This window comes from Streptococcus sp. oral taxon 431, assembly GCF_001553685.1.
Lineage (GTDB): Bacteria > Bacillota > Bacilli > Lactobacillales > Streptococcaceae > Streptococcus.
This window is the reverse complement of the sequence record NZ_CP014264.1, coordinates 1,627,127-1,684,797: the sequence shown is the minus strand read 5'-3', so window position 1 is coordinate 1,684,797 and position 57,671 is coordinate 1,627,127. Positions and strand designations below refer to the sequence as shown.

Below are 57,671 nucleotides of genomic sequence, written 5' to 3'. Positions count from 1 at the left end.
GATGCTGTGCACTTTGTAGAAATAGATATGATGAGTGAGTATGGCTTGTCTGTCTACACCCATGAGACAACGCACGTCAACGATCGTATTGTCTATCTGGGGGGATACAAACATCGTGAAGGAACCTATGTAGAAGCCTATGCTCAGGGTATGCTCCAGTCACCGGCTGAGGAAGGCCATCAGGGTGAATATGGCGCTCTCGGGCTCAACATGGCTTACATGCGACCAAATGATGGGGATCAATGGTACAATCCAGATCCAACCAAGTTGCAAACACGTCAGCAGATTGACCACTACATGAAGGGTTATAATGAGGCTTTGATGCTTCTAGATTATCTGGAAGGAGAACGAGTTCTCGCTAAGAATGATCTGGCTTTGAAGAAGGCTTGGTTCAGCAAGATGACCAAGCAGATGCGCTATCAGGACAAGGACAATAAACTCCTTGCTCCTAATCAGTGGGACTATGTCCGTCCATTGACAGATGAGGAAGCCAAGACTCAGCTAAATTCTGTAGATGATCTAATCAAAAATAACATCATCACCAATAGGCATTATCAGGGAACTTACCGACCAGAAGAACTCAAGACAGCTTATGTCAATGTTAAGATGGTGGATGCTATCTACGGTGGAAATACAAGTCAGGGAGCTCCTGGAGCCATCTCCTTCAAGCATAATGCCTTCCGTATGTGGGGTTATTATGGTTACGAAAATGGTTTCCTAGGATATGCTTCTAATAAATACAAGGATGAGGCGCTGAGCGAGGGACGTGACACCCTTGGCGATGATTTCATTATCCAGAAGGTTTCGAAAGGCAAGTTCCAGAACTTGGAAGAATGGAAGAAGGCCTGGTTTGACGCTATTATTACCAAGGCAAAACGAGGAATCCATAGTTTTGAAATTGATGGTCAGCAAATTGATTCTTATGAGAAATTGCAATATTTGTTTGACCAAGCAGTAGAAACGGATTACCGAAACTTCAAGTATGGAGGCTCAGTTGCCAATTATACAGTAGCTCTGAAGAAAAAAGTCTTCCAAAAACTATTGCAGGTGACAGATGCCTTTTCATCCGAACTTTTTCCTAAAGGATAGATAAAAGTTGAAGTGATAAAAGAGTCTACTATTTTTAGATTTTCTTAGAAAGTCACATCTACTTTATCATTCTCAAAGAATAAAATTGCCAGATCTCCTGTTGGGGTCTGGCTTTTATGGTATACTTAGGATATGCATAGAAAAACAGTGATTGATTTTAGGGCTTTGGGTGAGCGATACACCTTTACCCAGCCTATCAAAGAGTTAAAAACCAGAGATTTAGCAGAAGTGACAGACTTGTTAGCTCAAGTGGAAAGCTACCAAGAACAGGGCTATTATGTGGTGGGTTATGTCAGCTATGAGGCTGCGCCAGCTTTTGAGGAGAAGTTGGTGGTTCACGAGGGTCCCTTGTTAGGAGAGTATCTCCTCTATTTCACTATTCATGACAGCGTTGAAAAATCTAGCATTCCTCTGACTTATGAGGAGGTGGATTTGCCTTCAAATTGGCAGGAAGTAACATCTGCAGAGGACTATGAAAAGGCCATTGCTCAGATTCACCATCATTTACGACAGGGCGATACTTATCAGGTCAATTATACGGTTCAACTCAAGCAGGAGTTGTCTGCTAATCCTTTTGCTATCTACAATCGTATGGTGGTAGAGCAGGAAGCAGGTTACAATGCCTATGTTGAACATGACGACATGGCAGTAATTTCCATGAGTCCAGAACTCTTTTTTGAACAAAATGATCGTGAATTGACAACTCGTCCTATGAAGGGGACGACTAAACGTGGTCTGACTGATGCAGAAGACTTGAAAGAGGCCGCTTGGTTGGAGCAAGATCCCAAAAATCGTTCAGAAAATATGATGATAGTGGACCTCTTGCGCAATGATATGAATCGTCTGTCTGAGGTGGGAAGTGAGCATGTGGAACGTTTATGTCAGGTGGAACAGTATTCTACAGTTTGGCAGATGACTTCGACCATCAAGAGTCAGTTACGACCGGATGCTGACCTAGTTGAAATTTTCCGATCGCTCTTTCCATGTGGCTCCATCACAGGAGCTCCCAAGATAGCGACTATGGAAATTATCAAGAACTTGGAACCACAAGCGCGTGGAGTTTACTGTGGAACTGTTGGACTCTTACTTCCCAATGGACGAAGGATTTTCAATGTGGCTATTCGAACCATTCAGCTTCATAAAGGGAAAGCCATCTATGGAGTTGGTGGTGGCATCACTTGGGATAGTACTTGGGAGTCAGAATACCGTGAAGTCCAGCAAAAGGCAGCTGTTCTTTACCGAAAACAGCCTCGTTTTCAACTGATTACGACAGGAAAAATCAGCCAGAAAACCTTGCTCTTTGAAAAGCAACATCTAGAAAGACTACAAAAGGCTAGTCGTTATTTTGCCTTTCCATTTGACCAAGAAGTTTTGAGACAAAATCTAGAGAAGGAGTGCCAAGTTTGTGACCTCCATCAAGACTACCGTTTGCGAATCAGTCTCAGCAAGTCTGGAGAAATAGAAATTGATCGACAAGTATTAACACCACTTAGTCCAACTTTTTGTCAAGCTAAACTTTGTCTGCAAGAAGCTGATTTGCAGCAGGCCTTTACCTACTTTAAGACGACACACCGACCACATTTGACAGTGGGAGAGCAGGAAATCATCTATCACACTGCTGATGGAAAATTGCTTGAAACCTCTATTGGTAATCTGGTCTTAAAAATGAATAGCAAGTTCTATACCCCGCCTAGTAGTCTTGGCATTTTACCAGGGATTTATCGCCAGCATTTACTTGAAAGCGGGCAGGTAGAAGAGAAGATCTTAACCATAGAAGATTTGAAACAGGCAGAAGTCATTTATGCTTGTAATGCAGTTAGGGGCTTGTATGAGTTATCCTTGAAGGAGAACTAAATGAAACTAATATTTTTACACGGCCTAGGTCAGTCAGCGGAGAGTTGGAAAGAAGTGCAAGAGTTGCTTGCAGATTATCCCTCTGAAGCCCTAGAGTTATTTCCTTCCGGAGTTGCTAGCTATCAAGAAGCTAAGGAGCGCATTTATCAGCGCTTAACAATGGAAACAGAACCTTTTGTCCTAATCGGTTTGTCCTTAGGGGCTGCACTTGCATTGGAGCTTTCAAGTTATGATATACCAAATCTTCAAGCCTTGGTTTTGTCAGGTTGTCCATTGAAACTGGCGGGCAATATCCTTTTTTACATTCAGTTGCTGATATTTAAATTGCTTCCCAAAAGGATATTTGAGAAACAGGGAGCAGATAAAGCTTTTATGGTTGGAGTTTCTGAGGAATTAAAAACACTTGATTTAAGAGAGATTGCACGGAATTGTCCCTATCCAAGCTTGTTAATTTGTGGTAGTCAGGATAAGCCAAATCTTAGTTCAATGAAAAGTATTCATGAACTGATGCCAGATTCCCAGTTTCAGATCATCCCTGAGGGACCTCATGTCCTAAATAGGGCAAAACCAAAAGAGTTTGCAGAAATAACTAGAAGTTTTCTTGAATTGCTGAAATAAGTTTGATAAAATAATATTGAGATTGATATTATAATTTTAGGAGAAAATCATGAACAAACGTCATTTATTAAAACTAGGCCTAGCTTCTTTACCTGCCCTAGCTTTGTTTTTACATCCTGTTGTGGCGGATGAAAGCATTCATTTTTCGAGCTGTACAGAAGCTTGGGAGAATGGTTATGCAGATATTCATAAGGGGGAACCAGGTTATTCTGCTACTCTAGATAAGGATCATGATGGGATCGCTTGTGAGTCTAAGAACGCGCCTAAGGGTGTGTTAAAAAAGAAAAAGACAAGTGCCTCTCAAGCTAACAACAATGTAGCACCTGATAGTGTAGCGCCAAGTAGTGCAGTACCTGCTCCTAGTGTAGCAGCTGAAAGTGGCTGGGTTCGTCAGAATGGATCTTGGTACTATTTTTCTGAAAATGGGAAACCAGTAACGAACACATGGCAGGGTGCTTACTACCTCAAATCAGATGGAAGAATGGCTGAGAATGAGTGGGTATACGATAACTATTACCAAGCCTGGTATTACCTCAAATCAGATGGTTCTTATGCACGCAATACTTGGCAAGGAAGTTACTATCTCAAATCAGATGGTAAGATGGCTCAGGGTGAATGGCTTTATGATTCTTACTACAAAGCTTGGTATTACCTCAAATCAGATGGATCTTATGCGCATAATACTTGGCAAGGTGCATATTACCTCAAGTCAAATGGGAAAATGGCTCAGAGTGAGTGGGTCTATGATTCTTCTTACCAATCTTGGTACTACTTAAAATCAGATGGATCTTATGCTCGTAATGCATGGCAAGGAAATTACTATCTCAAATCAGATGGCAAAATGGCAAAGAATGAGCGAGTGGATGGTGGACGCTATTATGTAGATGCTTCTGGTTTGTGGAAACCATAGAATAGAAAAAAATCTGGAAAGTTAATGCAAACCTTTGCACTGATTGGCAGATTTTGTTATACTAGTACTGTAAGCATTTTCAATTAAGGATAAGGAGAAGACGATGAGTCAAAAGATTATTGGGATTGACCTTGGTGGAACTTCTATCAAGTTCGCTATTTTAACGCAAGAAGGAGAAATCCAAGAAAAATGGTCTATTAAGACAAACATTTTGGATGAAGGAAGCCATATCGTAGACGATATGATTGAAACTATTCAACACCGTTTGGGCTTGCTTGGATTGTCTGCTGAAGATTTCCGTGGAATTGGTATGGGGTCACCTGGTGTGGTTGACCGTGAAAAAGGGACTGTTATCGGTGCCTACAACCTCAACTGGAAAACTCTTCAACCAATCAAAGAAAAAATGGAAAAAGCCTTGGGGATTCCATTCTTTATCGACAATGACGCCAACGTGGCAGCTCTTGGTGAGCGTTGGATGGGTGCTGGTGACAACCAACCAGATGTTGTCTTTATGACACTTGGTACAGGTGTTGGTGGCGGTATCGTAGCAGAAGGTAAATTGCTTCACGGTGTTGCAGGTGCTGCTGGTGAACTTGGACACATCACAGTTGACTTTGATCAACCAATCGCATGTACTTGTGGTAAAAAAGGCTGTCTTGAGACAGTAGCTTCAGCGACAGGTATCGTTAACTTGACTCGTCGTTACGCAGATGAATACGAAGGCGATGCAGAGTTGAAACGCTTGATTGATGATGGAGAAGAAGTAACAGCTAAAACTGTCTTTGATTTGGCAAAAGAAGGAGACGACCTTGCCTTGATCGTTTACCGTAACTTCTCACGTTACTTGGGTATTGCATGTGCCAACATCGGTTCAATCCTAAACCCATCAACAATCGTTATCGGTGGTGGTGTATCAGCTGCGGGAGAATTCCTCCTTCAAGGTGTGCAAAAGGTTTATGATGAAAATACCTTCCCACAAGTTCGCACAACAACTAAACTAGCTCTTGCAACTCTAGGAAATGACGCTGGAGTGATTGGTGCTGCGTCACTTGTCTTGCAATAAATAAACATAAAAAGGAGAAAATTGCTTTCTGTAAGCGAGTGATTTTCCTCCTTTCTTTTTTTATGCTATACTAGTTAAGACAATGAATGAGGTGATAGTAAATGACAAAAGCAGATACGATTTTTAAAGAAAATATCGAGCGAATCCTGAATGAGGGTGTGTTTTCTGAGCAAGCTCGTCCAAAGTACAAGGATGGGACTGTTGCTAACTCCAAGTACATCACTGGAGCCTTTGCAGAGTATGATTTGTCCAAGGGTGAATTTCCCATCACAACCTTGCGTCCTATCGCTATCAAATCAGCTATTAAAGAAGTGCTTTGGATCTACCAAGATCAGACCAATAGTTTGGAAGTTCTAAATGATAAGTACAATGTTCACTACTGGAATGACTGGGAAGTAGGAGATACAGGGACAATCGGTGAGCGTTACGGGGCTGTTGTTAAAAAGCACGACATCATTAACAAGATTCTCAAACAGTTAGAAGCTAATCCTTGGAACCGTCGTAATATCATTTCACTTTGGGATTATCAGGCTTTTGAGGAGACAGATGGACTTCTCCCTTGTGCCTTTCAGACTATGTTTGATGTCCGTCGAGTAGATGGGGAAATTTATCTGGATGCAACCTTGACCCAGCGTTCTAATGATATGCTGGTGGCTCATCATATCAATGCCATGCAGTATGTAGCTCTTCAGATGATGATTGCTAAACACTTTGGTTGGAAAGTTGGGAAATTCTTCTACTTTATCAACAACCTTCACATCTATGACAATCAATTTGAACAAGCTCAGGAATTGCTTCGTCGTGAGCCTTCAAATTGCCAACCACGTTTGGTCTTGAATGTACCAGATAAGACTAATTTCTTTGATATTAAAGCAGAGGATTTTGAGTTGGTTGACTATGCTCCAGTCAAGCCACAGTTGAAGTTTGACTTGGCCATTTAATACTCTCTGAAAATCTCTTCAAACTACGCTAGATTCCTTTTCCTATTTGGTTTTTATTAAGTATAAAAGAATAGAAAAAAAAGAAGTTGAGAAAAAATCCCAACTTCTTTTGTTTATTAACGTGATACGCGACGGCGAGCTGCCTTCTTACGATTTTCTTCGATGAAAGCTGCTTTTTGTTCTTCTGGTTCGATCACTTTCTTTTTAACTGCGTATACTGCACCTGCAACTGCAGCAACAGTTCCTGCGACACCTGTTACAAGACCTTTAGCGAATCCTTTAGCCATGAGTATTCCTCCTTTAACTTATAAATCAGCCAGCTACCTCAAGAGGTCGCATTTTTCTGACTGACCTTTTTGTGATATAATAATAGTAACGAAAAAATGGGAATTTTTCAAGGAAAAAAGATGAAAACAAAAATAATTGTGATTGTTGGACCGACTGCAGTTGGAAAAACAGCTCTAGCCATTGAAGTTGCTAAGCATTTTAATGGTGAAGTAGTTAGTGGAGATAGCCAACAAGTCTATCGAGGACTGGATATTGGGACAGCCAAGGCAAGTCCGGAGGAGCAGGCAACTGTCCCTCATCACTTGATTGATGTGAGAGAAGTAACCGAGTCTTACTCGGCTTTTGATTTTGTTTCAGAAGCTAAGGCAGCCATTGAGGATATTCAAAGTCGAGGTAAGCTCGCTATTATTGCAGGTGGGACAGGACTTTATATCCAGAGTCTGCTAGAAGGATATCATTTAGGTGGGGAGACACCTCATGAGGAGATTTTAGCTTATCGTGCTAGTCTAGATCCTTTTTCAGATGAGGAGTTAGCCCATCTTGTAGAGCAAACAGGCCTTGAAATTCCCCAGTTTAATCGTCGTCGTGCCATGCGTGCTTTAGAAATTTCCCATTTCGGTCAAGATTTGAAAAATCAAGAAAGTTTATATGATCCGCTGATTATTTGCTTGGATGATGAGCGGAGTCAACTCTATGAGCGAATCAACCATCGAGTGGACCTGATGTTTGAAGCTGGACTTCTAGACGAAGCCAAGTGGCTGTTTGACCATTATCCAGATGTGCAGGCTGCTAAAGGGATTGGCTACAAGGAACTCTTTCCTTATTTTCGAGGGGAGCAGAGCCTGGAGGAGGCTAGTGACAGTCTCAAACAGGCGACCCGTCGTTTTGCTAAGCGTCAGCTAACCTGGTTCCGTAATCGTATGCAGGTGATCTTTTATCAAATAGGAGAATCTGGTGTGACAGACCGTATTTTAAACCAGATTGAGGAGTTTTTAAATGATTGAAACGGAGAAAAAAGAGGAGCGAGTCCTGCTGGTTGGTGTTGAACTCCAGGGCATGGATAATTTTGACCTCTCCATGGAAGAGCTGGCTAGTCTGGCTAAGACAGCTGGTGCAGTCGTAGTGGATAGCTACAGACAAAAACGAGAAAAATACGACTCTAAAACCTTTGTCGGCTCTGGTAAGTTGGAAGAAATTGCTCAAATGGTGGACGCAGAAGAAATTACGACGGTCATCGTCAATAACCGTCTGACACCTCGACAAAATGTCAATTTAGAGGAAGTATTAGGTGTTAAGGTTATTGACCGTATGCAGTTAATCTTAGATATCTTTGCCATGAGGGCTCGAAGCCATGAAGGCAAGCTCCAAGTTCATCTTGCCCAGCTCAAGTACCTCTTGCCTCGTTTAGTCGGTCAGGGGATTATGCTCAGCCGTCAGGCAGGGGGGATTGGTTCCCGTGGACCTGGTGAAAGCCAGTTGGAACTGAACCGTCGTAGTGTTCGCAACCAGATTACAGATATCGAACGTCAACTCAAGGTAGTTGAGAAAAATCGAGCGACAGTTCGAGAAAAACGGTTGGAGTCAAGTACTTTTAAGATTGGCTTGATTGGCTATACCAATGCTGGTAAGTCAACTATCATGAACACCTTGACTAGCAAGACCCAGTATGAGGCAGATGAGCTTTTTGCAACTCTAGATGCAACGACTAAAAGCATTCATCTTGGTGGCAATCTACAGGTAACCTTGACAGATACCGTTGGATTTATCCAAGATTTGCCGACAGAGTTGGTGTCCAGTTTCAAGTCAACCTTGGAAGAAAGCAAGCATGTGGACCTTCTAGTTCATGTTATCGATGCCAGCAATCCTTACCATGAGGAACATGAAAAAACAGTTCTTTCAATTATGAAAGACTTGGACATGGAGGATATTCCTCGCTTGACCCTTTATAATAAAGCGGATTTGGTGGAGAACTTTACGCCTACTCAAACGCCATATGCATTGATTTCTGCTAAATCTAAGGATAGTCGAGAACAGTTGCAGGCTTTATTGTTGGATAAGATTAAGGAAATTTCTGAAGCATTTACCTTGCGCGTGCCTTTTGCTAAGTCCTACAAGATTCATGATTTGGAGAGTGTCGCTATCCTAGAAGAACGTGTCTACCAAGATGACTGTGAGGTCATCACTGGCTACATTGCAGATAGAAACAAATGGAGATTAGAGGAATTTTATGACTGATATCAAAACTTTGGCACTCAAGTATGGTGGCTATACAAGTCTAGACAAGGTCTATCTGGATCAACTTTTAGCTGGTAGGTCTGAAGAGGAGCAACTAGCCCTTATCACACCTCCACCCAGCGTAGTGAATGCCTACTTTGCAGAGCTTTACCAGAAAAAGAGTCCTCAGGCTGCAACAGATTATTTTGCTGAATTGACTCAGGAGCTAAACCTCTATAATACTGAACCAAGTTTTACTGAAGAAAGCAAGCCATTTATTCGCCTTAACCTATCAGGCAAGTCTTTTGGTTTTTGCTATGAGAGTATAGGTCTTGGCCGTATTTTCTCTGAATATGAGGAAGCAATTACGGATGAATTACTCTTTGAGATTGCGCAAATTTTTCCTCATCAGCTAGTTTTTGTGGAGTCTGGTAAGATTTACATGAAGGCGATTGGAGAAGAGGATATTGTTAACGTGGAAAATCTCACAGCTTTGACAGATTTGGAAAGCTTGGCAGATGGAAGAAAGCGACTCAAAGGCTACAGCCAAGAGGATTTACTACAAGAAGCTAAATCTTTCTCTGGCAAGTTTTATTACCGCTCGGAAAATAGAACTGCTATGTTATATATTGATTAATTAGAAAGTATCGAATGGATATTCAATTTTTAGGAACGGGGGCTGGTCAGCCCTCTAAAGCCCGCAACGTTTCAAGTCTCGCCCTGAAACTCTTGGACGAGATTAACGAAGTCTGGCTCTTTGACTGTGGAGAAGGAACGCAAAATCGCATTCTGGAAACCACAATTCGACCACGTAAGGTCAGCAAAATCTTTATTACCCACCTACATGGAGACCATATTTTTGGCTTGCCAGGTTTTCTTTCTAGTCGTGCCTTTCAAGCCAATGAAGAGCAAACAGATTTGGAAATCTATGGTCCCCAAGGCATCAAGTCATTTGTCTTGACTAGTTTGCGTGTCTCTGGTTCACGCCTACCCTATAAGATTCATTTCCATGAGTTTGACCAAGATTCTCTAGGGAAAATTCTTGAAACAGATAAATTCACGGTGTATGCGGAAGAGTTGGATCACACTATTTTCTGTGTGGGTTATCGTGTCATGCAAAAGGATCTAGAAGGGACCTTGGACGCTGAAAAACTAAAGGCTGCTGGTGTACCATTTGGACCGCTTTTTGGAAAAATCAAAAACGGTCAGGATGTTGTATTAGAGGACGGCACCGAGATCAAGGCAGCAGACTACATCTCAGCTCCACGTCCAGGTAAGATTATTACTATCTTGGGTGATACTCGGAAAACGGATGCCAGTGTGCGTCTGGCTGTCAATGCGGATGTCCTTGTCCATGAATCAACTTATGGCAAGGGTGATGAGAAAATTGCCCGCAATCACGGTCACTCAACTAACATGCAGGCAGCGCAGGTCGCAGTAGAAGCAGGTGCCAAACGGCTTTTGCTCAACCACATCAGTGCCCGTTTCCTCTCAAAAGATATCAGCAAGCTCAAGAAAGACGCTGCTAGTGTCTTTGAAAATGTCCATGTGGTCAAAGACTTGGAAGAAGTGGAAATCTAGAATCTCGAGAAAGGAAAAGTATGTCTACTATTCTCATTACGGGTGCCAGTGGTGGTCTAGCCCAAGAAATGGTCAAACTCTTGCCTCAAGACCAACTCATCTTGCTTGGTCGAAATAAGGAAAAATTAGCTCAACTATACGGAAATCATCCACAGGCAGAATTGATTGAAATTGATATTACCGATGCTCAAGCCATAGAAGAACTAGTTGCTGAACTCTATCAGCGTTATGGCAAGATTGATGTTTTAATTAACAACGCTGGCTACGGGATTTTTGAGGATTTTGACAAGATTTCTAATCAAGATATTCATCAAATGTTTGAGGTTAACACCTTTGCTCTCATGAATCTATCACGTTTGCTTGCAGCTCGTATGAAGGAGACTCGAAAAGGCCATATTATCAATATCGTCAGTATGGCAGGATTGATAGCGACTAGCAAGTCCAGTCTATACTCTGCGACCAAGTTTGCAGCCATTGGTTTTTCAAATGCTTTGCGCCTTGAACTCATGCCCTATGGTGTCTATGTGACAACGGTTAATCCAGGCCCGATCCGTACAGGATTTTTTGACCAAGCAGACCCAGATGGGACCTATCTCAAGTCGGTCGACCGCTTCCTACTCGAGCCAGATGCAGTAGCTAGAAAAATTGTTAAGACCATAGGTAAAAACAAACGCGAGCTCAATCTCCCAATCTTGCTCAATCTAGCCCATAAGTTTTATACCCTATTTCCCAAGCTAGCCGATAAGTTGGCTGGAGAAACCTTTAATTATAAGTGAGAAAGCTGTTCCCTTGAGGAATGGCTTTTTATTTTTTTCGGTTGCTAATTTGTAGAAAAATACCACATGATAAACAGGCAGTTTATAACGATTAAGCTCATTTAAGGTATAAATAGAGATAAGAAAGCAGAAAAGAGAGGATAAACTTCGAGTCTAACATAACTGAAAGTATATCTATAGCCGAAGCTTATGAAGTCAAGATAAAATAGGATTAAAAGAACTTGCCCTTTGTCAGATTGACTAGGCTGTAAATTGGAGTTAGGAATATTCTTAGAATAGATGAAGAAAATAAAAAAATTAAAAATGTTAAAACATCTTGACATTTCATCGATTTAGAGTATAATAAAAAATGTAAAGAGCTCTTGACATTGTTTTGACAGATTGGAGGAACAGGACTATGAGAAAAATGGATGAAATGGACAGAGCGATTCAGCTACGTTCTGAGGAATGGGGTTATAAAACGGCTCTATTTGGCTTATGTGGATGGACAGTATTTAATATTTATCAATCTATTACAAAAGGCATTGAACTTGAAATGTTACCATGTCTGATTTTATGTTTATCTATTTCTGTTCAAGGATTTACACAAATTGCCATAAAACAGAAAATGGTTGATGGTGATGAAGATTTTAAAGAACCTAATAAACTTGTTCAAGGAGTAATTTTGATGGTTGTTATCCTTATCGTAGTTTTGGCAATTGGCATTTATTGTTTTCAGAAAGACTAATGCTGTATGAAAAATAATATCAAACAGCTAAGAAAGTCTGAAGGACTACGTCAGGAAGATATGGCAAAAATATTAGGCGTTAGTCGACAAACCATTATTGCTATCGAGAATGACAAGTACAATCCTACACTTGAACTAGCAATGAAAATTGCAAGGTTGCTACAACTACATGTTGAAGAAATTTTCATTTTAGAAGATTAAAGATATCAGATAGCATTTATTCTAATCATCTGATTCGTAATGATGGAGAGTTTTCCGGTTCATGGAAACTCTCTTTTAAAGCTCATAAAGAGTCTACTCAATTTTACCCTTGTCCATCTATATATCTATCGTAAAACTGGTATAAAAATTGCAAATCGAATCTTAAAATAGTATACTAGAACTAGCAATTATGAAAATGTTTGCACTTTTGTTGATGATGATTATTTAGGAGACAAGACATGGAATTAACAGCCATTTATCATAGACCAGAATCAGAGTATGCTTATCTTTATAAGGAAGGTCAGCTACATATTCGAATTAGAACCAAGAAAAATGATGTCCAGCAGGTCATTCTACACTATGGTGATCCCTTTATTTTTATTGAGGATAAGTATGAAGCTAAGAATGAAATGACCAAAGTAACCTCAGACGCCTTGTTTGATTATTGGCAGGTTACAGTATCGGTTGATTTTGCACGGATTCAGTATCTCTTTGAACTTCTTGATAAGGAAGGTCAGGGAGTCTTCTACGGAGATAAGGGTTGTGTAGAACATACTCAAGAAAACTTGGATGCTGAAGGAAATGGCTTTAAACTTCCTTACATTCACGAAATCGATGGTTGCCAAGTTCCAAGCTGGGTTTCAAATACCGTTTGGTACCAGATTTTTCCAGAACGCTTTGCTAATGGAAATCCTAATTTGACTCCTGATGGAGCTCGAGCGTGGGATGCAGAGATTTCTCCTGAAAGGGATGATTTTTTTGGTGGAGATTTGCAAGGGATTATTGACCATTTAGACTATCTTAAAGATTTGGGAATCACTGGACTTTATCTATGTCCGATTTTTGAAGCTACAACCAATCACAAGTACGATACGACGGATTATTTTGAAATTGACCGTCACTTTGGAGACAAGGAAATCTTTCGTAATCTAGTCGAGGAAGCCCATAAACGGGGCATCAAAATCATGTTAGATGCAGTGTTTAACCATATCGGAGATCAGTCAGCCCAATGGCAGGATGTTCTAAGGAATGGAGAAAATTCCCCTTATAAAGATTGGTTTCATATTCAAGAATTTCCAATTACTGAGGATAAGCTTAAGAAGGCCAGAGAATTACCTTATCATACCTTTGCCTTTGCTAGCTATATGCCTAAGTTAAATACAGCTAACCCTGAAGTCAAAGACTATCTTTTGAGGGTTGCAACCTACTGGATTGAAAATTTTGATATCGATGCTTGGCGTTTGGACGTTGCAAATGAAATTGACCACCAGTTCTGGAGAGATTTCAGAAAGGCAGTTCTTGCTAAAAAGCCTGATTTGTACATATTAGGTGAAATCTGGCATACCTCACAACCTTGGCTACAAGGAGACGAGTTCCATGCTGTTATGAACTATCCACTCTCTGAAAGTATCAAGAATTATTTCTTGCGTCAGCATAAAAAGACAGAGCAGTTTATTTCAGAAATCAACAGCCAGTCTATGTACTACAAGCAACAAATTGCTGAAGTTATGTTTAACCTTTTAGATTCTCATGATACAGAGCGTATCCTCACAACTGCAAAAGGAAATGTGCAGCATGTCAAGGCAGCCCTTGTCTTCCTCTACCTTCAAAAAGGGACCCCTTGTATCTATTACGGAACAGAGCTGGCACTTAAAGGGGGACCAGACCCTGACTGCCGTCGTGTCATGCCTTGGAACCGTGTTTCTGAGGACAATGATATGCTGAATTTCATAAAGCAATTAATCAAGGTCCGTAAGGAAGTGGCAAGCATGATCCAGCATGGTTCCTATAGCTTGCAAGAAGTGAAACCAGATGTTCTAGCATTAACGTGGAACTACGAAGGGAAAGAAGTTCAGGCTATCTTTAACCAGTCTCCTGAGAATTTTGTTTTAGAAAGAGACTCTGTTGATTTAGCGAGTCATTGCCAGCTTGAAGATGGACATCAAGTCATCTTACCAGATGGATTTGTGGTCTATATTTCTGAGTAAAAAAGGATTAAAATAATGGCACTAAAGGAAGTTTATGATTATTTTCGTCACTATGATAAGGAAACTTATCAAGTTGTCGCCTGCATGGGCAATGAACCATCGGAAGAAGATGTTCAGGATTTTGAAAATCAATACGGCATTCGTCTGCCAGAAGATTTCAGGGAATTCACCATGTCATCTCTGGGAGGTCTCTTTATGGAAGTCAGGGAAGAGCTATGGTCAAGAGCCAAGGCTTACGATGTAGCCCCTTTTTGGACCTTCTGCCGAGGTATCAAGGTCTTGGGGATCGCCAATGGCATCCCAGACTTCTTAGACATTCGAATAAAAACCAAGGAATTACATGATTTAGGGTTTGTTGACTATATTCCATTTCTGTCTATCATCGGGGATGGAGATGTGATTTTCTGCTTTGATAAGGACAATCATATAGTAGCTCTAAATTGGTATAATAGTGGCGAAACTGAAGAGCTTGAATGTGATTTTTCAGAGCTTTTGCTTCAGCAAATTGCCGAGTTAGAAGAACGTAAAAATGAGATGGTCAAGCTACTGGAAAAGGGGAAAACAAGTCAATAATCTAATAGGAAATGTTAGTTTGATAGACCGTAAAAGAGGTTGGGATAAAAGATCCCGACCTCACTTTTTATTAGCAATCAAACTTTGACGCGGTAGCTGATTGAACTTTCTGTTCGTCTTTTATACTCTTCGAAAATCTCTTCAAACCACGTCAGCGTCGCCTTGCCGTATATATGTTACTGACTTCGTCAGTTCTATCTACAACCTCAAAGCAGTGCTTTGAGCAACCTGCGGCTAGCTTCCTAGTTTGCTCTTTGATTTTCATTGAGTATTAGACTCCAAAAATCTCCTAATCATCCTCGCGGGGCTGGGACTACGAAATCGAGACTTTGTCTATCGATTTCTGTCCCACTGCCTTTTTTAGTAAAATCATTCACTAAATGTACATTCAGATTTTCAAAGTTTTCTACTAATTATAGAAAAAAGAATCAAAAGTATGATTTTTATGCTGCCAGTATTGAAGTTTCTTATATTATTTTATAAAATAGAAGCAAAATACTACTGAAAAGTAGAGCGCTTACACAAAAATGGAAGCGGTTACGAATATAAGGAGGATCTTATGAGAAAAGATCATTGGAATCGAAAAAGAGTGTATAGTATCCGAAAATTTACCGTTGGAACTTGCTCTGTAGTCATCGGTACTTGCTCAGTCTTATTTGGAGCAAGTGTAGCTGGTGCAAACCCAGTTTCAGCTGATGAAACTCCAATTGCAGTTGCTACAGAAAAAGTAGAGGATGATTCTCATAAAGAGGAACTTGGTGAAACAAGAAGTCCAGAACAGCCAGCATCAACCGAATCAGCTGCAAGTGAAGTTGCTACACCAGCTCATGAAGCTGAAAAAGCACAGGACGACCAAACTCTACAATTAGACTCTGACAAAAAAGAGGATTCCATGCTAGATAAGAAACCTCAAGTAATTACTCAAGATCAATCTTCTCAAAAGGAAAAACCGGACCTAAAACCGGCTACCAGCGAGGAGGTAAATCAATTGGTTGAGGACCGTAAAGTAGAATTTAACCAAAACTGGCATTTCAAACTCAATGCTAATGCCAAAGATGCTATCAAGCCAGATGCTGATGTATCAAGCTGGAAGAAACTAGACCTACCTCATGACTGGAGTATCTATAACGACTTCGACCATCAGTCACCTGCCCAAAACGAAGGTGGACAACTGAATGGTGGGGATGCTTGGTATCGCAAGACCTTTAAACTAGACGAAAAAGACCTTAACAAGAATGTTCGTTTGGTCTTTGACGGAGTTTATATGGATTCGCAAGTCTATGTAAACGGTCAGCTAGTCGGTCACTATCCAAATGGTTACAACCAATTCTCTTATGATATCACTGACTATCTCAACAAAGACGGTCGTGAAAACGTCATTGCAGTTCATGCAATCAATAAACAACCAAGTAGCCGTTGGTACTCAGGAAGTGGTATCTACCGTGATGTTACTCTTCAAGTGACAGACAAATTGCATGTTGCCAAAAACGGTACAACCATCTTAACTCCAGAGCTTGAAAAACAACAAAATGGTAAGGTTGACACTCACGTATCAAGTAAGATCGTCAATACTGATGATAAAGACCACGAAATCGTAGCTGAGTATCAAATCATCGAACGTGGAGGACAAGCAGTAAGTGACCTAGTTCGTACAGCTAGCCAAGTCTTGAAGGCTCATCAATCAACTAGTCTAAATGCTATTTTGCAAGTTGAGAAACCAAAACTTTGGACAGTTCTTAACGACAAGCCTGCCCTTTATGAGTTGGTGACTCGTGTTTATCGTGATGGTCAATTGGTTGATGCTAAGAAGGACTTGTTTGGTTACCGTTACTATAACTGGACACCAAATGAAGGCTTCTCTTTGAATGGTGAACGCATTAAATTCCATGGAGTTTCTCTTCACCATGACCATGGAGCTCTAGGAGCTGAAGAAAACTATAAGGCAGAATACCGTCGTCTGAAACAGATGAAGGATATGGGTGTGAACTCTATCCGTACAACCCACAACCCAGCTAGTGAGCAAACTTTGCAGATTGCTGCAGAACTAGGTTTGTTGGTCCAAGAAGAAGCCTTCGATACTTGGTACGGTGGGAAGAAACAGTATGACTACGGACGTTTCTTTGACAAAGACGCCACTCACCCAGATGCTAAAAAAGGTGAAAAATGGTCTGATTTTGACCTACGTACAATGGTCGAGAGAGGCAAGAACAACCCTGCTATCGTCATGTGGTCTATCGGTAATGAAATCGGTGAAGCAGACGGTAAGGCTCGTTCTCTAGCGACTGTTAAACGCTTGGTGCAAGTGATCAAGGCTGTTGATAAAACACGCTATGTCACTATGGGAGCAGACAAGTTCCGCTTTGGTGATGGTAGTGGTGATCATGAAAAGATTGCGAACGAACTTGATGCGGTTGGATTTAACTATTCAGAAGACAACTACAAGAAGCTGCGTGCGAAACATCCAAATTGGTTGATTTACGGTTCAGAAACTTCTTCAGCAACTCGTACTCGTGGTAGCTATTTCAGCCCAGAAAGTGAACTAGTCCACAGCAACCAAGCTTACCGTCACTATGAGCAATCAGACTATGGTAATGACCGTGTTGGTTGGGGTAAAACAGCCACTGCATCATGGACTTTTGACCGTGACAATGCTGGTTATGCTGGTCAGTTTATCTGGACGGGTACCGACTATATCGGTGAGCCTACTCCATGGCACAACCAAAACAACACACCAGTTAAGAGTTCTTACTTCGGTATCGTAGATACAGCCGGCATTCCAAAGAATGACTACTACTTGTACCAAAGCCAATGGGTTTCTGCTCAGAAGAAACCAATGGTTCACCTCCTTCCTCACTGGAATTGGGAAGACTCTAGTCTAAAAGAGAATGTAGCGGACGCAGATGGTAAGATTCCTGTTCGTGCATTTTCAAATGCTGCCAGTGTGGAACTGTTCTTGAATGGCGAGTCTCTAGGTAAGAAAACCTTTAACAAGAAACAAACTAGTGATGGCCGTACTTACCAAGAAGGTGCCAATGCTAAGGAACTTTACCTTGAGTGGAAGGTTGCTTATCAACCTGGAACCTTGGAAGCAGTAGCTCGCGATGAGGCTGGTAATGAAATTGCTCGTGATAAGGTTACGACTGCTGGTGAGCCTGCAGGTGTTCGCCTAGTCAAAGAAGAAAATGCTATCGCAGCAGACGGAAAAGATCTCACTTATATTTACTACGAAATCGTTGATAGCGCTGGTAATGTAGTTCCAACTGCTAATAACCTTGTTCGCTTCCAGTTGCATGGACAAGGTCAGATTGTCGGTGTGGATAACGGTGAACAAGCAAGCCGTGAACGTTATAAAGAGCAAGCTGACGGTTCATGGGTTCGTAAGGCCTTCAATGGTAAGGGTGTTGTCATTGTCAAATCAACTGAGCAAGCTGGTAAATTTACCTTGACTGCTCATTCTGATCTCTTGAAATCTGATCAAACTACTATCTTCACAGGTAAGAAAGACCAAGCAGAAAAAACTGTCTTAGGTACAGAAGTTGCTAAAGTCCGTACCGTTATCGGGCAAGCACCAAAAATGCCTAAGAAAGTAGCCTTTATCTACAGTGACGGCAGTCGTGCAAAACTTCCAGTAGAATGGTCAGCAGTTGATGTCAATGAACCAGGAATTGTAACTGTTAAGGGTGTAGCAGATGGACGTGATGTAGAAGCGCGTGTTGAAGTCTTGGCTCTCGAAGCAGAATTGCCTATAGTCAAGAGAATCGCTCCAAATACAGACCTAAATTCAGTTGACAAATCTGTTTCCTACGTATTGTCAGATGGTACTGTAGCAAGCTATGATGTTAATAAGTGGGAAATTGCAGCTGAAGATCAAGCTAAACTAGCAATCCCAGGATCTCGCATCCAAGCAAAAGGTATTTTAGAAGATGAAGAAATCGCTGCGACCTTGGTAGTGGAAGAAGGTCAAGCTGCTAATCCAGTAGTTCCAAGTGTAACTGTGGCAGATCAAGCGGTTGAAGGTCTTTCAACTGACCAACCTGTAAAATACCACAAGCTTGCTTATGGCGTAGCTTTGCCAGAGGTTAAAGCTACGGCTGAAAATGCTCAAGTGACAGTTATTCAAGCTAATGAAGCAAATGGTATGCGTGCAAGCATCCATGTTCAACCCAACGATGGTGGCCCACTACAAACCTATGCTATCCAATTCCTACAAGAGGCTCCACAAATTGAACGTTTGAGCCTAGAAGTTGAAAATGCAGCTGCTTTGAAAGAGGACCAAACGGTCGGTATCAAGGTCTTGGCTCACTACCAAGATGGTACTCAGGCAGTCTTGAAAGCTGACAAGGTTACCTTCTCAACTACAGGTGAGGGAGATGTAGCCGTTCGTAAAGGTATGCTTGAATTGCACAAACCAGGTCAAGTAACTCTGAAAGCTCAATTTGAAGGAGCAGAAGGTCAGATTGACTTGAACATTCAAGCAAATACTGAAGATAAAGTCGTCCAAGCCATCCGTCCAGTTAGTGTCGTGACAGGTTTGAACCAAGAACCAAGTCTCCCAGCTACAGTAACTGTAGAGTATGACAAAGGATTTCCAAAGGTTCACAAGGTGACTTGGCAAGCAGTTGCTAAGGAAGACCTTGCTAAATACCATAGCTTTGATGTTCTTGGTAAAGTAGAAGGGCTTGAAAAAGAAGCTCATGCTAAGGTATCTGTTGAAGGTATCATTGCTGTCGAGGAAGTGAGCGTAACAACTCCAGTTGCAGAAGCTCCTCAATTACCAGAGAGTGTTCGGACTTATCACTCAAATGGCCAAGTCTCTTCAGCTAAAGTAACTTGGGACGCAATTGAACCAAGCCAATACGCACAAGAAGGCAACTTTACTGTGACAGGACATGTCGAAGGTACTCAACTACCAACCAAACTTCATGTTCGTGTATCTTCACAGACAGAAACTGGTGCTAATATTTCTGACCAGTGGACTGGTTCAGAATTGCCACTTGCCTTTGCATCAGACTCAAATCCAAGTGATTCAGTAGCAAATGTCAATGACAAACTAATTTCATATAACAATCAACCAGCAAACCGCTGGACAAACTGGAACCGTACAAGTGAAGCATCAGTGGGAATTCTCTTTGGTGACTCTGGTATCATGTCTAAACGTTCAGTTGATAACCTCAATGTCGCCTTCCACGAAGACCACGGTGTTGGTGCACCTAAATCCTATGTCATCGAATACTATGTCGGTTCAGCAACTCCAACAGTTCCTAAGAATCCAAGCTTTGTAGCACGTGAAGATCATGTCTTTAATGACGATAAAAACTGGAAAGAAGTAACAAATCTCAAGGCTCCAGATCAAGTAAGAGCTGGAGAAATGACCCACTTTAGCTTTGATAAAGTCAACACTTACGCAGTTCGTATCCGCATGGTTCGACCAGATGGTAAATGGGGTACTTCTATTACAGAAATGCAAATCTTCTCTAAACAAGTAGCTGCAGCTAAGAAAGCTCAAGCACAAATCCAAGTAGATGGAAAAGATTTGCCAAACTTTAATCCAGGCTTGACTGACTACTATCTTGAATCAAGCCAAGGAAAAACTCCAGCTGTGACAGCAAGTGTTACTGAAAATGGTATTGCAACAGTTGTACCAAGCGTACGTGAAGGAGATCCAGTTCGTGTTGTTGTCAAGGCTGAAAACGGTGATATCTTGGGTGAATATCGTCTACACTTCACAAATGATAAAGATTTGCTCGCAAGTAAACCTGTTACTGTTGCCAAATCCTCTCGCTTGGTTGCTAAAGGACAAACTCTTGAGTTACCAGCAAAAGTTCCTGTCTACTTCACAGGAAAATCTGACTATGAAGTGAAAGACTTGGCTGTTGACTGGGAAGCAGTTCCAGCAGAAAATCTAACAAAAGCAGGTGAATTTACAGTTCATGGTCGCGTTTTGGGTACTGATTTAACTGCTGAAGTGGCTGTACGTGTGACAGACAAACTCGGTGAAAACCTTTCAGACAACCCAGACTTCGATGACGATAGCAACCGTTCATTTGCCTCAGCAACTAACGATATTGATCCGAACTCTCATGACCGTGTAGATTATGTTAACGATGGTTCAGATGATGAAACCCGTCGTTGGACCAACTGGTCTGCAAGTCCATCTGAAAATCCAGAAGTCTCAGTAGGGGTTATCTTTAGAGAAGCTGGTAAGATTGTTGAACGTACAGTAGCTGAAGGAAGCATTCGATTCTTTGCAGATGGTGGAACAGACGCCCCTTCTAAACTCGTCCTAGAACGCTATGTTGGCCCAGAATTTGATTCACCAGAATATTACTCTAACTACCAACCATACGATCCAGAACATCCATTTAACACTCCTTCTAACTGGGAGAAAGTTGAATACCGTGCTGATCAAGAGGTTCAAGTAGGAACTGACATCCATGTAACCTTTGCACCGGTCAAAGCTAAAGCTATGAGATGGCGCATGGACAGAAAAGCAGACAAGAAGGGTGTGGCTATCACTGAAATGGCCTTTATCGCACCAAGTGAAGCTCCTAAAGACAATACAGCTTCTAAACTTCTAGTAGATGGTAAAGAGCTTGCTGACTTCTCTGAAGCCCGTGTAGATTACCAAGTAACCTATAGTGGAACTCGTCCTAAAGTGACAGTGGAAGCTGGTGAAAACGTAGCAGCGACAGTTGTTGATAGTGGGAATGACAAACTTCCAGTCTTGGTACGTCTCGTTTCAGAAAGTGGTAAACACGTCAAGGAATACCGTATCCAATTGACCAAAGAAAAGGTTGAAACTGGAAAAGTTGCCCCAGCTGTTCAGGAAGAGCTTCCTAGCCTAGAAGTGGTAGAAGAAGCTATCAGCTTCAAGACAGTGAAGAAAGAAGATCCAACTCTAGCAGAAGGTGAAACTCGTGTAACTCAAGCAGGTCGTGAAGGTAAAGAACGTATCCTGACTGAAGTAGCACTAGATGGAAGCCGTACTGAAAAACTTCGCGAAACTATTGAAGCACCGCAAGATGAGATTGTCTTAGTCGGAACTAAGAAAGAAGTATCTGGTAAAACAGATCCAGCTATCCATGAAGTTCCAGAATTTACAGGCGGTGTCAATGGAGCAGAAGCAGCTGTTCATGAAGTCCCAGAGTACTCAGGAGTCATTGGCACAGCAGGTGATGAGCCAGCACCAGTAGTAGAGGTTCCAGAATTTACAGGTGGTGTCAATGGCACAGAAGGTGCTGTTCATGAAGTACCTGAGTTCACTGGTCATGTAAATGGTTCAGAAGGAACTACCCACCAAGTTCCACACTTTGAAGGTGGCGTTCCTGGTGGAGAAGGAACTAGTCACCAAGTACCGGAATTTACTGGACGTGTGAATGGTTCAGCCCCAACTACAGGTGAAACACCAGCATACAGAGATGAGCAGTCACAAGTAGCTCTTGCTATGTCACAAGACAAGACTTATCAAGCGCCTGCAAGTCATCAAAATATCCTCCCTGAAACAGGTACAAAAGAAAATGCAACCCTTGCAACAGCAGGTGTTATAGGAGCACTTCTTGGTCTCTTTGCAATGGGAAAGAAAAAAGAAGACAAATAAGATGATGTAAAAGCATCCAAGTCATAGAGAGTGGGACAGAAATCGGTAATTCGTTAGAATTAGATTTCGTCGTCCCGCCTCCGCACAGTTGAGTAGGGCTGTAAAAGCTGATGAAATCAGCGTAGTAGAGCCCACTCAACCACTGCGTCTTGCTCGACAATCCAAAGACTATTGAGAGGCTAGGACTTTTGTCCCAGCCTCAATCATAAAAAGCGGACAAAACTAGTTTTCTGATAAACAGAATCTGGTCTTGTTCGCTTTTTTGCTCATACATCAGTTGCTAAAAGAAGACCAGAGATGATATTCGACAAAAAACTAAAGTAACAAACTAGAGGAATTGCATCGGAAACATGGTGAGTAAGAAATGGCTATACTGACCTGGATTCAGCGCATTTGAGGACTTTGAAAATCTCTCTATAGTCTACAGGGATAAGCTTTCTTTCTATCCTCAAAAGAGTTATAATAAAGATGAAAAAAGGAGAAGAGGAGGAGATAGGATGGCTTATATTGAAATGAAAAACAGCTATAAAAGGTATCATACTGGAGATACGGAAATCGTGGCCAATCGAGATGTCAGCTTCGAGATTGAAAAGGGAGAACTAGTCATTATCCTTGGGTCATCTGGTGCAGGGAAGTCAACAGTTTTAAATATTCTTGGTGGTATGGATACAAACGATGAAGGGCAAGTCTGGATTGATGGGACCAATATCTCGAATTTCACTTCTCATCAGAGAACTAACTATCGTAGAGATGACGTTGGCTTTGTCTTTCAGTTTTACAATTTGGTTTCTAACTTGACTGCTAAGGAAAATGTTGAGCTAGCTTCAGAAATTGTTGTCGATGCCTTGGATCCTGAGCAGGTTCTCAAGGATGTAGGCTTAGGTCACCGTCTCAATAACTTTCCAGCCCAGCTATCAGGTGGTGAGCAACAACGGGTCTCCATTGCTCGAGCTGTGGCTAAAAATCCTAAAATTCTCCTTTGTGATGAACCAACGGGAGCTTTGGACTACCAGACTGGTAAGCAGGTTCTGAAGATTCTGCAAGATATGTCACGTAAAAAAGGAGCCACCGTTATCATCGTGACCCATAATGCTTCGCTAGCTCCCATAGCTGATCGCGTGATTCAGATGCATGATGCCAGTGTCAAGAGTGTTGACCTCAATCCTCAACCACAGGATATTGATGATTTGGAGTATTGAGATGAAAAGAAAGACATATTGGAAAGACCTGCTCCAGTCTTTCACAGGTTCAAAGGGACGGTTTTTATCCATCCTAACTCTGATGATGTTAGGTTCTTTAGCCGTGGTTGGTCTCAAAGTAGCCAGTCCCAATATGGAGCAAACAGCATGGGATTATATTCAAAAAGCCAATCTGGCTGATATTACTGTCATAGCAGATTATGGTCTAGATCAGGCAGACCAGGCAGAATTGCAAACTCTATCAGGAGCAGATGTCGAGTTTGGTTATATGACAGATTTGACTCTGGCAAATAGTGAAGATGCCATACGAATCTTTTCAAATACTGATATGATTTCAAAATTTCAAGTAACCCAAGGTCGTTTGCCTGAAAAAGAAGATGAACTAGCCTTGGCGGACTTTTGGAAAGATCGCTATCAGATTGGTCAAGTCATTTATTTGAGTCAAAAGAAGGGCAGTAATTCTCAATTAAAGCGGGATAGTTATACCATTACAGGCTTTGTCCACTCTCCAGATATTTTTTCAAAATCAGATATGGGGAGTTCAGCCAGTGGTAATGGGAACTTGGTTGCTTATGGTGTCGTAACTGAAGAAAATTTTAAGAGCTCTGTATACACGATTGCCCGCCTGCGTTTTTCTAGCCTAACAGATGTCAATCCTTTCTCTAGTGCTTACGAAAAGAAGCTAGAGGAAGAAGAGGAGACTTTAAAGGACCTAGTTGCTGATAATGGACAAGCGCGGCTAGAGAAAATGAAGAAGGATGCCCAAGAGTCCCTTGATGAAGTCAAGAAACAACTGGATGAAGCAGAGACTAATTTGACAGCTGGCAAGAAACGCCTACAGGAAATCGAAAGGCGTCTACAAGCTCAAGAAAATCAAGTGAGCCAACTACCAGAACCACAAAAAAGTCAAGCGTCTAGTCAGTTAGGAGAAGCAAAGAAGCAACTGAAACAGGAACAGGAAAAGCTGAGCCAAGCCGAAACAGATCTTACTAACGAAAAGGCTAAATGGCAGACCAGTCAGGATGAAGTCAATGCTCTGACAGAGCCAAGCTATCATGTCTACAATCGAAAGAGTTCTCCTACTGGTCAAGGTTATCTCATGTATAGTAACTCGGCCATGAGTATTCGGGCTGTTGGCAATATCTTTCCAGTTGTTCTCTATGCTGTAGCAGCCATGGTTACCTTTACCACCATGACACGATTTGTAGACGAGGAAAGGACCAATGCAGGGATTTTCAAAGCTCTAGGCTACCATAGCAAGGATATCATTGCTAAGTTTGTGATTTACGGTCTAGTTGCTGGTACTCTTGGCACTCTACTAGGAATTCTGATTGGTCACTACATCCTAGCACCTACTATTTCGCATATCATCACTAAGCGAATGATCGTTGGTGAGAGTCAGCAGTATTTCTATTGGACCTATAGTTGCTTGGCTTTGGGACTAAGCTTAGTAGCTAGTGTCCTACCTGCCTACCTTGTATCTCATAGAGAATTGCATGAAGAAGCAGCACAATTATTACTACCCAAGCCGCCAGTCAAGGGCTCAAAGATTCTCTTGGAGCGGATAACCTTTATCTGGTCTCATTTGAGCTTTACCCAAAAGGTAACTGCCCGCAATATTTTCCGATACAAACAACGCATGATGATGACCATTTTTGGGGTTGCAGGTTCAGTAGCTCTCCTCTTTGCAGGGCTTGGTATCCAATCTTCTGTGGTAGGAGTTGCTGACAGACAGTTTAAGGATCTTCAACAATATCAGATGATTCTCTCTGTCAATTCTCGAGCTTCAGATTCTGATAAGGCAAAGCTAGAAGAAAAATTGCAGAGTGATGAAGTTGAAAACTATCGTTTAATTTCTTCCAAACAGGTTGAGGAAAAGTATGCTGGCAAGGCAGGTGTTCAAACCGTGACCATGATGGTAACGGATCAAGATGATCTGGATCCCTTTGTCCATTTAGAAAAAAATGGGGAAAAACTGAGCTTATCTAACGGACTTGTTCTGACTGAAAAATTAGCCCAGTTGGCAGGAGTTTCCCTAGGTGACAACTTTACAATAGATGGAAAAACCTTTAAGGTTGGAGCCATTACCGAACACTACGTAGGCCATTTTGTTTATATGAATCAGGCGACCTATGAAAAAATTTACGGTCAAGCTCCCAAGATGAACACCTATCTGGTCCAACTTAAGGATAAAAGTGAAGGGAATACTGAAAGAGTCGCAGGAGAATTTATGGACCAGGCGGCTGTTAGTGGCCTCGTTCAAAATGCCTCAACCATTCAGCTCTTTGAAAGTTTTGCTAATTCTCTGAATCATACCATGGCGATTTTGGTGCTGGTATCGGTGCTATTAGCCATCGTGATTCTCTATAATTTGACCAATATCAATGTTGCTGAACGGATTCGGGAACTCTCAACCATCAAGGTTCTTGGTTTTCATAACAAAGAAGTGACCCTTTACATCTATCGGGAAACCATCCTATTGTCACTAATTGGAATGATTGTAGGATTGGTATCAGGCTTTTATCTCCATCAATTTCTCATTCAGATGATCGCACCCGGTACCTTCCGTTTTCAACCGAAGGTCGGCTGGGAAGTTTATCTCATCCCAGTTCTAGCCGTCAGTGTCATTTTGACCATCCTAGGAGTTTTTGTCAATCATTATCTCCAAAAGGTGGATATGTTAGAAGCCCTCAAGTCTGTAGAATAATTAGTAGAGGACAAAAACAAATAAGAAAGCCCTTTGTGGCTTTTTTATTTTCATAAAAATGGTAAAATAGTAAGAGTAGAAATGGAGTTCTAGATATGAAACGAATTGATCAATTTGAAAATAAGAAAGTATTAGTCCTAGGTTTAGCTAAATCAGGTGAATCTGCAGCTCGTCTCTTGGACAAGTTGGGCGCCATTGTAACGGTGAATGATGGCAAACCTTTTGAGGAAAATCCAGCAGCTCAGAGCCTTTTGGAAGAGGGAATCAAGGTTGTCACTGGTGGACATCCTTTGGAATTATTGGATGAAGATTTTGCCCTCATGGTAAAAAATCCAGGAATTCCTTATAGCAACCCGATGATTGAAAAAGCTTTAGAAAAAGGCATTCCAGTCTTGACAGAGGTTGAGTTGGCCTACTTGATTTCTGATGCACCGATTGTTGGTATTACTGGTTCAAATGGTAAGACTACGACCACAACCATGATTGGAGAAGTTCTGACTGCTGCAGGACAAAATGGGCTTTTATCAGGTAACATTGGTTACCCTGCAAGCCAGGTAGCTCAGACAGCAACAGATAAGGATACCCTTGTCATGGAACTTTCTTCTTTCCAATTAATGGGAATTCAGGAATTCCATCCTGAAATTGCTGTTATCACCAACCTGATGCCAACACATATTGACTATCACGGTTCTTTTGAAGCCTATGTCGAAGCTAAGTGGAATATTCAAAGCAATATGACAGCGGCTGATTACTTAGTATTGAACTTCAACCAGGAATTAGCTAAAGAGCTTGCTACAAAGACAAACGCGACTGTAGTACCATTCTCAACCCTTGAAAAGGTTGACGGTGCTTATCTTGAAGATGGTCTTCTTTACTTCCGTGGTGAAAAAGTCATGGCAGCTGATGAAATCGGAGTTCCTGGTAGCCACAATGTGGAAAATGCTCTTGCAACCATTGCTGTAGCTAAACTTCGTGGTGTGGACAATGAAATCATTAAGGAAACCTTGTCAGCCTTTGGTGGTGTGAAGCACCGTCTCCAGTTTGTAGACCAAATCAATGGGGTGAAATTCTACAACGATAGTAAGTCAACCAATATCTTGGCAACTCAAAAAGCCTTGTCTGGATTTGACAATAACAAGGTTATCTTGATTGCTGGTGGGTTGGACCGTGGAAATGAGTTTGATGAATTAGTGCCGGATATTAAAGGACTCAAGAAAATGGTCATCCTCGGTCAGTCTGCAGAGCGTGTCAAACGTGCAGCAGATAAGGCTGGTGTGGCTTATGTGGATGCAACAGATATTGCTGACGCAACTCGAAAGGCTTATGAAATTGCGGAAGAAGGAGATGTGGTTCTCCTCAGTCCTGCTAATGCTAGCTGGGATATGTATGCCAACTTTGAGGTACGTGGAGATCTTTTCATCGACACTGTAGCGGAGTTAAAGGGATAATATGAAAAAAATAGTATTTACAGGTGGGGGAACGGTTGGACACGTTACCCTCAACCTTTTATTAATGCCTAAGTTCATCGAAGATGGCTGGGAAGTCCACTATATTGGTGATAAAAATGGGATTGAGCATCATGAAATTCTCAAGTCAGGTTTAGATGTTACCTTCCATTCGATTGCAACAGGGAAATTACGTCGATATTTCTCATGGCAAAATATGGTTGACGTCTTTAAGGTTGCTTTTGGAATTCTTCAATCGCTCTTTATCATGCTTCGAGTTCGTCCACAAGCCCTCTTTTCTAAGGGTGGATTTGTATCTGTTCCTCCTGTTATTGCAGCGCGAGTATGTAGAGTACCAGTCTTTATCCACGAGTCTGACCTCTCTATGGGCTTGGCCAATAAAATCGCCTATAAGTTTGCGACTAAGATGTACTCTACTTTTGAACAAGCGTCTAGTCTCACTAAGGTAGAGCATGTAGGAGCTGTGACCAAGGTTTCTGGCCCAATCATGGAAGAACCTGAAGAAATGGTGGACATCCGAACTTATTTTGATAGCAAACTACCAACTCTTCTCTTTGTTGGAGGTTCTGCTGGAGCGCGTGTCTTTAACCAACTAGTTACAGACCACAAGGAAGAGCTGACTAGTCGCTACAATATCATCAACCTGACAGGTGAGGCTAGTTTAAATGAACTAAGTTCAAACCTCTATCGTGTTGACTATGTGACTGACCTCTATCAACCACTCATGAATATGGCTGATGTAGTCGTCACTCGTGGTGGTGCCAATACCATTTTTGAGCTCCTTGCCATGGCTAAATTGCATGTCATTGTCCCTCTAGGGCGTGAAGCTAGCCGTGGAGACCAGATTGAAAATGCAGCTTACTTTGTGAAAAAAGGCTATGCTGAGGAGTTGCAAGAGAGCGATTTGACCTTGTCTACTTTAGAAGAAAAAGTAAGCAAGCTTTTGACCCACAAAGAAGACTACCAGAGCACGATGAAAAATTCTCATGAATTAAAATCTGTGGCGGATTTTTATGCGCTACTAAAAAAAGATCTATCATAAGGAAAATCGATGTCAAAGGATAAGAAACAAGAGCCAACTCAAGGCAAGGAATTGTCAGAGTGGCAAAAACGAAATCAAGAATATCTTCAAAAAAAAGCTGAAGAAGAGGCCCAACTAGCCAAAGAAAAGGCCCAAGCAGAGGCCAATAAAAAAGAAGTTGCAAAAGCTCCGGAAGACGAAGAAACCACCTTATCAGAGTGGCAGAAGCAGAACCGTGAATATCTGCGTAAAAAGGCTGAAGAAGAGACCAAGGAAGAACAAGAGTCAGACTTATCTGAAGATACTGAGGCAGAAGAGACCTCAGATTCTAATCCTGAAGAGCAGAAGGAGAGTTCAGAAGACCAGTCCTCTCCAGAGAATGAGGAGGAAACTACTGAGACAGAACAAGTAGAAGAAGAGGACGAAGAATCTCAAGAAAAATCTGAAGAAACAAAAGTAGAAGAAAAGAGATCTAAGTCTAAGAAAAAGATTGCTAATCCTTCTATTCCAAGTGTTCATATCTGGCGTGCTGTTACGATTCTAATCCCAAGTTTGCTTGTCTTGTTCTTTTCCATCTATCTTTTGACGCCATACTCAACTTTGAAAAACATAGAAGTCACTGGTACGGTAGAGACCAATGCAGACCAAATCAAAGAGGCTTCAGGGATTCGTGATAGTGACTATACCTTTGATCTGCTTCTCAATAAAGACAAACATGCTGAGATGATTAAGTCCAATCACTGGATTGAATCTGCTAGCATTCACTATCAATTCCCGACCAATTTTACCATCCAGGTCAAGGAATACGGGATTGTAGCCTATTATGTTTCTGGAGAGGATCATTATCCGATTCTTTCTAGTGGGACGGTGGAAACCAGTCCAGTTAGTCTAGTCAGTCTTCCTGAAACCTATATGTCTGTACTCTTTAACGATGAGCAGCAAGTCAAAATCTTGATTGAACAACTGGCTGAAGTCAGCCCAGAGATTAAGCAGGCTATCAAAACGATTGAATTGGCTCCAACTAGTGTAACCAGCGACCTTCTCAAGATTACCATGTATGATACCGATGAGATTTTGGTTCCCTTATCAGAATTAGGTAAAAAATTGCCTTACTATAGCAAGATTAAACCCCAATTAACAGTTCCAAGCGGTATTGATATGGAAGTTGGGATCTATAGTTATAGCTTGAAGGATAAGGCTTTAGAAGAAGCAAGAATCAAAGCTAAAGAAGAGGAAAAGAAGAAGCAGGAAGAAGAAAAGAAAAAACAAGAAGAGCAAGGAAATCAAACTCAGAATCAAACTCAAAATCAAACAACCCAACAATCACAGAGTCGTTAAGTTTGAGATGATTCTATTGACTTGATGATGAGTCATGTTTTCTACAAGTTCAATTACTGTTTTTTACTTGACAACTACCGCTTTAAATAATAGAATAGTAAAAAACCTTTAAAGCAGTCCAGAGAGGCAGCTAAGGTTAGACGGTGAAAGGGTGGATTCTACCCATTTTTCGTGGAACCTTGCTGTAGGCAGGTTCCTTTTTTCATGCTCTCTAGCTAACAAAGGTAAAAGGAGAAAAGTATGCGCGAATCTCGTCCAGTTATTGCTCTTGATTTTCCAAGTTTTGAGGCAGTCAAGCAATTTTTAGCTCTTTTTCCAGCGGAAGAGAGTCTCTATCTAAAGGTAGGTATGGAGCTCTATTATGCTACAGGTCCGGAGATTGTTTCTTATTTGAAAGACTTAGGTCACAGTGTCTTTCTGGATCTCAAACTTCATGATATTCCCAATACGGTTAAGTCAGCCATGAAGGTTTTGTCTAATCTGGGTGTTGACATGACCAATGTTCATGCGGCAGGTGGTGTAGAGATGATGAAGGCTGCGCGAGAAGGTCTTGGGAAAGAAGCAAAATTGATTGCTGTTACCCAGTTGACTTCAACTTCTGAAGAACAAATGAGAGACTTTCAAAATATCCAAACCAGTCTTCAAGAATCGGTCATTCATTATGCCAAGAAAACTGCTGAAGCCGGTTTAGATGGTGTGGTTTGTTCGGCTCAGGAAGTGAAACTCATCAAAGAAGCTACCAACCAAGACTTTATCTGCCTGACACCAGGTATTCGACCAGCAGGCGCTGCAGTTGGAGACCAAAAACGAGTTATGACACCTGCGGATGCTTATCAGATTGGTAGTGACTATATCGTAGTTGGACGCCCAATCACTCAAGCCACGGATCCAGTAGCAGCTTATCGTGCTATCAAGGATGAGTGGACACGAGACTGGAAATAAGAATATAGTTTAAAATACAAAGGAGAATCCCATGACACTTGCTAAAGATATTGCTAGCCATCTATTGAAAATTCAAGCCGTTTACCTCAAGCCAGAAGAACCCTTTACTTGGGCATCAGGTATCAAGTCACCGATTTATACGGACAACCGTGTGACACTTGCTTATCCAGATACTCGTAGCTTGATTGAAAATGGTTTTGTGGAAGCTATTAAGGCAGAATTCCCAGAAGTAGAAGTGATTGCAGGAACAGCGACTGCAGGTATTCCTCATGGTGCCATCATCGCTGACAAGATGAACTTGCCATTTGCCTATATCCGTAGCAAACCAAAAGACCATGGTGCTGGAAATCAAATCGAAGGCCGTGTAGCTCAGGGGCAAAAGATGGTCGTTGTTGAAGATTTGATTTCAACTGGTGGTTCAGTTCTCGAAGCTGTTGCAGCAGCCAAACGTGAAGGAGCTGATGTTCTTGGTGTTGTGGCTATTTTCAGCTATCAATTACCAAAAGCAGATAAGAACTTTGCCGATGCTGGTGTCAAACTAGTAACCCTTTCAAACTACAGCGAACTGATTCATCTAGCTCAAGAAGAAGGCTATATCACACCAGAAGGACTAGACCTCCTAAAACGTTTTAAAGAAGACCAAGAAAATTGGCAAAAAGCTTAAGGTATATAAAAATCAGGTAATCACTAGGATTACCTGATTTCTTTTTGTGATTTCATTGAGTATTAGTCGACTTTTTCACCTTCAACAACAAGGTCATCTGCTTTAGCAGCATCACCGTAAGTTGGGTGAAGTGTTTTCTCATAAGCCTTGTGGAAGAAGTTTTCCTTACCTAATTTTTCGATTTCTTGGTTGATGTAGTCGAGTAGTTCTTGGTTACCTTTTTGAACTGCTGGTGCAATAGTATCTGGATTACCAAGAGAAGTAATTCCTACTTCATATCCTTTGTTTTCAAGCGCCCAAGCTAGAACTTCAGTATTATCAGTAGAGAAGGCATCTCCACGTCCATCAAGAAGGGCTTGGTAGGCATCGCTATATTGGTCGTATTTTTGAAGTTTTACTTCTGGGTGATTTTTCTCAAAGTAAGTTTCAGCAGTAGTTCCTTTTGTAACGATCAAGGTTTTGCCTTCAAGTTCTTTAACGTCCCTGATGACTTTATCTTTTGGTGACACAACACCGAGAGAAACTTTCATGTAAGGAAGGGCAAAGTCAACTTGTTTCTTACGTTCGTCAGTAACTGTAAAGTTGGCAAGGGTAATATCCACCTTGTTTGAAATCAAGTATTCAGCACGGTTGGCAGCATCAACAGAAACGTATTTGACCTTTACACCAAGGTCTTGTGCTAATTGGTTACCTAGTTCGATATCGTAACCTTGGTAAGAACCATCGTTGTCAACATAACCAAATGGTTTTTTATCTCCAAATACCGCGATTCGAAGTTCGCCACTTTTCTTAATTTCATCAATAGTACGAGCTTTGGCAGTTGCCTTAGTAGATGAAGCATCAGAGCTTCCGCCTGAACTACAAGCTGTGACAAAGATAAGCGCAAATGCTAGAGCAAAAACAGTTAGAATTGGTTTTAGTAGTTTCATAATAATCTCCTTTAGTTATTATAAGTATGAGCCAAACTGGCTAAAGTCAAAGACGTTTAAAAATTCTTGTGCTCGTTTGGTTTGTGGATTTGTGAAGAATTCCTGAGCAGTTCCTTCTTCAGCAATTTTCCCTTGGTCAAGGAAGATAATGCGGTCCGCAATGGCTTGGGCAAACTGCATTTCATGGGTTACCAGAATCATGGTACGCCCTTCTTGAGCCAAGTCATTGATAAGTTCCAGAACCTCACGCACCATTTCTGGATCCAGTGAAGCCGTCACCTCGTCAAAAAGAATGATTTCTGGATGCATGAGAAGGGCACGAACGATGGCTACCCGTTGCTTTTGTCCACCAGATAATTGACGAGCGAAGCTATGTTGTTTATCTAGAAGTCCAACACGCTCTAGTAGTTGCAGAGCTTCTTCAGTGACTTCTTTTTTGTCTCTTCCTTGAGCCTTGATAGGGCCTAAGATAAGGTTTTGAAGGACATCTAAGTGAGGAAAGAGTTCATAACTTTGAAAGACCATGCCGATTTTTTGGCGAACCAAGTGAAAATCTTTTTTATTTTCAACGATGGACTGGCCATCCAGCAGGATATCTCCTCCTTGAATACTTTCTAAACCATTGAGGCAACGAAGTAGGGTACTTTTCCCACAACCAGACGGCCCTAGGATGACGACCACTTCCCCCTTTTTAACATCTAGGGAAAGTCCTTGGAGGATAGGATTGTCTCCGAAGGATTTTTTTAGTTCCTTGATTTCTAAAATAGTTTCAGACATTTAGTTCCTCCAATGTTTTTCTAAGTGAGTAGATAGTTTGGAAATAGGGAAGCAAACCGCGAAATACAAGACTAGGATGGTTCCATAAATCCAAAAGGAAGCGGTTGGGATAGTCAAACGATTGCTATCTATAATTTGTTGTCCAACTTTGGTAACTTCAACAACCCCAATCAAAACAACCAAGGAAGTCGTTTTAATCATCCGAGTGACAAGGTTGATGGCTTGTGGGAGCAATCTTCTTAAGACCTGAGGGATGATGATGTAGTAGTAGAGTTGAAATTTAGTTAAGCCAAGTGCTTGTCCACTCTCAAATTGATGTTTAGGCAGGGAAGTGATAGCTCCACGAACTAAGTCACCCATCTCAGCTGTTCCCCAGAGGGTGAAAACGATAATAGCAGAAGTCTCACCAGAAATATTGATATTAAAGTTTCGAGCTAAACCAAAGTAAACGATGAAAAGGAGCACCAGCTGGGGCATGATCCGGATAAATTCTAGATAAAAACGAGTCAAGAAACGAATCACTCTAGAATGAGAAGTCATGATAATTCCCATCACCGTTCCGAAAATCATGGATAAGAGGACAGACAGGATAGAAATCCCAATCGTGACTCCCAATCCTTGTAAGATTCTCAGGAGATTATTTCCCTGAAAGAGTACTTGCATTCCCGAATCCTGCATGACGGAGCCTCCTTTCTATCCAGCTAAAGACTAGTGAAATAGGTAGAAGCATGATGAGGTAAGCAACCACCAACATAGCCAGCGCAATATCTGTCTCATAATAGAGTCCAATCAAATCCTTAGCAACGTACATAAGGTCAGCAAGGGCAACTGCTGAGAAAACAGATGTTTCCTTGATGAGGAAAATAACATTGGCACTAAAAGATGGTAGAGCCACCGCAGTCGCTTGTGGCAGAACCACGTAGCGAAAGACCTGAAAAGGAGTAAGGCCAATGGCTAAACCTATTTCATGCTGGGTTTGGCTAACTGCTTCTAGCCCGCTTCGGAAGGATTCTGCCATGTAGGAACCACCTAAAAAGATGAGTCCGACCGTTGCGCAGACTTCTGAAGAAAGAACAATCCCTATTCGAGGTAGACCGAAGTAGAGAAAGAATAGCTGTATCAAAAGGGGTGTATTTCGTGAAAGCTCGATATAGGCTGTTGCCAACTGTGAGAAAACAGGAACTCGGTAATGCCGGATGACGCTGACGATGAGCCCCAGCAAAAAAGAACCTAGAATTCCCCAAACTGCAATATGCAAGGTCAGAAAGAATGCCTTTTGATAGAGTGGTAGATATTGTTCAACAATGGACCAATCCAAAAGTAGAACCTCCCATCTAGGAAAATGATACAGTTATTGTAGCATTAAAAGAGAGCTTTGGATAATATGTATTTTTTATTGTGGTGATAAAAAATATTTATAGAGGCGATAAATTTTAAAAATGTGATGTTATGATTGACAAATGTAGATTATAGGTGTATAGTAATAATTGTAATTTACAAATGTAGATTTAGGAGGAATAACAATGCAGATTTCGGATGCAGAATGGCAGGTCATGAAGATTATCTGGATGCAGGGAGAACAGACTAGTACTGATCTCATAAAAGTATTAGAGAAAAGGTTCAGTTGGTCCAAATCCACGATCCAGACACTCTTGGCCCGTTTGGTGGAGAAAGAATGTTTGACTCGGGAAAAACAGGGCAAGTCCTTTGTCTATTCGGCCCTTTTAACGCTAGATGATAGTAGGGGCTTAATGGTTCAGGATATCAAAGACAAGCTTTGTTCCCGCAGAATAAAGCTCTTGCTAGCTGATTTGATTGAAGAATGTGACTTTACCCTAGCTGACTTGGAAGGTTTGGAAGAAGTGATTTCAAAGAAAAAAGCAAGTGCTGTAACAGAAGTAAGATGTAATTGTATGTAAAGGAGACGCTATGTTAAATCTATTTGTATCTATTGTTGTTTTAGGAATGATTGCTTTTATCCTCTTTTGGTTTTTCAAAAAACCGCAAGAAGATGCTAAGAGAGCCCAGCAAAAAAATGGCTATCAGGAGATTCGAGTGGAGGTCATGGGAGGATATACTCCAGAAACCATTATCCTCAAAAAATCGCAACCTGCTCGCATTATTTTTGATCGAAAAGATCCTTCACCTTGCTTGGACCAAATCGTTTTCCCAGACTTTGGAGTGCATGCAGATCTGCCTATGGGAGACCAATATGTGGTTGAAATCACACCTGAAGAAGCAGGTGAGTATGGTTTCTCTTGTGGCATGAATATGATGCACGGTAAGATGATTGTAGAATAGGAGAATGATATGACTGAAATTGTAAAAGCAAGTCTTGAAAATGGTGTTCAAAAAATCCGTATCACGGCAGACAAAGGCTACCATCCAGCCCATATTCAACTACAAAAAGGAATTCCTGCTGAGATTACCTTTCACCGTGTGACACCATCAAACTGTTATAAAGAAATTCTCTTCGAAGAAGAAGGAATTCTAGAACCAATCGCCCAAGATGAGGAAAAGATCATTCGTTTTACTCCTCAAGACTTGGGTGAACATGAATTTTCATGTGGCATGAAGATGCAAAAGGGGACCTACACCGTTGTTGAAAAAACTAAAAAGTCTCTCAGTCTTTTACAGCGTTTTTGGATTACTAGTATCTTTACTGTGCCTCTTGTGATTCTCATGATTGGGATGTCTACAGGAGGAATTAGTCACCAAGTCATGCGTTGGGGCACCTTTTTAGCCACAACACCCATTATGCTGGTAGCTGGAGTTCCATATATCAGAAGCGCCTGGGCTAGTTTTAAAAAGCACAATTCCAACATGGATACCTTGGTTGCTCTGGGAACCCTAGTGGCCTATTTCTATAGCTTAGTTGCCCTCTTCACTGGTCTGCCCGTTTACTTTGAAAGTGCTGCATTTATCCTCTTCTTCATTCTTTTGGGAGCAGTTTTTGAGGAAAAAATGCGAAAAAATACTTCGCAGGCAGTCGAAAAATTATTAGACCTACAAGCAAAAACAGCAGAGGTTTTGCGTGATGATGTTTATGTTCAAATCCCTCTAGAACAAGTCAAAGTTGGGGATCTCATTCGCGTTCGACCAGGTGAAAAAATTGCCGTTGATGGGACTGTGTTAGAAGGTGAAACGAGTATTGATGAATCAATGGTGACTGGGGAAAGTATTCCAGTCGATAAATCAGTTGGAGATGCTGTCATTGGTTCAACCATCAATAATAGTGGTACGATCATCTTTAGAGCTGAAAAAGTTGGTTCTGAGACTATGCTGGCTCAGATTGTGGATTTTGTGAAGAAAGCTCAAACGAGTCGTGCTCCTATTCAAGATTTGACAGACAAGATTTCTGGGATTTTTGTACCAGCAGTTGTCATTTTAGGACTCCTTACTTTTTGGATCTGGTTTGTTTTTCTTGGTGAAAGTTTTGTAAAGTCGCTTCTCTATGGTGTTGCAGTCTTGATTATTGCCTGCCCTTGTGCTCTTGGACTTGCGACACCGACAGCACTCATGGTTGGAACAGGACGAAGTGCCAAGATGGGGATTCTTCTCAAAAATGGTACAGTTTTACAGGAAATCCAAAAAGTCCAAACGGTTGTTTTTGATAAGACAGGAACCTTGACCGAAGGGAAGCCAGTAGTGACAGATGTTATTGGTGATGAAAGAGAAGTGCTAAGTTTGGCTGCTTCACTGGAAGATGTATCTCAACACCCGCTAGCTCAAGCTATTGTTAATCGTGCATCTGAACTAGGAATTAGCCTTTACCCAGTGGAAAACTTCCAAGCCTTACATGGAAAAGGTGTAACTGGGATTATTAATGGTAAACAAGTCTTGCTTGGGAATGCCAAACTCTTAGATGATCTTGCTATTCCACATGATTATCAAGAACGATTTGATTTGCTTGAGAAAGAAGCAAAAACAGTTGTCTTCTTATCCGTAGATGGTCAGTTAAAAGGCTTAATTGCCTTGCAGGATGTCCCTAAGGAAAATGCCAAAGAAGCTATTGCTAAATTGAAAAAACGCGGCCTTAGAACGGTCATGCTTACCGGAGATAATGCTGGAGTAGCGCATGCGATTGCAGAGCAAATTGGAATCGAAGAAGTGATCGCAAATGTCTTGCCAGAGGAAAAGGCACATGAAATTCACAAGCTTCAAAAGAATGGCAAATTGGCCTTTGTTGGAGATGGTATCAATGATGCGCCAGCTCTTAGTGTGGCCGATGTCGGAATTGCCATGGGTTCTGGGACAGATATTGCCATTGAATCAGCAGATCTTGTCCTTACAACCAACAATTTATTAGGATTGGCACGTGCTTTTGATATGAGTAAGAAAACCTTTAATCGTATTCTACTCAATCTTTTCTGGGCCTCTATCTATAACCTCATTGGTATTCCGATTGCAGCAGGAGTCTTTTCAAGTCTTGGTTTAGTACTCAATCCAGAACTTGCAGGATTGGCCATGGCCTTTAGTTCAGTATCTGTTTTAATCAGCTCTCTTATGCTTAATTTTACTAAAGTCGATTAATACTCTTCGAAAATCAAATTCAAACCACGTCAGCTTCACCTTGCCGTACTCAAGTACAGCCTGCGGCTAGCTTCCTAGTTTGCTCTTTGATTTTCATTGAGTATAAAAAGGCGGTCTTAACCGCTTTTTTTGCTATTCTAAAACAGATTTTCAAAACGTTTTCAATCTGTACTGTAATAGAGAATGAAAGTTTCTGAGCACATTCTTATGAAACTATAAGTAAATGTGATAAATTAGGAGTGTAAATTTACTGAATCGTTTTCAAAAAACATATAAAAGCGCTTTTATCATTCATCAAATTAACTTTTAAGGAGAGTTATCATTATGACTCAAGGGAAAATTACTGCATCAGCAGCAATGCTTAACGTATTGAAAACATGGGGCGTAGACACTATCTACGGTATCCCATCAGGAACACTCAGCTCACTTATGGACGCTTTGGCTGAAGACAAAGATATCCGTTTCTTGCAAGTTCGTCACGAAGAAACAGGTGCTCTTGCAGCGGTTATGCAAGCAAAATTTGGCGGATCTATCGGTGTGGCAGTTGGTTCAGGTGGTCCAGGTGCGACTCACTTGATCAACGGTGTTTACGATGCAGCTATGGATAACACTCCATTCCTCGCTATCCTTGGATCACGTCCTGTTAATGAACTCAACATGGATGCCTTCCAAGAATTGAACCAAAACCCAATGTACAACGGTATCGCTGTTTACAACAAACGTGTAGCTTACGCAGAGCAATTACCAAAAGTTATCGACGAAGCTTGCCGTGCTGCCGTTTCTAAAAAAGGTCCAGCCGTTGTTGAAATTCCAGTAAACTTTGGTTTCCAAGAAATCGACGAAAACTCATACTACGGTTCAGGTTCTTACGAGCGTTCATTCACCGCTCCTGCTTTGAACGAAGTTGAAATCGACAAAGCTGTTGAAATTTTGAACAACGCTGAACGCCCAGTTATCTACGCTGGTTACGGTGGTGTTAAAGCTGGTGAAGTGATTACTGAATTGTCACGTAAAATCAAAGCCCCAATCATCACTACTGGTAAAAACTTTGAAGCTTTCGAATGGAACTACGAAGGTTTGACAGGTTCTGCTTACCGTGTTGGTTGGAAACCAGCCAACGAAGTTGTCTTTGAAGCAGACACAGTTCTTTTCCTTGGTTCAAACTTCCCATTTGCTGAAGTATACGAAGCATTCAAAAACACTGAAAAATTCATCCAAGTGGATATTGACCCTTACAAACTTGGTAAACGTCACGCCCTTGACGCTTCTATCCTTGGTGATGCAGGTCAAGCAGCTAAAGCTATCCTTGATAAAGTAAACCCAGTTGAGTCTACTCCATGGTGGCGTGCAAACGTGAAAAACAACCAAAACTGGCGTGATTACATGAACAAACTCGAAGGTAAAACTGAGGGTGAATTGCAATTGTACCAAGTTTACAATGCAATCAACAAACATGCTGATCAAGACGCTATCTACTCAATCGACGTAGGTGACACTACTCAAACATCTACTCGTCACCTTCACATGACACCTAAGAACATGTGGCGTACATCTCCACTCTTTGCGACAATGGGTATTGCCCTTCCTGGTGGTATCGCTGCTAAGAAAGACAATCCAGATCGCCAAGTATGGAACATCATGGGTGACGGTGCATTCAACATGTGCTACCCAGACGTTATCACAAACGTTCAATACGACCTTCCAGTTATCAACGTTGTCTTCTCAAATGGTAAATATGCCTTCATCAAGGACAAATACGAAGACACAAACAAACACTTGTTTGGTTGTGACTTCCCTAATGCTGACTATGCGAAAATCGCTGAAGCTCAAGGAGCTGTTGGATTTACAGTTGACCGTATCGAAGACATCGATGCAGTTGTTGCTGAAGCTGTTAAACTCAACAAAGAAGGTAAGACAGTTGTCATCGATGCTCACATCACCCAACACCGTCCACTTCCAGTAGAAGTACTTGAGTTGGATCCAAAACAACACTCAGAAGAAGCAATCAAAGCATTTAAGGAAAAATACGAAGCAGAAGAACTCGTACCATTCCGCCTCTTCTTGGAAGAAGAAGGATTGCAATCACGCGCAATCAAATAATTTCTTCGTGGAACTTGAAAAGATCGGAGCAATCCGGTCTTTTTGTGGAGGACAGTAAATGAATTTAAATCAATTGGATATTATCGTTTCAGATGTTCCCCAAGTCTGTGTTGACTTGGAGCGTATTTTTGATAAAAAGGCCGATTATGTTGATGACAGTTTTGCTCAGTTTACGATTGGCAGTCACTGTCTTATGTTGTCCCGAAATCATTTAATTCCTTTGGAAGATTTTCAGTCAGGAATCATTCTTCACATCGAGGTTGAGGATCTAAATCAGAATTACCAACGATTAAAAGAGATTGGTGTCGAGATTTTACATGGGCCGTGTGAAACGGATTGGGGAACGGAGTCTTTATTGATTAAAGGCCCTGCCGGTCTAGTGATTGATTTTTATCGAATGAAGTAGGACACTTAGTTATTTGAAGTTAACCTTAGCTATTTTTAAAACAGAAATTGAGAACATAAACTATTAAAAGATCGGAGCAATCCGGTTTTTTTTCTGTTATGCGATTTTCAGTCCGTCTCGTTCCATTAGGTGCGAGACAAAAAACCACCCGCTGACGGGTGGTTATGATTTCTACACTTATTGTTTGGCTTCCTGTTTTAATTGTTGCACCTGTTCCTTGTACTGGAGAAGCTCCTTGTCTTTTTTATGGATAGTCGTTTCTGCTTCAGCAATGCGGCTTTTCAGCTCTTGAGTCTTGCCATGGTGATAGCTAAAACCAATAGCACTACCAACAATGATCCCGATTACTAGACAAGTAAAAATCACCAAAATCAAGGGAGCAGATAGTTGTGTAAAGACAAGACTGACAGTTACTGTTTGACGATTGAGCAGACCAAAGGAGATCACAATGACTAATAAGATCAAACCGCCAATTAGATAAGCCTTATCTTTCAGTGACAATTCATTAAATTTTTTTAGCATAAGTTCCTTTTCTCCTGACTATGTTGATAGAAAATTACACACCATTTAGGTATTAACAAAATTCATTTTACTAGAAAATTTCGATACTGTCAATAATTTCTAACAGCTTATTTACCATCAATCGATTCATTGAAAAGGAGTATTCATTTTCTAATATTTGATTGACTAAACAGATCGGAGCAATCCAGTCTTTTTTCTGTTCCCTCTTTCTTCTCACAAGATTGTGATAGTTTACATCTTTATAACAAAAGCTTCAAAGTCTTGATTGTTTTGAAAGAAGATTATAAAATAAGATTCAGTAAAAATGAAATAGGTTTTGAAAATAACTGAAAAACAAATGAAAATGTTAGGTTGGGTAGCGACCTTTATGTCTGTTATGATGTATATGTCTTACTTCCCACAAATCATGGACAATCTGGCTGGTCAAAAAGGAAATTTCATTGAGCCCTTGGTTGCAGCGATCAACTGTAGTCTATGGGTCTACTACGGTCTTTTCAAAAAAGAAAGAGATATCCCCCTTGCAGCAGCGAATGCACCAGGTATTATTTTTGGCCTAGTAACCGCTATCACAGCTTTGATTTAAAAGGAACAGAGGAGACTAGTTTTCAGTCTTCTTTTTTTGTTTCCGGGGAGGCTATTTGCTTTTTCGAGAGGATAATTTTTTAAAAAACAATCTGATCAACTTAAATAGTAGAATAGTATCAGTATGTCACAGTATTTTATAAGAAAAGGTTTCAGAATGAGCTATAATATAAGTAAATGAACAAGCAAATAAGAAAGTTGAGTAGACTTATGACCGAAAAACTGACTTTTCCGGATGGTTTCGGCTGGAACAGGCGAAATGAACAAGCGCTATGGCTTTATCTATGTGGATCGAGATAACGCAGGAAATGGGACTCTCAAACGTAGCAAGAAGAAATCCTTCTACTGGTACAAGGATGTCATTGCCAGCAATGGTGCAAGCATTGAGTAGAGCACATTTGTTCACTATTTTTATAAAATCTTCTCCCTAATTTATAAGATGTGAAAAAGAGTTCAATTCGAACTCTTTTTTTGCTATAATGAGGGGAGAAAAATCAGACAGGAGATTGACATGTCAGAACCATTATTTTTACAATCAGTTATGCAAGAAAAAATTTGGGGAGGTACCAAGCTACGTGATGAGTTTGGTTACGACATCCCAAGTGAAAAAATCGGAGAATACTGGGCCATCTCAGCTCATCCAAATGGCGTTTCAAAGGTTGCAAATGGACGCTACGAGGGAACAGACCTAGCTACTTTGTATGCGGAACACCGTGAATTGTTTGGCAACCGTCCAGAACCTGTATTTCCACTTTTGACCAAAATACTCGATGCTAACGACTGGCTTAGCGTCCAAGTTCACCCAGACGATGCTTATGGACTAGAGCATGAAGGCGAACTTGGAAAAACAGAATGTTGGTACATCATCTCTGCGGATGAAGGTTCAGAGATTATCTACGGGCATAATGCCAAGTCAAAAGAAGAACTCCGTCAGCAAATCGAAGATAAGAACTGGGATGACCTGTTGACAAAAGTACCAGTTAAGGCTGGAGATTTCTTCTATGTACCAAGTGGCACCATGCATGCTATTGGTGCAGGCATCTTGATTCTTGAAACCCAACAGTCTAGTGATACCACCTATCGCGTCTACGACTTTGACCGCAAGGACGATAATGGAAACTTGCGTGAACTACACCTTGAAAAATCTATCGATGTCTTGAATATTGGTGAGCCTGCAAATAGCCGTCCTGTGACTGTCAAAGCTGATGATTTACGCTCAACTTTACTTGTCTCTAATGATTTCTTCGCAGTCTACAAGTGGGAAATCACTGGAAAAGTTGACTTCGAAAAGACAGCTGACTATAGCTTGTTGAGTGTCTTAGCTGGTCAAGGTCAACTGACTGTTGACGGAAAAAACTATCCAATCCAAAAAGGCAGCCACTTTATCCTACCAAGTGATGTTGAATCTTGGACCCTAGAAGGGCAAGGTTTGGAATTAATTGTTAGTCATCCATAAAAAAGAAAGGGCCTGAGTTCATTACTCAAGTCCTTTTTGATTACATAAATTGGGCAATAAAGACCACAATGATGATGATGGGGATGATGAAACGAAGAAGGAAAAGCCAGACTTGGAAAAGTCCCTGTTTCCATGCTGTTTTATCGAGATGGAGTTCCTCCATGGCAAGTGTCTTCTTAAAGATGTAGCCTGTAAAGAGTGAAAGGCAGAGAGCTCCAAATGGCATGAGGAGATTGGAAACCAAGAAGTCCATAGCGTCAAAGAAGGTCTTCCCAAAGATGTGAACATCCGCCATAACACCGTAAGATAGGGCTGAAGGAATTCCAAAGACAAAGGTCAAGATTCCTAAAATAGCACTCCACTTGGCACGTTTGCTGTTGTCTTGATTGGTGATATTGCCGACATTGATTTCCAGCATCACGACAGAAGAAGTGACCGTCGCAAAGAGGAAGAGCAAGAGGAAGAGGATGTAGAAAATGGTTCCAAAAGGCATCTTGTCAAAGAGCTGAGGCAAGACGATAAAGAGCAAGCTTGGTCCCCCTTCAGACTGGATATTGAAGGCTGACATGGCTGGGAAAATAGCTAGTCCTGCCATGATCGATACAGAAATGTTCATGGCAACGATAGACATACCTGATTGGACCAGATTGGTTTTCTTATCCAAGTAGGATGCATAGGTCAACATGGCAGTAACACCGAGGGACAAAGCAAAGAATGACTGTCCTAGAGCATAGAGGAGTCCAGCACTGGTCAGTTTTGAAAAGTCTGGTTTGAGGAAGTAAAGAACGCCTTCCATGGCATTTGGCAAGCTAAGAGAGCGCCCGATGATGACAACAAAGATGATAAAGAGGAGAGGCATCATAACCTTAGATGCTCTTTCAATCCCTTTTTGAACCCCACGTGATACAATAAAGATATTCAACAGGATAAAGGCTGCTTGAGCTCCTAGGGCAATGACTGGATTTGAAATGATGGAAGTAAATAACTGAGCGTAATCACTAGTTGCACCAAGTTGGAACAATTTTCCAAACTCAATACCCAGATAAACTAGAATCCATCCACCAATAACACTGTAAAAAGATAAGAGGATGAAGAGAGCGAAGGCTCCAATCCAACCAATAAAGTTATATTTGTTATTGTTGCCAAGCTTTCCAAAGGTTTTAATACCAGAGACACCAGCGCTTCGGCCGAGGGCAAATTCAGCAAGGAGAAGTGGAAAACCAATTAAAATAGTGGAGATAAGAAAGACAAGTAGAAATCCTCCACCACCATTGGCAGCCGTCATATAAGGGAATTTCCAAACGGCACCAAGCCCGATGGCTGAACCAGCAGATGCTAGGATAAAGCCCAGTTTAGAACCCCATTGTGATTTTTCAGACATCGTTAAACTCCAATCTATTTTTAAAATAAGAAAAGGCTACTTGAGTTGTCAAATAGCCCTCTCTCAATTGCTCTTTTGAGCTTTTTATTTGATTGATAGACTTGACTATCCTATCATGTTTTCTAAGGTCTGTCAAGAAAACCATTTTCAAGCTTTCACACCTTCCTCAAAAAGATTAAAAAATTTCACAAAAACGCTTGACTCTGACCTAAGGGGAGGGGTTATACTATCAATGTAAGGAGGAAATCATGTATCATATAAAAGAAGCTGCCCAGCTTTCAGGTGTCTCTGTCAAGACCTTGCACCACTACGATAAGATAGGACTCTTGGTCCCCTTAAAGTCGGAAAACGGCTATCGAATCTACAGTAAAGAGGATTTGGAACGCCTTCAGGTCATTCTTTATTACAAGTATCTAGGCTTTTCTTTAGAAAAAATAGCAGAGCTATTGAAGGAAGAAAAGACGGACTTGTTACCACATTTAACTAGACAGTTAGACTATTTAACCCAGGAGAGGCAACATCTGGATACCTTAATTTCAACCTTACAAAAAACCATTCAAGAACAAAAAGGAGAAAGAAAAATGACCATTCAAGAAAAATTCACTGGATTTAGCTACCAAGACAATCAAAAATACCAGCAAGAGGCGGTAGATAAGTATGGCCAAGAAGTCATGGATCAAGCACTTGAGCGTCAAAAAGGACGAGAGGATGAGGCTGCAACAGCCTTTAATCAAGTCTTTCAAACCTTAGCACAAAATCTACAAGCTGGTCTGCCGACAACAGCATCAGAAAACCAAGAGGAAGCAGCCAAGCTTTTGCAAGCCATCCGTACTTATGGATTTGACTGCTCTATCGAGGTCTTTGGTCATATCGGAAAAGGCTATGTCTATAATCCAGAGTTCAAGGAAAACATTGATAAGTTTGGACAGGGGACAGCCCAGTACACATCAGATGTCATTACCCACTATGTAAGCACACAAACTCGATAAAACTTACAGACTAAGCTAGAACTGACAAAGCCAGTAACAGAATTTTAGTAGGAAGACACAGACTTAGATAAGATAAAAATCGGCGGAGTGACCTCTGCCGATTTACTGTTATTTGAGTTGGTAAGACCAGTCTTCTCCATCCTTGTAGTAAAAGAATTCACTGAGGTCCTCTTCGAGAAAAACACGAATCATGTCAGACATATCCTCGGTAGCTAATTTTAGATGAGATAGATTTTCAAAATCCTCCCACCAGACTTTTCCTTCGTCTGAAGATTGGAGCTCACCAGTAAAGTGTTCTGTTTTGTAAAAGAGGACAACATAGCGATAATCTGCATCATCATACCAGTCTTTGATACCACAGAGTTGGGGTTTAGAAATGGTTAGACCAGTTTCTTCCTTCACTTCGCGAATGACAGCATCGACAAAGGATTCGCCACGTTCAACATGGCCACCAGGAAAAGTAATGCCAGGCCAGTTAGGACTAACTCGGTCTTGAACTAGAACCTTGTCTCCGTTTTTAATCATGCACATGTTGACAAATTCAACTGATTCTCTTCTGCTCATATTATTTTTCCTATTTCGTTAGTAATTTTTCCACCACGTTTAACTTTCGCATGGTCAGATCAACTCCGAACAGCTTTTCAAGATAGTTGGTATTAAGCTTTTTTCGTTTTGCAGTTCTAGGGAGATAGAGGTAAAGACAATGGTTGCCGATACAAATTTCTTCTTCACCATAGTCACTATCCAATTTTTCTAATGGTAGACTTTGGATATCATTTTGAAAAAGGATCACATGTATTCGGTCAAAAAGATAGTGTTTTCCAAATGGGTTTTCTTGGACAATTTTTGCAAAATCATTTTTGTTCTTGATTACCATTTTTAAATCAGCACCAATTTTTTCCTTTATTAGAGTGTGAACCTGTTCTCGTATTTCTTCCAGAGATAAGTCACTTTCAAGAATGATATTCCCACTTTGAATATAGGTTCGAACGTGTTGAAAATCAGCCTCTATCAAGATATCTACTAGATAAGACATTTTAGGGATAGCATTTTTTCCATTAGGAGTAACTCCCCTTAGTAAGATAATATGTTCCAAAGTAGTTCCTTTCTTATCTAACATCCTTAGATACTAAATCATTTATAGATTAAGTTTGAGCCTGCCACCCAGCCAGTACAGAGGGCAGAAGTGATGTTAAAGCCACCCGTGTGGGCGTTGATATCTAGGACCTCTCCTGCAAAGTGAAGGCCAGGAACCAGTTTGCTTTCCAGCGTTTTAGGATTGATTTCCTTGAGACTAACACCTCCTTTGGTAACAAAGGATTTAGCCAAGGACATTTTTCCTGTCACAGGGATTTTGAGTGCCTTGATAGTCTGGAGAAGTTGGTCGCGTTCTCCTTCAGTTAGTTGTTTGACTTTTTCAGGATATCCTTGGACAAAAAATTCTGCCAAGCGTTCAGGGAGTATAGCTTTTAAGGCATTTTTCAAGGATTTTTCACGGTTCTCTTCTAAAAAGTCAACTAAATCACCTTCTGACAGTTGTGGCAAGACATCTAGAGAGAGAATTTCCCCACCCTTGACAAAGCTAGACATGCGTAGCGCAGCAGGACCTGACAAACCAAAGTGGGTAAAGAGCAGGTCATGAGTGATGACATGCTTGCCATAGCTTAGGGTCACATCGTCTAGGGAAATCCCCTGCAAGGCCTTATGTGGGAAATCAGTCAACAATGGACTTTCAGCAGCCTCAAGCTCGGTAATGGTGTGTTTGAAATGGCGAGCAATCTCATGACCAAAACCAGTAGAGCCAGTAGAAGGATAGGATTTTCCACCTGTTGTGACAATGAGTTTATCACAAGTGAAGGTTTGATCTGTAGACTTAAGGACAAACTGGTCGTCAATCTTTTTAACCGAAACAATCTCTGTTTGAGTGGCAACCTGCCCACCTAGCTCCATGATTTTCTTTTCCAGTGCTTCGATAATGGTCCGAGATTTGTCACTGGCTGGAAAGACGCGGCCATGGTCTTCGACCTTGAGTTTTACGCCATTTTCAGTAAAAAAGTTGATGATATCATGGTTATCAAACTGGGAAAAGACACTGTATAGAAAGCGGCCATTTCCAGGGATGCCAGCTAATAGGTCATCTAGAGTTCCATTGTTGGTCACGTTGCAGCGACCCCCGCCAGTTCCAGATAATTTTTTTCCAAGTTTTCGATTTTTTTCGATGAGTAGTGTTTTCTGCCCATAAAAGCTACTTGAAATCGTAGCCATCATACCAGCCGGGCCTCCCCCAATTACAATAGTATCAAAATGTTTCATAAGAGTATTGTACCATAAAAAAGACGGAGGGACAGAAATCGGTAGATCAAGTTTTGCATGATAGTACCTAGTCCCGTGAATCTTTATCAAACCCGTGGCTTCTTCAAGCTTATGTATTGACAAGATGAAATTGTCAGTACAAAAGTCTACTCAGCTACAGTAGAAAAGATAACTGCTGATAAAAATTGAGGTCGGGACATTGAATCCCGACCTCTGTCTTATATAAATTAGTCAATTTCATATCCCATGAGGAGTCCACCCTCTTCTGCATAAAAACTGCAGAGGCCAGAAGTTGGGAGAACCTTAATATCAGCTTGTGGGAATTTTTCACGCAAGAGTTCTGAGAGCTGTTGGCAGAATTTATCATTACTGCGGTGAGCCATGACGATACGCCCACCAGCGTAGCCAGCCTTGATTAACTCTTCATAGGCAGCTTGAAGAGATTTTTTAGCACCACGAGCCTTTTGGAGGAGTTCCAAGGTTCCAGTTTCACTTGCTTCTCCAACCATACGAATATTGAGGAGCCCAACAACTGTACCGATCAGTTTACTCAAGCGACCATTCTTAACCAGATTATCAACCTTAGCGAGAACGAACAATAACTTAGTTTTTTCTTGGTAAGCAGTAATAGCATTAACCACTTCTTCAAAAGAAAGTCCTTGGTCAATCAAATCATTGATTTTCTCAACGATTAGATCAACTTCCCCACCAGCAGACAAGCTGTCAATAACATGAATCTGAGTATCAGGATGTTCTTCGAGATAGAGATTCTTAGCTAATTGAGCGCTGTTTTGACTACCAGAAAGAGTTCCGGTAATGGTCACTACAAAAATATGTTTTGCCCCTTCAAATGCTCGCAAGTAATCATCAGGACTAGGACAAGCTGATTTTGAAGCTTCAGAAGTTGCATACATGGTTTCCATCATTTTGTCAATATCAAGACTAGCATCATCAATAAAGACTTGATCAGCCACTTGAATGGTTAAAGGAACACTGATGAATTCAGTATCAATTGCTGGATTTGCCAGTTGATGATAATCACAACCAGAATCTGCCACAATCTTCCAAGTCATAGAAATTCTCCATCTTTGTCACTTATACATTGACAAAGGTTCTGTCTTTTTTTACAATTATATCATGAAAAATCTTAAAACAAAAGTCTCGTCACTCTGTTGTCACAAGTAGAAAGGAAGTGTTATGGCCGAACGAAGAATTTCTGAAAATTCGCTTGAAAATCTCAGAAAATCCAATCAAGAATCCAATTTACTGACCAGAGAAGCTATCGAAACAGCTCTCTTACAACTTTTGGAGAAAAAGGAATTAACAAAGATTAGCATTTCCGAATTGGTAAAACGAGCTGGTGTTTCCCGTGCGGCCTTTTATCGAAACTATGACTCCAAAGAAGAGATTTTAGAAAGTGTCTTTAAACGAAGCGTCCATAACATTATGGAGCAATTGAGTCATTACGATGTTAAAACGGACCTCTATCTGGTTTGGGTTCGCCTCTTTAGAGAAGCCAAGAAAGAGGCGAAGGTTATTCAGCTTGCCTTGGACTACCACTTGGAAAAAATCTTTGTGCAAGCCATGCAAGAATTTTTAGAAAAATACTATGGAAAATCAAAAGGAGTCAGCTCTTACTTGCATTCTTTTTGGAGTTCTGCCATCGTATCAGTTTTGCTTAAATGGATTAAGGATGGAATGAAGGTTCCTGCTGAAAAAATTGCAGATTTACGCCTACCATTTTTCAAAAAATAAACCAAGAGGAGAGAAGATATGACAGAAAAAAGACTGGCTTGGGATGAGTATTTTGCTGCTCAAGCTCTATTAATTGCCAATCGTTCAACCTGTAAACGCGCTAAGGTAGGAGCTGTTTTAGTCAAGGATAATAAGGTGATTTCAACAGGATACAATGGTTCTGTATCAGGAACGGAGCACTGTATTGACCACGACTGTCTGGTGATTGAGGGCCACTGTGTGCGCACTCTTCATGCAGAGGTAAATGCTATACTACAAGGAGCCGAACGTGGCGTTCCAAAAGGATTTACAGCCTACGTTACACATTTTCCATGCCTCAACTGCACCAAGCAATTGCTTCAGGTAGGTTGTGAGCGTGTCGTGTATATCAATCAATACCGTATGGATGACTACGCCCAGTATCTCTATCGTGAAAAAGGTACCGAGTTGACCCATTTATCGCTAGAGACAGTACAAGCAGCTCTTCAAGAAGCAGATTTGATTTAGAAATTATAAAAAAATAGATGGTTTAGAAGGATTTTTAAACCATTTTTTGATATAATAAGAAGAATAAATTGAAAGAAGGAATTCAGAAAATGGGAAAACTTGAAGTCATTAATCATCCACTCATTCAACACAAATTGTCAATCTTGCGTCGCACAGACACTTCTACAAAAGCTTTTCGTGAGTTAGTAGATGAAATTGCTATGTTGATGGGATATGAAGTGCTTCGTGATCTTCCGCTTGAAGACGTTGAAATCGAAACACCTATCACAAAAACAGTCCAAAAACAATTGGCTGGTAAAAAATTGGCAATTGTTCCAATCTTGCGTGCGGGTATCGGGATGGTCGATGGGCTGTTGAGCTTGGTTCCAGCAGCCAAAGTTGGACATATTGGTATGTACCGTGACGAAGAAACTCTTCAACCAGTAGAATACTTGGTTAAATTACCTGAAGATATCGACCAACGTCAAATTTTTGTGGTTGACCCTATGCTTGCAACAGGTGGTTCTGCAATCTTGGCTGTTGATTCCCTCAAAAAACGTGGAGCATCAAACATCAAATTTGTCTGCCTTGTATCTGCTCCAGAAGGTGTAAAAGCTCTTCAAGAAGCTCACCCAGATGTAGAAATCTTTACAGCAGCTTTGGATGAACGCTTGAACGAACATGGCTATATCGTTCCAGGTCTTGGTGACGCTGGAGACCGTTTGTTCGGAACTAAGTAAAATTCTAAGCTTACCCTAAAACTGTTCATTAGTTTTAGTCTAGAAAGGAGGTTGAATTTTTGTGTCTGTTTTTAGGATAGAGCAAAAATTTGACCTTTTTTGACCAAAAAGATATAATAGTCCTGTATCAAGTCGCTTGACTAGGAAATTTAGAAATCAGAAGGAGAAATGAATGATTCCTGTAGTTATTGAACAAACAAGTCGTGGAGAACGTTCATACGACATTTACTCACGTCTTTTAAAAGATCGTATCATTATGTTGACTGGACCAGTCGAAGACAATATGGCAAACTCAGTTATCGCCCAATTGCTTTTCTTGGATGCCCAAGATAGTACAAAAGATATCTACCTTTATGTGAATACTCCAGGTGGTTCTGTATCAGCTGGTTTAGCAATCGTTGATACTATGAACTTTATCAAGGCAGATGTCCAAACCATTGTTATGGGGATGGCTGCTTCAATGGGAACAATCATCGCTTCAAGTGGAGCAAAGGGCAAACGTTTCATGCTTCCAAATGCCGAATACATGATTCACCAACCGATGGGTGGTACAGGCGGTGGTACACAGCAAACAGATATGGCGATTGCTGCTGAACACTTGCTTAAAACTCGTAAGACTTTGGAGCAAATTCTTGCAGATAATTCTGGTAAATCAGTTGAGCAAATCCATGCAGATGCTGAACGTGATTACTGGATGAGCGCTCAAGAAACTCTTGACTACGGTTTTATTGACGAAATTATGGCTAATAATTCTTTGAATTAAACTACTAAAGCAAGCTCGACTGAGCTTGCTTTTTTTGATATAATAGTAAGAAGATTGTTAGAAGGAAGTTGTAATATGTTTCAAAAAGAGAATCGGTCTGGTCTGATTATCTACCTATACTATAATCGTGATGCAAAAAAAATCGATAATTATGGTGATATTTGTTACCACTCAAAAAAACACCGTTATCTGCAACTTTATGTCCCAACAGAAGAAGTGGAAGAACTGGTTAGCCGTTTAGGAAAAGAGAAATTTGTCAAAAAAGTGAGACGATGTCATATCCAAGAATTGGAAACTCCCTTTGTTGGTAGTCTCTACAGAAATAACGAAAACGTTATCATGTAAAAATTCAGATAAATGTGTTGACAATTTTCTGATAATTCGGTATATTCTTAACATGTAATTTAAATTAAGAAATTAAAAGGAGATAAACATGAAGAAAAAATTTGCCTTGTCACTTGTAGCTCTTGCAAGTGTGGCTGTTTTAGCAGCTTGTGGAGAAGTGAAGTCAGGAGCTTCAAACTCAACTGGTAACCCAGTGGATGAGAAAGTCGTTAAAATTGGTTTCAACTTTGAAGAAACTGGTGCTGTAGCATCTTACGGTACATCTGAACAAAAAGGTGCCCAACTTGCAGTTGATGAAATTAACGCAGCAGGTGGTATCGATGGAAAACAAATCGAAGTAGTAGACAAAGATAACAAATCTGAAACTGCTGAAGCTGCTTCAGTTTCAACAAACCTTGTTACTCAATCTAAAGTAGCAGCTATCGTAGGACCTGCAACTTCAGGTGCAACTGCAGCAGCAGTAGCAAATGCTACACAAGCTGGAGTTCCATTGATTTCTCCAAGTGCTACTCAAGATGGTTTGACAAAAGGTCAAGATTTCCTTTTCATCGGAACATTCCAAGATAGCTTCCAAGGGAAAATCATTTCTAACTATGTTACAAACAAGTTGAACGCTAAGAAAGTAGTCTTATATACAGATAACTCAAGTGACTACGCTAAAGGAATTGCAAAATCATTCCGTGATTCATTCTCAGGCGAAATCGTAGCAGATGAAACATTTGTATCAGGTGACACTGACTTCCAAGCAGCTTTGACAAAAATCAAAGATAAAGACTTTGATGCAATCGTATTGCCTGGTTACTACACAGAAGCTGGTAAAATTGTAAACCAAGCTCGTGGTATGGGAATTGATAAACCAATCATTGGTGGTGATGGATTCAACGGTGCAGAGTTTGTTCAACAAGCAACAGCTGAACGCGCATCAAATATCTACTTCATCTCAGGATTCTCAACTACTGTAGAGGTTTCAGATAAAGCAAAAGCCTTCCTTGAAGCTTACCGTGCAAAATACAACGAAGATCCTTCAACATTTTCAGCTCTTGCTTATGACTCAGTTTACCTTGTAGCTAATGCAGCAAAAGGGGCAAAAACTTCAGTTGATATCAAGAACAATCTTGCTAAAACACAAAACTTCGAAGGTGTTACAGGTCAAACAAGCTTTGATGCAGAACACAACACTGTGAAAACAGCCTTCATGATGACCATGAATAATGGTAAAGTAGAAGCGGCAGAAGTCGTAAAACCATAATTATAGATACAGGAAATGGGGAATGAGCTTTTACTCACTCCCTGTTTCAGTGTTTATGAAAGGATTATTTTTTTATAAAAATCCTAAAAAATAAAACTTAGAAAGAGTGAACCATATGCTTCAACAACTTGTCAATGGTCTAATCTTGGGGAGTGTCTATGCGCTGCTAGCCCTAGGTTATACTATGGTTTATGGAATTATCAAGCTCATTAACTTTGCCCACGGTGATATTTATATGATGGGTGCTTTCATGGGTTATTTCTTGATTAATTCCTTGCAATTAAATTTCTTTGTTGCCTTGATCTTATCGATGATCGGTACTGCAATTCTCGGTGTTATCATTGAGTTCCTAGCTTATCGTCCATTACGTCATTCAACTCGTATCTCTGTACTGATTACAGCTATCGGGGTATCCTTCTTACTGGAGTATGGGATGGTCTATCTGGTAGGTGCCAATACACGTGCCTTTCCTCAAGCAATCCAAACAGTGCGTTATGATTTGGGACCAATCAGTCTAACAAATATTCAATTGTTGATTTTGACTGTCTCACTTGTTTTGATGGTTCTTCTACAACTCATCGTACAAAAAACTAAGATGGGGAAAGCCATGCGTGCCGTTTCTGTAGATAGTGATGCTGCTCAGCTGATGGGGATTAACGTGAACCGTACAATCAGTTTCACCTTTGCATTGGGTTCAGCTCTAGCTGGTGCAGCGGGTGTCTTGATTGCACTTTACTATAACTCTCTTGAACCATTGATGGGAATGACTCCAGGTATTAAATCATTTGTGGCTGCCGTTCTTGGTGGTATCGGAATTATCCCTGGTGCAGCTCTGGGTGGCTTTGTTATTGGTCTTTTGGAGACATTTGCTACCGCCTTCGGAATGTCAGATTTCCGTGATGCCATCGTGTATGGAATCTTGCTCTTAATCTTGGTTGTTCGCCCAGCTGGTATCCTCGGTAAGAATGTGAAAGAGAAGGTGTAAACAATGAAAGAAAATTTAAAAGTTAATATTCTATGGTTATTCCTTTTGTTGCTTGGATATGGTTTGATTAGCCTATTGGTTTCTGTAGGAGTCTTGAACCTTTTCCATATTCAGATTATTGAACAAATCGGTATCAACATTATTCTAGCAGTAGGTCTTAACCTTATCGTTGGGTTCTCTGGTCAGTTTTCACTTGGACATGCTGGATTTATGGCTATTGGTGCCTATGCAGCAGCCATTATCGGATCAAAATCTCCAACCTATGGTGCATTCTTTGGAGCTATGTTGCTCGGTGCTATCATTGCTGGTCTGGTTGCCTTGGTCGTTGGAATTCCTACCCTACGTTTGAAAGGGGATTATCTTGCGGTTGCGACACTTGGTGTTGCTGAAATTATTCGTATCTTCATTATTAATGGTGGAAGCCTTACAAACGGTGCAGCTGGTATTTTGGGGATTCCTAACTTTACAACTTGGCAAATGGTATATTTCTTTGCTGTGATTACAACGATTGCTACTCTCAATTTCCTTCGTAGTCCTATCGGGCGTTTAACCTTATCTGTTCGTGAAGATGAGATTGCTGCTGAGTCAGTAGGAGTAAATACTACAAAAATTAAAATCATCGCTTTTGTTTTTGGTGCTGTTACTGCAAGTATCGCTGGTAGTCTTCAGTCAGGATTTATCGGATCAGTCGTACCAAAAGATTATACGTTCATCAACTCTATCAATGTATTGATTATCGTTGTATTTGGTGGTTTAGGATCCATTACAGGGGCAATTGTTGCTGCAATCGTGCTTGGAATCTTGAACATGCTCCTTCAAGACGTGGCCAGCGTTCGTATGATTATCTATGCTTTGGCCTTAGTACTCGTTATGATCTTCAGACCAGGTGGTCTTCTTGGGACTTGGGAATTGAGCCTATCACGTCTCTTTAAAAAAGGTAAGAAGGAGGGACAAAACTAATGGCATTGCTTGAAGTAAAAAATTTAACCAAACATTTTGGTGGTCTGACAGCCGTTGGGGACGTCACTCTCGAATTGAACGAAGGTGAACTTGTTGGTTTGATTGGACCGAATGGTGCTGGGAAAACAACCCTCTTCAACTTGTTGACAGGTGTTTATGAACCAAGCGAAGGGACAGTAACCTTGGATGGTCACTTGTTAAATGGCAAGCAACCCTATAAAATCGCATCTCTTGGTTTAGGGCGTACCTTCCAAAATATCCGCCTTTTTAAAGACTTGACAGTTTTGGATAACGTTCTGATTGCATTTAGCAATCATCATAAACAACATGTTTTTGCAAGTTTCTTGCGCTTACCAGCTTTTTATAAGAATGAAAAAGAATTGAAAGCTAAAGCCTTAGAATTACTAAAAATCTTTGATTTGGATGGAGATGCTGAAACTCTAGCTAAAAATTTAGCCTATGGTCAACAACGTCGTTTGGAAATTGTTCGTGCTCTTGCTACAGAACCTAAAATCCTCTTCTTGGATGAGCCTGCAGCGGGTATGAATCCACAAGAAACTGCAGAATTGACTGAGTTGATTCGTCGTATTAAGGATGAATTCAAAATCACCATCATGCTGATTGAACATGATATGAACTTGGTTATGGAAGTTACGGAGCGTATCTATGTTCTAGAGTACGGTCGTTTGATTGCTCATGGGACACCAGATGAAATCAAGAGTAATAAACGTGTTATCGAAGCATATCTTGGAGGTGAAGCCTAATGTCTATGTTAAAAGTTGAAAACCTCTCAGTACACTATGGTATGATTCAAGCTGTACGTGATGTGAGCTTTGAAGTAAATGAAGGAGAAGTTGTTTCCCTTATCGGTGCAAACGGTGCTGGTAAAACAACCATCCTTCGTACCTTATCAGGCCTTGTTCGTCCAAGTTCTGGTCGGATTGAATTTTTAGGGCAAGAAATCCAAAAGATGCCTGCACAAAAAATTGTGGCATCAAGACTTTCTCAAGTACCAGAAGGACGTCACGTCTTCCCTGGTTTGACAGTTATGGAAAACTTGGAAATGGGAGCCTTCCTTAAGAAAAATCGTGAAGAAAATCAAGCAAATCTGAAAAAAGTATTTTCACGTTTCCCGCGTTTAGAAGAACGTAAAAACCAAGATGCAGCTACCCTATCAGGTGGTGAACAGCAGATGCTTGCTATGGGACGTGCGCTTATGTCAACGCCTAAACTTCTTCTCTTAGATGAACCATCAATGGGGCTTGCTCCAATTTTTATCCAAGAAATTTTTGATATCATCCAAGATATTCAAAAACAAGGTACGACCGTTCTTTTGATCGAGCAAAATGCCAATAAGGCACTTGCCATCGCAGATCGAGGCTATGTACTGGAAACAGGAAAGATTGTCCTATCAGGAACAGGTAAAGAGCTCGCAGCATCAGACGAAGTCAGAAAAGCATATCTAGGTGGCTAAAACAATCCAGTGGATTGTTTTAGTCGGCAGATAAAGATTGCAAAGCAATCCACATTAGTCCGGGGGACCTTTTTAGTCGGCGGATAGAGATTGCTTGGCAATCATCAGAACCAGTGGATTGTTTTAGTCGGCAGATAAAGATTGCGCAAGCAATCCACATTAGTCTGGTGGAGCTTTTTAGTCGGCAGATAAAGATTGTCTTAGTCTGCGGGAAAGATTGCCAAACAAATTACATAATCATAAGATTGAGGGCCCTAATATAGGGCTCTTTTTATAGTATTTCAGAGTTTTCAGAATCTTGAAAAAGAGATGAAAGCGTTTGATTGATTTTCGTAAAAAGTGTATAATAAAGCTATAAACATAAAGGAGAGTTCCTATGGCAGTTAAAGATTTTATGACACGAAAGGTCGTATATATTAGCCCAGATACGACTGTAGCACATGCAGCAGACTTGATGCGCGAACAAGGTTTGCATCGTCTTCCTGTTATTGAAAATGATAAATTAGTTGGTCTAGTAACAGAAGGAACAATTGCTGAAGCCAGTCCATCAAAAGCAACGAGTCTTTCAATCTTTGAGATGAATTACTTGCTTAATAAAACAAAAGTAAAAGACGTCATGATTCGTAATGTTGTAACTGTCTCCGGTTATGCAAGTTTGGAAGATGCAACCTATCTTATGCTGAAAAATAAGATTGGAATCTTGCCAGTTATTGATAATGAACAAGTTTATGGTGTCATTACTGACCGTGATGTATTCAGAGCATTTCTTGAAATTTCTGGTTATGGCGAAGAGGGAATCCGTGTTCGTTTTATCACAGAAAATGAAGTTGGGGTACTTGGTAAGATTGTTTCTTTAATCGTTGAGGAAAATCTTAATATCTCTCATACTGTTAATATTCCACGTAAAGATGGTAAGATTGTTATCGAAGTTCAAATTGAGGGAACGGTTGATCTAGCTACCTTTAAACAGAAATTTGATTCTGAGAATATTCAGGTTGAAGAAATTGCACAAACTTCTGCAAAAAAACTGTAAAAAATAAAATAGAAGCAGTTTTCACTTGCGAAAAAAATTTTTTTCTAGTATAATAATTTATTGTGAGCAAACCTCACTTACCCCTTGCAATGTCTTGGGGTCATTAGACCAAAAGGAGGAACATATCAATGGCTAAATACGAAATTCTTTATATCAT

Annotated in this window: 54 protein-coding genes and 3 pseudogenes (2 of these 57 running past the window's edge); 46 read left to right on the top strand and 11 right to left on the bottom strand. The window is 40.8% G+C overall.

The genetic code is table 11. The features are described 5' to 3' along the window. The 6 genes from AXE83_RS07945 to AXE83_RS07920 all read left to right on the top strand — a co-directional run. Positions 1-1,089 carry the 3' end of an SIALI-17 repeat-containing surface protein gene (locus AXE83_RS07945; protein WP_060956060.1) on the top strand. Its footprint begins 4,233 nt before the window's first position, so the window shows 1,089 of its 5,322 coding nt (coding positions 4,234-5,322); its start codon lies beyond the left edge, outside the window; its stop codon occupies positions 1,087-1,089. Positions 1,090-1,221: 132 nt separating this feature from the next. Then, positions 1,222-2,943, top strand: a complete 1,722-nt coding sequence (gene pabB, locus AXE83_RS07940; protein ID WP_060956059.1) for an aminodeoxychorismate synthase component I — start codon at positions 1,222-1,224, stop codon at positions 2,941-2,943. Further along, the gene (locus AXE83_RS07935; protein ID WP_060956058.1) at positions 2,944-3,561 is read left to right on the top strand and encodes an alpha/beta fold hydrolase; all 618 of its coding nucleotides are present in this window, start codon (positions 2,944-2,946) and stop codon (positions 3,559-3,561) included. It abuts the gene before it with no gap. A gap of 49 nt (positions 3,562-3,610) precedes the next feature. Beyond that, on the top strand, positions 3,611-4,471 hold the full coding sequence (locus AXE83_RS07930) for an excalibur calcium-binding domain-containing protein (protein ID WP_060956057.1): 861 nt from the start codon (positions 3,611-3,613) through the stop codon (positions 4,469-4,471). 103 nt (positions 4,472-4,574) lie between these two features. After that, positions 4,575-5,534 carry an ROK family glucokinase gene (locus AXE83_RS07925; RefSeq protein ID WP_000078556.1) on the top strand — a complete coding sequence of 320 codons (960 nt, stop codon included), beginning with the start codon at positions 4,575-4,577 and terminating at the stop codon, positions 5,532-5,534. A gap of 101 nt (positions 5,535-5,635) precedes the next feature. After that, positions 5,636-6,475, top strand: coding sequence for a thymidylate synthase (locus AXE83_RS07920; protein WP_060956056.1), 840 nt, complete (start codon positions 5,636-5,638; stop codon positions 6,473-6,475). 116 nt (positions 6,476-6,591) lie between these two features. Here the strand turns inward: AXE83_RS07920 and AXE83_RS07915 are convergent, their stop codons facing one another. Then, positions 6,592-6,762, bottom strand: coding sequence for a DUF3042 family protein (locus AXE83_RS07915; protein WP_060956055.1), 171 nt, complete (start codon positions 6,760-6,762; stop codon positions 6,592-6,594). 120 nt (positions 6,763-6,882) lie between these two features. Here AXE83_RS07915 and miaA point away from each other — a divergent pair, with 120 nt between their 5' ends. The 19 genes and pseudogenes from miaA to pyrE all read left to right on the top strand — a co-directional run bounded on the left by miaA (position 6,883) and on the right by pyrE (position 31,757). Beyond that, positions 6,883-7,767: a tRNA (adenosine(37)-N6)-dimethylallyltransferase MiaA gene (gene miaA / locus AXE83_RS07910; protein ID WP_060956054.1), complete on the top strand. Its 885-nt coding sequence runs from the start codon at positions 6,883-6,885 to the stop codon at positions 7,765-7,767. Beyond that, positions 7,760-8,998, top strand: a complete 1,239-nt coding sequence (gene hflX, locus AXE83_RS07905) for a GTPase HflX (RefSeq protein ID WP_060956053.1) — start codon at positions 7,760-7,762, stop codon at positions 8,996-8,998. Before miaA ends, hflX begins: the two co-directional genes overlap by 8 nt. After that, complete coding sequence (locus tag AXE83_RS07900; RefSeq protein WP_049526225.1) at positions 8,991-9,614, top strand: cystathionine beta-lyase; 624 nt, start codon at positions 8,991-8,993, stop codon at positions 9,612-9,614. The genes hflX and AXE83_RS07900 overlap by 8 nt, the downstream gene beginning before the upstream one ends. A 14-nt stretch (positions 9,615-9,628) precedes the next feature. Continuing rightward, positions 9,629-10,558 carry a ribonuclease Z gene (gene rnz / locus AXE83_RS07895; protein ID WP_060956052.1) on the top strand — a complete coding sequence of 310 codons (930 nt, stop codon included), beginning with the start codon at positions 9,629-9,631 and terminating at the stop codon, positions 10,556-10,558. Positions 10,559-10,578: 20 nt separating this feature from the next. After that, a complete protein-coding gene (locus tag AXE83_RS07890; RefSeq protein WP_060956051.1) occupies positions 10,579-11,334 on the top strand; it encodes an SDR family NAD(P)-dependent oxidoreductase in 756 nt (251 codons plus the stop codon). Between the two features lie 397 nt (positions 11,335-11,731). Continuing rightward, positions 11,732-12,061 (top strand): hypothetical protein, encoded by a 330-nt coding sequence (locus AXE83_RS07885; protein ID WP_033584556.1) that lies wholly within the window; start codon positions 11,732-11,734, stop codon positions 12,059-12,061. 6 nt (positions 12,062-12,067) lie between these two features. Continuing rightward, positions 12,068-12,262, top strand: a complete 195-nt coding sequence (locus tag AXE83_RS07880; RefSeq protein ID WP_033584559.1) for a helix-turn-helix transcriptional regulator — start codon at positions 12,068-12,070, stop codon at positions 12,260-12,262. 239 nt (positions 12,263-12,501) lie between these two features. Beyond that, positions 12,502-14,250, top strand: a complete 1,749-nt coding sequence (locus tag AXE83_RS07875) for a glycoside hydrolase family 13 protein (RefSeq protein WP_060956050.1) — start codon at positions 12,502-12,504, stop codon at positions 14,248-14,250. 15 nt (positions 14,251-14,265) lie between these two features. Then, a complete protein-coding gene (locus tag AXE83_RS07870) occupies positions 14,266-14,823 on the top strand; it encodes an SMI1/KNR4 family protein (protein WP_060956049.1) in 558 nt (185 codons plus the stop codon). 559 nt (positions 14,824-15,382) lie between these two features. Continuing rightward, a pseudogene (locus AXE83_RS11790) lies at positions 15,383-15,533 on the top strand (YSIRK-type signal peptide-containing protein); the annotation flags it as partial. 218 nt (positions 15,534-15,751) lie between these two features. Next, positions 15,752-21,875: pseudogene (gene bgaA, locus AXE83_RS07865) on the top strand (LPXTG-anchored adhesin/beta-galactosidase BgaA); the annotation flags it as partial. After that, positions 21,851-22,420: an SIALI-17 repeat-containing surface protein gene (locus AXE83_RS11785; protein WP_443031038.1), complete on the top strand. Its 570-nt coding sequence runs from the start codon at positions 21,851-21,853 to the stop codon at positions 22,418-22,420. The pseudogene bgaA and the gene AXE83_RS11785, both read left to right, overlap by 25 nt. Before the next feature lie 497 nt (positions 22,421-22,917). Continuing rightward, complete coding sequence (locus tag AXE83_RS07860; RefSeq protein WP_060956047.1) at positions 22,918-23,619, top strand: ABC transporter ATP-binding protein; 702 nt, start codon at positions 22,918-22,920, stop codon at positions 23,617-23,619. Between the two features lies 1 nt (position 23,620). Next, positions 23,621-26,326, top strand: coding sequence for an ABC transporter permease (locus AXE83_RS07855; RefSeq protein ID WP_060956046.1), 2,706 nt, complete (start codon positions 23,621-23,623; stop codon positions 26,324-26,326). A gap of 95 nt (positions 26,327-26,421) precedes the next feature. Next, positions 26,422-27,774, top strand: coding sequence for a UDP-N-acetylmuramoyl-L-alanine--D-glutamate ligase (gene murD, locus AXE83_RS07850; protein ID WP_060956045.1), 1,353 nt, complete (start codon positions 26,422-26,424; stop codon positions 27,772-27,774). Between the two features lies 1 nt (position 27,775). Continuing rightward, positions 27,776-28,834, top strand: a complete 1,059-nt coding sequence (locus AXE83_RS07845) for a UDP-N-acetylglucosamine--N-acetylmuramyl-(pentapeptide) pyrophosphoryl-undecaprenol N-acetylglucosamine transferase (RefSeq protein WP_060956044.1) — start codon at positions 27,776-27,778, stop codon at positions 28,832-28,834. Between the two features lie 9 nt (positions 28,835-28,843). Continuing rightward, positions 28,844-30,151 (top strand): FtsQ-type POTRA domain-containing protein, encoded by a 1,308-nt coding sequence (locus AXE83_RS07840; protein WP_060956043.1) that lies wholly within the window; start codon positions 28,844-28,846, stop codon positions 30,149-30,151. Positions 30,152-30,391: 240 nt separating this feature from the next. Further along, on the top strand, positions 30,392-31,093 hold the full coding sequence (gene pyrF, locus AXE83_RS07835) for an orotidine-5'-phosphate decarboxylase (RefSeq protein WP_060956042.1): 702 nt from the start codon (positions 30,392-30,394) through the stop codon (positions 31,091-31,093). Between the two features lie 31 nt (positions 31,094-31,124). After that, positions 31,125-31,757, top strand: a complete 633-nt coding sequence (gene pyrE, locus AXE83_RS07830) for an orotate phosphoribosyltransferase (protein WP_049503207.1) — start codon at positions 31,125-31,127, stop codon at positions 31,755-31,757. Between the two features lie 62 nt (positions 31,758-31,819). On the opposite strand, the gene AXE83_RS07825 is transcribed toward pyrE, so the two are convergent. The 4 genes from AXE83_RS07825 to AXE83_RS07810 are packed head-to-tail and all read right to left on the bottom strand — an operon-like array spanning position 31,820 to position 34,781. Continuing rightward, positions 31,820-32,686: a cysteine ABC transporter substrate-binding protein gene (locus AXE83_RS07825; RefSeq protein ID WP_060956041.1), complete on the bottom strand. Its 867-nt coding sequence runs from the start codon at positions 32,684-32,686 to the stop codon at positions 31,820-31,822. An 18-nt stretch (positions 32,687-32,704) separates the two neighbouring features. Next, entirely contained in the window at positions 32,705-33,463 is a 759-nt protein-coding gene (locus AXE83_RS07820) for an amino acid ABC transporter ATP-binding protein (protein WP_060956040.1), read from the bottom strand. Then, entirely contained in the window at positions 33,464-34,141 is a 678-nt protein-coding gene (locus AXE83_RS07815; protein WP_045763229.1) for an amino acid ABC transporter permease, read from the bottom strand. Next, positions 34,101-34,781: an amino acid ABC transporter permease gene (locus AXE83_RS07810; protein ID WP_060956039.1), complete on the bottom strand. Its 681-nt coding sequence runs from the start codon at positions 34,779-34,781 to the stop codon at positions 34,101-34,103. Before AXE83_RS07810 ends, AXE83_RS07815 begins: the two co-directional genes overlap by 41 nt. A gap of 205 nt (positions 34,782-34,986) precedes the next feature. On the opposite strand from AXE83_RS07810, the gene AXE83_RS07805 reads away from it, so the two are divergent. The 5 genes from AXE83_RS07805 (at position 34,987) to AXE83_RS07785 (ending at position 40,502) form a co-directional block, all read left to right on the top strand. After that, entirely contained in the window at positions 34,987-35,382 is a 396-nt protein-coding gene (locus AXE83_RS07805; RefSeq protein WP_045763230.1) for a CopY/TcrY family copper transport repressor, read from the top strand. A 10-nt stretch (positions 35,383-35,392) separates the two neighbouring features. Continuing rightward, a complete protein-coding gene (locus AXE83_RS07800) occupies positions 35,393-35,764 on the top strand; it encodes a cupredoxin domain-containing protein (protein WP_000933322.1) in 372 nt (123 codons plus the stop codon). Between the two features lie 9 nt (positions 35,765-35,773). Next, entirely contained in the window at positions 35,774-37,996 is a 2,223-nt protein-coding gene (locus AXE83_RS07795) for a heavy metal translocating P-type ATPase (RefSeq protein ID WP_060956038.1), read from the top strand. Between the two features lie 324 nt (positions 37,997-38,320). Further along, positions 38,321-40,096: a pyruvate oxidase gene (spxB, locus tag AXE83_RS07790; protein ID WP_060956037.1), complete on the top strand. Its 1,776-nt coding sequence runs from the start codon at positions 38,321-38,323 to the stop codon at positions 40,094-40,096. A 58-nt stretch (positions 40,097-40,154) separates the two neighbouring features. Further along, entirely contained in the window at positions 40,155-40,502 is a 348-nt protein-coding gene (locus AXE83_RS07785; protein ID WP_060956036.1) for a VOC family protein, read from the top strand. Between the two features lie 177 nt (positions 40,503-40,679). Here the strand turns inward: AXE83_RS07785 and AXE83_RS07780 are convergent, their stop codons facing one another. After that, positions 40,680-41,024, bottom strand: a complete 345-nt coding sequence (locus AXE83_RS07780; protein WP_049503129.1) for a LapA family protein — start codon at positions 41,022-41,024, stop codon at positions 40,680-40,682. A gap of 322 nt (positions 41,025-41,346) precedes the next feature. On the opposite strand from AXE83_RS07780, the gene AXE83_RS07775 reads away from it, so the two are divergent. The 3 genes and pseudogenes from AXE83_RS07775 to manA all read left to right on the top strand — a co-directional run bounded on the left by AXE83_RS07775 (position 41,347) and on the right by manA (position 43,062). Further along, positions 41,347-41,607: a SemiSWEET family transporter gene (locus tag AXE83_RS07775; RefSeq protein ID WP_025170330.1), complete on the top strand. Its 261-nt coding sequence runs from the start codon at positions 41,347-41,349 to the stop codon at positions 41,605-41,607. A gap of 234 nt (positions 41,608-41,841) precedes the next feature. Further along, positions 41,842-41,997, top strand: a pseudogene (locus AXE83_RS10665) (family 1 glycosylhydrolase); the annotation flags it as partial. A 120-nt stretch (positions 41,998-42,117) separates the two neighbouring features. Further along, positions 42,118-43,062: a mannose-6-phosphate isomerase, class I gene (manA, locus tag AXE83_RS07770; protein ID WP_060956035.1), complete on the top strand. Its 945-nt coding sequence runs from the start codon at positions 42,118-42,120 to the stop codon at positions 43,060-43,062. A 40-nt stretch (positions 43,063-43,102) separates the two neighbouring features. Here the strand turns inward: manA and AXE83_RS07765 are convergent, their stop codons facing one another. Then, complete coding sequence (locus AXE83_RS07765; RefSeq protein ID WP_060956034.1) at positions 43,103-44,443, bottom strand: sodium-dependent transporter; 1,341 nt, start codon at positions 44,441-44,443, stop codon at positions 43,103-43,105. 248 nt (positions 44,444-44,691) lie between these two features. On the opposite strand from AXE83_RS07765, the gene AXE83_RS07755 reads away from it, so the two are divergent. Beyond that, on the top strand, positions 44,692-45,432 hold the full coding sequence (locus tag AXE83_RS07755; protein WP_060956032.1) for a MerR family transcriptional regulator: 741 nt from the start codon (positions 44,692-44,694) through the stop codon (positions 45,430-45,432). Positions 45,433-45,540: 108 nt separating this feature from the next. Here AXE83_RS07755 and AXE83_RS07750 read toward each other — a convergent pair whose 3' ends face one another. From AXE83_RS07750 to AXE83_RS07735, 4 genes are all read right to left on the bottom strand, one after another. Beyond that, positions 45,541-45,996 carry an 8-oxo-dGTP diphosphatase gene (locus tag AXE83_RS07750; protein WP_060956031.1) on the bottom strand — a complete coding sequence of 152 codons (456 nt, stop codon included), beginning with the start codon at positions 45,994-45,996 and terminating at the stop codon, positions 45,541-45,543. A gap of 10 nt (positions 45,997-46,006) precedes the next feature. Further along, positions 46,007-46,528, bottom strand: coding sequence for a DUF1697 domain-containing protein (locus AXE83_RS07745; protein ID WP_049508826.1), 522 nt, complete (start codon positions 46,526-46,528; stop codon positions 46,007-46,009). A gap of 38 nt (positions 46,529-46,566) precedes the next feature. After that, positions 46,567-47,745 carry an NAD(P)/FAD-dependent oxidoreductase gene (locus AXE83_RS07740; RefSeq protein WP_060956030.1) on the bottom strand — a complete coding sequence of 393 codons (1,179 nt, stop codon included), beginning with the start codon at positions 47,743-47,745 and terminating at the stop codon, positions 46,567-46,569. A gap of 227 nt (positions 47,746-47,972) precedes the next feature. Further along, positions 47,973-48,818, bottom strand: coding sequence for a DegV family protein (locus AXE83_RS07735; protein ID WP_060956029.1), 846 nt, complete (start codon positions 48,816-48,818; stop codon positions 47,973-47,975). 124 nt (positions 48,819-48,942) lie between these two features. Between AXE83_RS07735 and AXE83_RS07730 the strand changes: the two genes are divergently transcribed. The 12 genes from AXE83_RS07730 to rpsF all read left to right on the top strand — a co-directional run. Then, positions 48,943-49,500 carry a TetR/AcrR family transcriptional regulator gene (locus AXE83_RS07730; RefSeq protein ID WP_000840875.1) on the top strand — a complete coding sequence of 186 codons (558 nt, stop codon included), beginning with the start codon at positions 48,943-48,945 and terminating at the stop codon, positions 49,498-49,500. Between the two features lie 18 nt (positions 49,501-49,518). Further along, a complete protein-coding gene (locus AXE83_RS07725; protein ID WP_060956028.1) occupies positions 49,519-49,986 on the top strand; it encodes a deoxycytidylate deaminase in 468 nt (155 codons plus the stop codon). 89 nt (positions 49,987-50,075) lie between these two features. After that, on the top strand, positions 50,076-50,705 hold the full coding sequence (gene upp / locus AXE83_RS07720) for a uracil phosphoribosyltransferase (protein ID WP_000517029.1): 630 nt from the start codon (positions 50,076-50,078) through the stop codon (positions 50,703-50,705). 172 nt (positions 50,706-50,877) lie between these two features. After that, positions 50,878-51,468 carry an ATP-dependent Clp protease proteolytic subunit ClpP gene (clpP, locus tag AXE83_RS07715; protein WP_060956027.1) on the top strand — a complete coding sequence of 197 codons (591 nt, stop codon included), beginning with the start codon at positions 50,878-50,880 and terminating at the stop codon, positions 51,466-51,468. Positions 51,469-51,543: 75 nt separating this feature from the next. Then, positions 51,544-51,813, top strand: a complete 270-nt coding sequence (locus AXE83_RS07710) for a YlbG family protein (RefSeq protein WP_060956026.1) — start codon at positions 51,544-51,546, stop codon at positions 51,811-51,813. Positions 51,814-51,901: 88 nt separating this feature from the next. Continuing rightward, positions 51,902-53,062 (top strand): ABC transporter substrate-binding protein, encoded by a 1,161-nt coding sequence (locus AXE83_RS07705; RefSeq protein WP_060956025.1) that lies wholly within the window; start codon positions 51,902-51,904, stop codon positions 53,060-53,062. A gap of 115 nt (positions 53,063-53,177) precedes the next feature. Continuing rightward, complete coding sequence (locus AXE83_RS07700) at positions 53,178-54,047, top strand: branched-chain amino acid ABC transporter permease (RefSeq protein WP_060956024.1); 870 nt, start codon at positions 53,178-53,180, stop codon at positions 54,045-54,047. Positions 54,048-54,050: 3 nt separating this feature from the next. Beyond that, the gene (locus AXE83_RS07695; protein ID WP_049549360.1) at positions 54,051-55,007 is read left to right on the top strand and encodes a branched-chain amino acid ABC transporter permease; all 957 of its coding nucleotides are present in this window, start codon (positions 54,051-54,053) and stop codon (positions 55,005-55,007) included. Further along, the gene (locus tag AXE83_RS07690) at positions 55,007-55,771 is read left to right on the top strand and encodes an ABC transporter ATP-binding protein (RefSeq protein WP_001185990.1); all 765 of its coding nucleotides are present in this window, start codon (positions 55,007-55,009) and stop codon (positions 55,769-55,771) included. The genes AXE83_RS07695 and AXE83_RS07690 overlap by 1 nt, the downstream gene beginning before the upstream one ends. Continuing rightward, complete coding sequence (locus AXE83_RS07685) at positions 55,771-56,481, top strand: ABC transporter ATP-binding protein (protein ID WP_060956023.1); 711 nt, start codon at positions 55,771-55,773, stop codon at positions 56,479-56,481. The genes AXE83_RS07690 and AXE83_RS07685 overlap by 1 nt, the downstream gene beginning before the upstream one ends. Positions 56,482-56,857: 376 nt before the next feature. After that, positions 56,858-57,514, top strand: a complete 657-nt coding sequence (locus AXE83_RS07680; protein WP_060956022.1) for a CBS domain-containing protein — start codon at positions 56,858-56,860, stop codon at positions 57,512-57,514. Positions 57,515-57,642: 128 nt separating this feature from the next. After that, positions 57,643-57,671 carry the 5' end (the start) of a 30S ribosomal protein S6 gene (gene rpsF / locus AXE83_RS07675; RefSeq protein ID WP_049530661.1) on the top strand. The gene runs 262 nt beyond the window's last position, so only the first 29 of its 291 coding nucleotides appear in the window; the start codon lies at positions 57,643-57,645; its stop codon lies off the right edge, out of view.

Bases quoted from the DNA above. Each gene is read 5' to 3' on its own strand.
- pabB (WP_060956059.1), top strand. From the start codon at position 1,222: ATGCATAGAAAAACAGTGATTGATTTTAGGGCTTTGGGTGAGCGATAC.
- AXE83_RS07935 (WP_060956058.1), top strand. From the start codon at position 2,944: ATGAAACTAATATTTTTACACGGCCTAGGTCAGTCAGCGGAGAGTTGG.
- AXE83_RS07930 (WP_060956057.1), top strand. From the start codon at position 3,611: ATGAACAAACGTCATTTATTAAAACTAGGCCTAGCTTCTTTACCTGCC.
- AXE83_RS07925 (WP_000078556.1), top strand. From the start codon at position 4,575: ATGAGTCAAAAGATTATTGGGATTGACCTTGGTGGAACTTCTATCAAG.
- AXE83_RS07920 (WP_060956056.1), top strand. From the start codon at position 5,636: ATGACAAAAGCAGATACGATTTTTAAAGAAAATATCGAGCGAATCCTG.
- AXE83_RS07915 (WP_060956055.1), bottom strand. From the start codon at position 6,762: ATGGCTAAAGGATTCGCTAAAGGTCTTGTAACAGGTGTCGCAGGAACT.
- miaA (WP_060956054.1), top strand. From the start codon at position 6,883: ATGAAAACAAAAATAATTGTGATTGTTGGACCGACTGCAGTTGGAAAA.
- hflX (WP_060956053.1), top strand. From the start codon at position 7,760: ATGATTGAAACGGAGAAAAAAGAGGAGCGAGTCCTGCTGGTTGGTGTT.
- AXE83_RS07900 (WP_049526225.1), top strand. From the start codon at position 8,991: ATGACTGATATCAAAACTTTGGCACTCAAGTATGGTGGCTATACAAGT.
- rnz (WP_060956052.1), top strand. From the start codon at position 9,629: ATGGATATTCAATTTTTAGGAACGGGGGCTGGTCAGCCCTCTAAAGCC.
- AXE83_RS07890 (WP_060956051.1), top strand. From the start codon at position 10,579: ATGTCTACTATTCTCATTACGGGTGCCAGTGGTGGTCTAGCCCAAGAA.
- AXE83_RS07885 (WP_033584556.1), top strand. From the start codon at position 11,732: ATGAGAAAAATGGATGAAATGGACAGAGCGATTCAGCTACGTTCTGAG.
- AXE83_RS07880 (WP_033584559.1), top strand. From the start codon at position 12,068: ATGAAAAATAATATCAAACAGCTAAGAAAGTCTGAAGGACTACGTCAG.
- AXE83_RS07875 (WP_060956050.1), top strand. From the start codon at position 12,502: ATGGAATTAACAGCCATTTATCATAGACCAGAATCAGAGTATGCTTAT.
- AXE83_RS07870 (WP_060956049.1), top strand. From the start codon at position 14,266: ATGGCACTAAAGGAAGTTTATGATTATTTTCGTCACTATGATAAGGAA.
- AXE83_RS07860 (WP_060956047.1), top strand. From the start codon at position 22,918: ATGGCTTATATTGAAATGAAAAACAGCTATAAAAGGTATCATACTGGA.
- AXE83_RS07855 (WP_060956046.1), top strand. From the start codon at position 23,621: ATGAAAAGAAAGACATATTGGAAAGACCTGCTCCAGTCTTTCACAGGT.
- murD (WP_060956045.1), top strand. From the start codon at position 26,422: ATGAAACGAATTGATCAATTTGAAAATAAGAAAGTATTAGTCCTAGGT.
- AXE83_RS07845 (WP_060956044.1), top strand. From the start codon at position 27,776: ATGAAAAAAATAGTATTTACAGGTGGGGGAACGGTTGGACACGTTACC.
- AXE83_RS07840 (WP_060956043.1), top strand. From the start codon at position 28,844: ATGTCAAAGGATAAGAAACAAGAGCCAACTCAAGGCAAGGAATTGTCA.
- pyrF (WP_060956042.1), top strand. From the start codon at position 30,392: ATGCGCGAATCTCGTCCAGTTATTGCTCTTGATTTTCCAAGTTTTGAG.
- pyrE (WP_049503207.1), top strand. From the start codon at position 31,125: ATGACACTTGCTAAAGATATTGCTAGCCATCTATTGAAAATTCAAGCC.
- AXE83_RS07825 (WP_060956041.1), bottom strand. From the start codon at position 32,686: ATGAAACTACTAAAACCAATTCTAACTGTTTTTGCTCTAGCATTTGCG.
- AXE83_RS07820 (WP_060956040.1), bottom strand. From the start codon at position 33,463: ATGTCTGAAACTATTTTAGAAATCAAGGAACTAAAAAAATCCTTCGGA.
- AXE83_RS07815 (WP_045763229.1), bottom strand. From the start codon at position 34,141: ATGCAGGATTCGGGAATGCAAGTACTCTTTCAGGGAAATAATCTCCTG.
- AXE83_RS07805 (WP_045763230.1), top strand. From the start codon at position 34,987: ATGCAGATTTCGGATGCAGAATGGCAGGTCATGAAGATTATCTGGATG.
- AXE83_RS07800 (WP_000933322.1), top strand. From the start codon at position 35,393: ATGTTAAATCTATTTGTATCTATTGTTGTTTTAGGAATGATTGCTTTT.
- AXE83_RS07795 (WP_060956038.1), top strand. From the start codon at position 35,774: ATGACTGAAATTGTAAAAGCAAGTCTTGAAAATGGTGTTCAAAAAATC.
- spxB (WP_060956037.1), top strand. From the start codon at position 38,321: ATGACTCAAGGGAAAATTACTGCATCAGCAGCAATGCTTAACGTATTG.
- AXE83_RS07785 (WP_060956036.1), top strand. From the start codon at position 40,155: ATGAATTTAAATCAATTGGATATTATCGTTTCAGATGTTCCCCAAGTC.
- AXE83_RS07780 (WP_049503129.1), bottom strand. From the start codon at position 41,024: ATGCTAAAAAAATTTAATGAATTGTCACTGAAAGATAAGGCTTATCTA.
- manA (WP_060956035.1), top strand. From the start codon at position 42,118: ATGTCAGAACCATTATTTTTACAATCAGTTATGCAAGAAAAAATTTGG.
- AXE83_RS07765 (WP_060956034.1), bottom strand. From the start codon at position 44,443: ATGTCTGAAAAATCACAATGGGGTTCTAAACTGGGCTTTATCCTAGCA.
- AXE83_RS07755 (WP_060956032.1), top strand. From the start codon at position 44,692: ATGTATCATATAAAAGAAGCTGCCCAGCTTTCAGGTGTCTCTGTCAAG.
- AXE83_RS07750 (WP_060956031.1), bottom strand. From the start codon at position 45,996: ATGAGCAGAAGAGAATCAGTTGAATTTGTCAACATGTGCATGATTAAA.
- AXE83_RS07740 (WP_060956030.1), bottom strand. From the start codon at position 47,745: ATGAAACATTTTGATACTATTGTAATTGGGGGAGGCCCGGCTGGTATG.
- AXE83_RS07735 (WP_060956029.1), bottom strand. From the start codon at position 48,818: ATGACTTGGAAGATTGTGGCAGATTCTGGTTGTGATTATCATCAACTG.
- AXE83_RS07730 (WP_000840875.1), top strand. From the start codon at position 48,943: ATGGCCGAACGAAGAATTTCTGAAAATTCGCTTGAAAATCTCAGAAAA.
- AXE83_RS07725 (WP_060956028.1), top strand. From the start codon at position 49,519: ATGACAGAAAAAAGACTGGCTTGGGATGAGTATTTTGCTGCTCAAGCT.
- upp (WP_000517029.1), top strand. From the start codon at position 50,076: ATGGGAAAACTTGAAGTCATTAATCATCCACTCATTCAACACAAATTG.
- clpP (WP_060956027.1), top strand. From the start codon at position 50,878: ATGATTCCTGTAGTTATTGAACAAACAAGTCGTGGAGAACGTTCATAC.
- AXE83_RS07710 (WP_060956026.1), top strand. From the start codon at position 51,544: ATGTTTCAAAAAGAGAATCGGTCTGGTCTGATTATCTACCTATACTAT.
- AXE83_RS07705 (WP_060956025.1), top strand. From the start codon at position 51,902: ATGAAGAAAAAATTTGCCTTGTCACTTGTAGCTCTTGCAAGTGTGGCT.
- AXE83_RS07700 (WP_060956024.1), top strand. From the start codon at position 53,178: ATGCTTCAACAACTTGTCAATGGTCTAATCTTGGGGAGTGTCTATGCG.
- AXE83_RS07695 (WP_049549360.1), top strand. From the start codon at position 54,051: ATGAAAGAAAATTTAAAAGTTAATATTCTATGGTTATTCCTTTTGTTG.
- AXE83_RS07690 (WP_001185990.1), top strand. From the start codon at position 55,007: ATGGCATTGCTTGAAGTAAAAAATTTAACCAAACATTTTGGTGGTCTG.
- AXE83_RS07685 (WP_060956023.1), top strand. From the start codon at position 55,771: ATGTCTATGTTAAAAGTTGAAAACCTCTCAGTACACTATGGTATGATT.
- AXE83_RS07680 (WP_060956022.1), top strand. From the start codon at position 56,858: ATGGCAGTTAAAGATTTTATGACACGAAAGGTCGTATATATTAGCCCA.